Source organism: Kitasatospora sp. NPDC036993, from assembly GCF_055607525.1.
In genome coordinates this window covers 1-55617 of record NZ_JBVJRP010000019.1, presented here as the reverse complement: position 1 = coordinate 55617, position 55617 = coordinate 1, and the positions used below count along the sequence as shown (strand labels likewise).

Below are 55617 nucleotides of genomic sequence, written 5' to 3'. Positions count from 1 at the left end.
GCCACCGGGATGTTGTAGCCGGCCCCGCCACCGTCGACCTGGTTGAGGAACCAGAGCCGTTGCTGGGCGTACGACAGGGGGACCTGCGCGGGCCGTTGCCTCGGCTCGACGGGCGGACGTGTCGTCCGGTACGAGTCGAGCCTGCCCGTCAGACCGATCGGGGTCGGCGAGGCGAAGAAATCCCGCGCGGTGACGTCGACCCCGAAGGCGGCACGCAACCGGCCGAGAAGGCGGGAGGCCAGCAGCGACTGACCGCCCAGTTCGAAGAAGTCGTCGTCCGGAGCCACCGCGGGGAGGCCGAGGAGATCGGCGAACATCGACCGGACGAGATCGGTTCTCGGGTCCATTCCCGATCGCTCCCTCGTGGAGTCGTGATACACGGACATTGACGCCCCCTTGTGCGGTGCAACACGGTGCCGGCCGAATCCGGCGGCTGTTCATGCTTCTGACCGGTCGGACATTTCCTGGAAAGAGTCCGGTCGGGCCGGTCGGATCCCGGTCACTCGGAATGGAACGAGAAAGGCAGGAATTCGAGGCTGTTGGTGACGTAGGACGGTTTGCGCCGCGGCTCACCGACCAGCTCGATCCTCGCCACGCCGCGCATCGTCTCCTCCAGGAAGACCCCGGTCATCAGCCTGGCCAGCGGTGCGCCGATGCAGAAGTGGCGACCGCCGCCGAAGCTCACGTGCGGGTTGGGGTTCCTGTCCAGCCGGAGCTCCGTCGGCCGGTCGAACACGGTCTCGTCCCGGTTGAGCGACGACAGCCACACGCTCACCGCCTGACCGGCCCTGATCTCGACGTCGCCGAGGGGCGTGTCGACCACGGCGGTGCGCATGAGGTGGTTCACCGGCGTGGTCCAGCGCACGAGTTCGTTGATGGCCGACCGGAGCGGGACCGCCCCGGAGCGCAGCGCGGCCAGCTGCGCCGGGTTGTCGAGCAGGGCGAGCAGACCGCCGGACAGCACCTGGCGCGTCGTCTCCCCGGCCGCCACAGCCAGGTTGTCGCAGGTCAGGATGATCTCGTCGTCGGTGATGTCCAGCCCGTCCGCCTGGGCGAGGACGAACGCCGACACCACGTCGTTCGTCGGCCGGGCCCTGCGCTCCTCGATCAACTCGGCGTAGTAGGCGAGCACTTCGAGGTGCGCCTGGTGCGAGACCATCCCGTCCAGGTCCGCGATGTTGTCCACGGCCGCTTCGGTGAAGCCGGCGACCCGCTCCACGTCCTCGCCCTCGACACCGAGCAGGCCGGCGATGACCTGCAACGGGTACCGCGCCGCGACGTCGTTGACGAAGTCGTGGGGGCCGGCATCGACGACACCGCGCAGCAGGGACCGCGACACCTCCGTCGCCCTGGCCCGGAATCCGGCGGCCGCCTTGGGCGTGAAGAGCGCGGCGGCGGCCTTCCGGAGCACGTCGTGCCGGGGCGGGTCGGACAGCGTCATCATCACCCCCGCACCTGGGTACGGGTCGGAGAGGTTGGGCCGCAGGAACGTTCCCCCGGCCGAGCTGAACCGCTTCCAGTCGCTCAGGACGGCAAGGCCTTCGTCATAGGTCGTGACCGCCCAGAACGGCTCGTGATCCGGTTCGTCGTGCCAGGAGACCGGGCGTTCCCTGCGCAGTCGCGTCCAGACGGCATGCGGATCGCCGTGGGAATAGAGATGGGGATCGGTCAACCCGGTGATGGCGGGCGAGGCCACGTGTCAGCTCCTTCGCGTGGTGGGTGCCGGTCGCAGGGCGGTACGAACCGCGTCGGCGATGACGGAATCCACGGCGGTCACTTCGCTAGGACCGGACGGAAGGCGCGATCATCCCGGTCTCGACGGCCAGCCGGTCGAAGAACGCGGTCCAGTGACGCCACATCTCCTCGGCGGAGTCGAGGACCGCCTGCTCCTGCTCCGGGGTGAGTCCCGAGAACAGGGCGTTGGTCGCCTGGTCGACGTGGTCGGGCTCCTGGGTGACGTGGATGTCGACCCACGCGTTGCGCTCCGTGCCGGACTCCCGGGTGACCGCCTCGCCGATCGCCGAGACCATCAGCAGGTCCGTGACCTCGGTGGCGAAGATGCCGCCGAGCGCGGAGCACCGGTCCGCCGAGCACTTCTCGTACCAGGCCAGCAGCGCGGCGGTCTCCGCGAACGGCGCGGAACCGGTCACCGTCCCGTGGTCGTAGCCCGCCTTCTCCATGCTGTCGGCGTAGATCACCTCGTGGGCGGCCCTGGCCGACCGGGCACCGGCCTCCTGCGAGAGGATCCGGGTGATCGCGCTCTTGGACTCGATGTCGGGCAGGACCGAGATGCAGCGCGCGAGGAAGGTCGGGAAGTAGTGCAGCGGGTGCCACCACTGGCCGAGGAAGGTCTCCACGTGCTCGTGCGAAAGGTCGCGGCTGTGCACCTGCCTGAAGAACTCGTGGTCGACGAAGGCGCGGTGCGCCTCGCTTCCGACGAGTCGGTCGGATATCGATCCAGCGATTTCGACGGTCATGGTATTCGTCTCCTTTTCGAGGCCGGCCCGCACCGTCCGGGATTCCCGATAAAGGTGCGGGACCGGGCGGCTCGCCCACGGCGAGTTCCCCCGCACCGGGGACCAGTATTGGCGCGGTGGTCGAACGGAGACAGAAACTTCAGGCTTATCCGGTGTAGTCACCACGACTACCCGCGGCGGAAATCGGGATTCGGGCCCGGCCGGTATCCGCGGTGACGCCGGGTGCCCGCACGGGAGCACCCGGTACTCGAATGTGAGTACCGGGTGCCGGGGGCGTCGAACTTCTGTGGAAACGGCGAATTCCGGTGCGGTCCGCCGCCTCTCCCGAAGGGCGGTGCGGGCCGGCCGGGGTCAGAAGGCCGGCTGGTCGTCCAGGTCGAAGATCCGCAGGTCGGTGTGGCGGACGGTGTACCAGACGTCCTGGCTGCCCCCGTCGCCCCAGAACTCGGTCAGCGCCGTGCCCCGGGCCTGCGGCCGGACTACGCCCCGGGCCGCCGCCCCTTGCCCGGCGCCCCGGCGAAGGCCTGGGCGATCGGGAGCCAGGCGGTGGCGACCGGCCCGGTGGCGGTGAGGGCGAGGTCGTCCCGGTGGCGGCGCTGGGTCACCAGCAGGCAGAAGTCCAGGGCCGGGCCGGTCACCACGTCCTCGGCCCCGGCCGGGCCGATGGACCAGGACCCGCCGTCGGGCGCGGTCAGTTCGAGCCGGACCGGGCGTCCGGGCGCGGGCAGCCCGTGCAGGCCGAAGGCGAAGCCGAGGGTGCGCAGCCCCAGGCGGGCGATGTGCCGCAGCCGGTCGCCGGGCTCGCGGGTGACGCCGAGCGCGTCCGCGACGTCCTGGCCGTGTGCCCAGGTCTCCATCAGCCGGGCGGTCACCATCGAGGCGGGCTTCATCGGCGGGCCGAACCAGGGCAGCCGGGCGTCGGCCGGGGCGGCGGAGAGCGCCGTCAGCACCGCCTCCCGCCCGGCCCGCCAGCGGGTGAGCAGGGCCGTGGGCCCGGTGGCCGCGCCCTCGCGGGCGCCCTCCTCGACCGGGTCGGCGCCGGCCGACAGCAGCTCGGTGAAGTGCCCGCCGAGCGAGGCGGCGAAGCCCTCGGGGTCGCGCGCGGCCAGGGCCGTCCAGTCGTCGGTCCAGGCCAGGTGGGCGATCTGGTGCGCCACCGTCCAGCCCTCGGCGGGCGTCGAGCGGGCCCAATCCCCGGCCGGCAGGCCGGTGACCAGGTCGTCCAGCACCGTGCTCTCGGCCCGCAGGTCCGCCAGCAGCCCGCTCAGGACGTCACCCGGGGCCTTCGGATCGGTCATCGGCTTCCCCTCGGTCGTCGGCTGCCCTCCCGCGCCGGGGTTCCCGTCCGGACGGGGCAGTTGCTACCCGTCGGTAGTGTATCGCCGCACCCTACGCCCGGCGCGTCACCGGCGTCCGCCACTCCACGAAACACGCATGTCAGGACTCTCGCCACCGGCCCCGCCGCGTGTGACAATGCCGCGATGACCAGGGCTGCGGACCCCCACCTTGCGCACCCCGTCGACGACGCTGCGCAACCCGACGACCCCGAACTCGCCGTGCGCGCCGCCGAGCTGGTGCGGGACGCCGTGCTCGGCGACCTCGCCCGCCGGGTGGTGTCCGAGTGCGGCGCCGACGTCGGCCTGGTCGGGGTGCCCGAGCCGCTGCCGGGGAGCCGCCCGGGCAGCGAGGGCATGGTGCTGCGGCACTGGGCCGGCACCAGGGCCGACCTGCTGCACGACGTGCCCGTCCCGGCCGGGCTCGGCCTCGGCGGCCGGGCACTCGCCGAACGCGCGCCCACCTGGGTGCCCGACTACCGTGCGGCGACCACCATTTCGCACCACTACGACGCGGCTGTGGCCGCCGAGGACCTGTACGCGATGCTCACCGTCCCGCTGATCGACGGCGGCACCGTGCACGGAGTGGTGTACGCCTCGCTGCGCGCCGTCGTCCCGTTCGGGGACGTGCGGATATCCGCGGTCGGTACGCTGACGAGGGCGGCGGCCAGGGCGCTCGCCGGAGCCGCCGCCTGGAGCCGGGACCGGCCCGGGAAGGCCGCCCCCGTACCGCCGTTGACGCCGCGCGAGCACGAGGTGCTGCGCTGGGCGGCGACCGGCAGGACCAACCCCGAGATCGCCGCCCGGCTGGGCCTGACCTGCAACACGGTGACGGGCTACCTCAAGTCCGCGATGCACAAGCTCGGCGTCCGCAACCGGACCGAACTCGCCCTCGCGGCCAAGGAGTCGGGACTGCTCAGTTGACCTGGCGGTCCCGCCCGGCCCAGTACGGCTCGCGCAGCCGGAACTTCTGGAGCTTCCCGGTGGCGGTGCGCGGCAGGGCGTCCCGGAACTCCACCGTGGTGGGCGACTTGTAGCCGGCCAGCCGCTGCTTGCAGTGCGCGATCAACTCGGCCTCGGTGACCGCCTCGTGGCCCTCCCTGAGTACCACCAGGGCCTTCACCGTCTCGCCCCACTTCTCGTGCGGCACCCCGATCACCGCCGTCTCGGCGACCGCCGGGTGGTCGTACAGGCAGTCCTCCACCTCGATCGAGGAGACGTTCTCCCCGCCGCTGATGATGACGTCCTTCTTGCGGTCGGAGATGGTCAGCTGGCCGTCCGTGAGGGTGCCGCCGTCGCCGGTGTGGAACCAGCCGTCCCGCAGCGCCTCGGCCGAGGCCCCAGGCTGCTGCCAGTAGCCGTCCAGCACGGTGTTGGAGCGCACCAGCACCTCGCCGGACGGGTCGATCCGCAGCCGGGTGCCGAGCGCCGGGGCGCCGGCCCGCACCAGCTTCTCGGCCCGTTCGGCGGCGGGCAGCACGTCCCACTCGGCCCGCGAGCGGTTGACCGTGACCACGGGGGAGGTCTCGGTCAGGCCGTAGAGCTGCATGAACTCCCAGCCCAGCTGCTCCTCGACCTGCTGGATCACCGAGGTCGGCGGCGGGGCGCCGGCCACGATCATCCGGACCCGGTCCCGGCCCGGCACCGGGCCGTCCCAGTCGGCGGCCGCGTCCAGCACCATCTGGACCACGGCGGGCGCGCCGGACAGGAAGGTCACCCCGTGCCGCTCGACCCGGCGCAGGATCTCCGCGCCGTCCACCTTGCGCAGCACGATGTGCCGGGCGCCGAGGCCGGTGAGCGCGAACGGCATGCCCCAGCCGTTGGCGTGGAACATCGGCAGGGTGTGCAGGTAGACGTCCCGGTCGCTCGCGCCGTAGTGCAGGGCCATCAGCGTCGCGTTCAGCCAGGCGTTGCGGTGGGTGAGCTGAACGCCCTTGGGGCGGGCGGTGGTTCCGCTGGTGTAGTTGACGGTGGCGGTGTCGTTCTCGTCGACCGCGTACCGCCGCGGGGTGCCGTCGAAGTCGTACAGCACGGCGTCGCTGTCCGCGCCGAGCACGAACCTGTGCTCGGCCACCACGCCGTTCAGGGCGTCGGCGACCTCGGGGTCGACCAGCAGGACGGAGGCCCCGCTCTGCTCGACGATGTACGACACCTCCTCGGCCCTCAGCCGGAAGTTCACCGGCACCAGCACCCGGCCGTACCCGCTCACCCCGAAGAAGGAGGTCAGCAGCCGGGCCGAGTTGTGCGAGACGACCGCGACCCGCTCGCCGGGCCCGACGCCCAGCCGGTCCAGCCCGGCGGCCTGGGCCCGGGCCAGTTCGGCGACCCGGCGGTAGCTCAGTTCGCCCCAGGATTCGGCCGGCTGCACCGGCTCGTCGACGATGCCGACCCGGTCGCCGTAGACCAGCTCGGCCCGGTCGAGGAAGTCCATCACGGAGAGTGGAATCTGCATGGGGCCCACTGTCCTCTCCGGTCCTGCCCCTGCACACCCCCGATCGGGGGTGTCACCCGTCCGTGCCCAGCCCGTCCGTGCCCGCCCCGTCCGCGCGTCCGACGTCCGCGCGTCCGACGTCCGCGCGTCCGACGTCCGCGTGCCCGGCGTCCGCGCTCGCCCCGGCCGCCGCCAGCGCCGCCACCAGCCGGTCCCTGGCCTCGTTCTGGGCGGCGATCCGGCGCTCCAGCACCGCCAGCCGCCGCCGGGCGATCCCCAGCACCCGCTCCGACGGCCGGCCCGCCAGCACGTCCCCGTCCAGGCAGCCGAGCAGCGGCTCGATGTCCTCCAGGGTGAGCCCGGCGGCCACCAGCGCGCGGATGTTGCGCACCCGGACGACCGCCGGCTCGCCGTACTCGCGGTAGCCGTTCGGCGCGCGCCCGGAGTCGATCAGCCCGGCCTGCTCGTAGTGCCGCAGGGCCCGCGCGGTACTGCCCGTCCGGGCCGCCAGCTCACCGATCCGCACCGCCACCCGTCCCTCCCGGTCAGCCCACCAGCGCGCCGCCGTCGACCGGGAACACTACGCCGGTCACGAACGAGGCCTGCGGCGAGGCGAGTCGGGTGATCGCCCAGGCCACCTCCGCCGGGCGGCCGATCCGGCCCAGCGGGGTGTGCTCGATCTGCCACTTCCGGATCGCCGCCCGCTGCTCGGGGCCGTACCCGGAGTGGTCGCCGATCGGGGTGTCGATCGCTCCCGGTGCCACCGCCACCACCCGGATCCCGCGCGGCGCCAGCTCCACCGCCCAGCCGCGGGTGACGGTCTCCAGCGCCGCCTTGCTCGCCGCGTACACCGAGTTGCCCGGCCAGCCGCGCTGCCCGACGGCGGTGCTGACGTTGACCACCACGCCCCGGCTCTCGCCCAGCGCGGGCAGCGCGGCCTGGCCGAGCAGCACCGGGGCGACCAGGTTGGTGGCCAGCAGCGTCTCGACACCCGCCCGGTCGAAGTCGCCGAGCCGCTGCCGGTTCTGCACGATCCCGGCGTTGTTGACCAGTACGTCCAGCCGCCCGAACCGCTCCAGCGCCGCCCGGACGATCTCCTCCGGCGCACCGGGTCCGGTCACGTCCGCGGCCAGCGGCTCGATCAGCGCCGGGTACGCCGCCGCCGTCCCGGCCAGCGGCTCGGGCCGCCGCCCCACCGCCAGCACCCGTGCCCCCTCGGCCGCGAAGGCCCGCGCCGTCTCCCGCCCGATCCCCGTTCCGGCCCCGGTGACCACCACGACCCGGTTCCGCGTCCCGCTCTCGTCGCTCATGCGCCCACTCTCCGACCCTGCCGCCAGCGGCAGGGTCAAGCGGGCGCGGGCGGGCGGGGCCCGTGGCCCCGGCGACCGGGCCGACCGGCTGTCAGTAGGGTCGCACCGCACGGTGACCACCCAGGGGGGAACACACCCATGAACGACCGACAGCCCGACAGCACCGAATCGGGAGGGCCGCGCGTGACCGCCGCGCCCCTGTCGGCCGACGGCCTGCTGCTGCGCCCCTTCGAGGACGCCGACGCGCCCGCCCTGATCGAGGCCTACCGGGACGAGACCCTGCGCCGCTTCACCCGCACCCCGGTGGACGACGCCGGGCAGGCGGCGTACTGGCTGAGCCTCCAGTACGACGGCTGGGCGGCCGGCACCCGGTACGCCTTCGCCGTCCTGGACGCCGGCGAACTGGTCGGCAACGTCGTGCTGAAGCGCGGCACCCCGGGCGGGGAGAGGGCGGAGGTGGGGTACTGGACGGCGGGCCCGGCCCGCGGCCGGGGCGTGGCCCCGCGCGCGGTGGAGGCCCTCACCGCCTGGGCCTTCGCCACCTTCGCCGAAGGCGGCCTGCGCCGGATCGACCTGCTGCACGAGGGTGACAACCACGCCTCCTGCCGGGTCGCGGAGAAGAGCGGCTTCGCGTTGGAGGAGATCGTCCCGGCCTTCCCGCCGTACCCGCTGGACGGCCACCGGCACTCCAGAAAATGGCTGGACGGAGGCGAACGACGCGCTTCACAGTAGGCGCATGGCTTCCCTGGTACGACACGTGACGATCGACTGCGCGGACCCGCACACCCTGGCCACCTTCTGGGCCGGGGCGCTGGAGGGCACCGTGGGCGAGGACGACAACCCCGGTGACGACGAGGCGCTGGTGGAATCCGCCGGCGCCTCGCTGCTGTTCATCCGGGTCCCCGAGGGCAAGTCGGCGAAGAACCGGGTGCACCTCGACCTCCAGCCGCAGGACCGCGGCCGGGACGAGGAGGTCAGCCGCGTGGTCGCCCTGGGCGCCACCGTCCTGGCGGACCGCCGCACCCCGGACGGCAAGGGCTGGGTCACCCTGGCGGACCCCGAGGGGAACGAGTTCTGCATCGAGCGCAGCCAGGCCGAGCGCACCGCGACCGGGAACGCCTGAGCGACAGGCCGGGCGGGCGGCCGGGCAGGGCACGCCGCGGCCGGGCCCCGGGCTCAGCCCAGCTGGACCGAGCGCTTGGCCAGGCCCATCCAGAACCCGTCGATGACGCTGCGCTGGCTGTCCAGGTCGGCCTCGCCGGCACCGAGGGTGACGAACAGCGGGGCGAAGTGCTCGGTGCGCGGGTGGGCCAGGCGTCCGGCCGGGGCCTTGTGCTCGAAGTCGAGCAGTGCGTCCAGGTCGTGGGCCTCCAGGGCGCGTCGGCCCCAGTCGTCGAACTCGGCCATCACCGAGGTGATCCGGCCGTCGTTGCTGAGCGCCCGCAGGTTGTGGGTGAAGAAGCCGCTGCCGACGATCAGCACGCCCTCGTCGCGCAGCGGGGCGAGCTTGCGGCCGATCTCCATCAGCCGCCGCGGGTCGAGGGTGGGCAGCGAGATCTGGAGCACCGGGACGTCGGCGTCCGGGTACATCTCCACCAGCGGGACGTACGCGCCGTGGTCGAGGCCGCGGTCGGGGATGTCCTGGACGGGCGTGCCGGGGGCGCGCAGCAGCTTGCGCACGCGCTCGGCGAGTTCCGGCGCGCCGGGGGCGGCGTACCGGACCCCGTAGTAGTGCTCGGGGAAGCCCCAGAAGTCGTACACCAGTGGGAGGGTGGTGACGGCGCCGAGGGCGAGCGGGGCCTCCTCCCAGTGGGCGGAGACCATCAGGACGGCCTTGGGCCGGGGCAGGTCGGCGGACCAGGCGGCCAGCTCGCCCGGCCAGATCGGGTCGTCGGCCAGCGGCGGAGCGCCGTGCGACAGGTACAGGGCGGGCATGCGCTCAGGGGCCGCGGTGCTCATGGCGTCCTCCTCGGGACCGGGTCGGGTGGTCGTTCACCAGAAGGGAGATAGTTCAAATTTGAACGTCTCCACTGCTACTGAAGGTACACCTTTGTTCGAATTTGAACAACAGGAGTAGGATTCACCCCATGTCCTCACTGAACGAACCCCGCTGGCTGGACCCGGACGAGGCGGCCGCCTGGCGGGGCTTCGTCACGGCGAGCAACCTGCTGAACCGGCGGCTGGAACGCCAGCTCAAGGAGGACTCGGGCCTCTCCCATCAGCAGTACGAGATCCTGGTGCACCTGTCCGCCGCCCCCGGCGACTCGCTGCGGATGACCGAACTCGCCGACAAGCTGGTCACCTCCAAGAGCGGCCTGACCTACCAGGTCACCCAGCTGGAGCGGACGGGCCTGGTCGCCCGCCGCTCCTGTCCCAGTGATGTGCGCGGCGTCATCGCCGAACTCACCGACCAGGGACGGGAGATGCTGCGCCTGGCCGCGCCCGGGCACGTCGCCCTGGTGCGCGAGCTGCTGATCGACGTGCTCAGTCGCGAGCAGCTCGCGATGCTCGCCGAGGGCCTCGGCGCGGTCAGCGCCCGGCTCCGGCTGGACGACGCCTAGGACGCGCCCCGACCCTCGCCGAGCGCCGCCGCCCGCTCCAGCAGCAGCTCCCGCTCCCGCTCGTTGCGGGTCATCCCCGCCGCCCGCTCGAACTCCGCCCTGGCCTCCGCCGCCCGCCCCAGCCGGGCCAGCAGCAGCTCCCGCTCCCGCTCGTTGCGGGTCATCCCCGCCGCCCGCTCGAACTCCGCCCTGGCCTCCGTCGCCCGCCCCAGCCGGGCCAGCAGATCGCCCCGCACGCTCGGCAGCAGGTGGTAGCCGCGCAGCGCCGGCTCCGCGGCCAGCTCGTCCACCAGCTCCAGCGCGGCGGCCGGGCCCCGGGCCATCGAGACGGCCACCGCCCGGTTCAGCGCCACCACCGGGGACGGCGACAGCGCGAGCAGCCGCTCGTACAGTGCGGCGATCGTCGCCCAGTCGGTGTCCTGGTAGCGCCGCGCCTTGGCGTGGCAGGCGGCGATCGCGGCCTGCACCGAGTACGGCCCGGTGCCGGCCCGTCGCAGGGCGTCGAAGCCGCGCCGGATCAGCAGCCCGTCCCAGCGGGCCCGGTTCTGCTCGGCCAGCAGCACCGGCCGCCCGTCGGGCCCGGTCCTGGCGGCCGTGCGCGAGGCCTGGAACTCCAGCAGCGCGGCCAGCCCGTGCGCCTCCGGTTCGGCCGGCACCAGCGCGGCCAGCACCCGGGCCAGCCGCAGCGCGTCCTCGCACAGCTGGGGGCGGAGCAGGTCGTCCCCGGCGGTCGCCGAGTACCCCTCGTTGAAGATCAGGTAGATGACCTCCAGCACCGAGGACAGCCGCTGCGCCCGGTCCTCCCCGGACGGCACCTCGAACGGCACCCCGGCCTTCGCCAGCGCCCGCTTCGCCCGGACGATCCGCTGCGCCACCGTCGGCTCCGGCACCAGGAAGGCGCGGGCGATCTCCGGGGTGGTCAGCCCGCCGAGCAGCCGGAGGGTGAGCGCGATCCGCGCCTCCGCCGACAGCACCGGGTGGCAGGCGGTGAAGATCAGCCGCAGCAGGTCGTCGTCGATGCCGTCCGGTTCGGCCGGTTCCGGCGCGGGGGCGTCCTCCAGCGACCGCCCCACCTCGGCGAGCTTGCGGGCGTAGACCTCCCGGCGGCGGACCAGGTCGATCGCCCGGTGCCTGGCGGTGGCCGTCAGCCAGGCGCCCGGACTGTCCGGGACGCCCTCCCGCGGCCACCGCTCCAGCGCGGCCACCAGCGCGTCCTGCGCCAGCTCCTCGGCGATGCCGACGTCCCGGACGATCCGGGCGACCCCGGCGATGATCCGCGCGGACTCGATCCGGAACACCGTCTCGACGGCCGCCGCCGCGGTCCCGTGGGTACCAGCCCTCTCCGTCACGGCCACCCATCAGAGCAGCCGGCGCGGCGGGAGGCAAACACTGCCACGGCTGTTACTTCGGCGGCTCCGGCGTCTCCTCGATCTGCCGGACCTCGGCCTCGACCGGCCAGTGCACGGGGTGGGCCCGGAGGAAGCGCCGGGTCCACTCCAGGGCCTCGGCGTGGTCCTTGCACTGGAGGATGGCGTAGCCGCCGACGACCTCCTTGGTCTCGGTGAACGGCCCGTCGGTGTAGCCGATCTTCCCGTCGGCCCAGGTCAGCCGGGTGCCCTGGGAGGTCGGGGTCAGGCCGGCGGTCTCCAGCATCACCCCGGCCTTGGTGATCTCCTCGAACAGGGCCCCCATCCGCTGCTCGAACCCCGGGTCGGGCTCCCACCCGTCGCGGGACTGCTCGTCGATGCGGATCAGCGTCATGAAGCGCGGCACGGTGACTCCTCGGTCGTGCGGGCGGGGCCTCTCCCCGCCTCTCACCCCTGCGTCGAACGGGCCGGCGCCGGATCGACACCCGGCGCGAAGATTTCTTCCGCCGATTCCCCGCGCGGGTTCCCCGCTCCGTCATTAGCCAGCAGATGCGAGCCGGAATTCACCCGATCCATCGCATCTGCGAATGCGAGCCCGGCGGCTCGGGTACTCCTCCTCCCGGGCCACGACGGCGTGGCCCGGGAGGAGGGAGCACCCATGACCCCGGCCGGACCCACCGTCCGACTCCACGGCCACCTCGACCGCCCCGCCCGGCTGACGGTGGCGGAGCTGCGCGGCCTCCCCGCGCACCGCGTCGAGGTCAGCTTCGACTGCCGGACCGCCGGCGAGCAGCGCCACGGCTACGAGGGCCCGGCACTGCTGGACGTGCTGCGCACGGCCGGGCCCCGGATCGACTTCTCGGGACGCAAGCAGCGGCTGCGCTTCCTGCTCTCGGTGGCCGGCGCCGACGGCCACCGGGCGGTGGTCTCCTGGGCCGAGATCGACCCGGACTTCGGCGGCCAGGAGATCCTGCTGGCCACCAGCATGGACGGTGCCCCGCTGGACGCCGCCGGACCGCAGCTCGTCGTCCCCGACGACCACTGCGGCGCCCGCTACGTCAGCGCCGTCACCGACGTCTGGCTCGGCCCGCTCGGCGACCCGGCGCACCCCACCCGCTGACCGCCGTCCGGCCCGCCGGGGCCCGGCCGGGCCGCCCGGTCCGGCCGCCCTTCCGGGGGCCGGTCGGGCCGTCCCGTCCCACGGTCCCGTCCGGCCGCGGGGACAGCCTGCGGCCACGGCCCCGAGCCGCACCCCGGAAGGGCCGGACGGCGGTCCGAAAACACTCGCCCGAGCCGGGTTTCCGTGCCAACATGCCCCATATGGGGACGATTCTGCACGGCACCTTGGTCACGCTCCGCCCGGCCACCGGCGAGGACATCCCGGCGCTGGCGGCCATCCGCGGCACGCCCGAGGTGTTCGCCCGCTGGCGGGGCGGTGACGACCTGGCCGGCGAGGTCGCCAGCGACCTGGAGTCGCCCGGTACCGAGACCTTCGCGATCGACGTCGGCGGCGAGGTGGTCGGTGCCATCCAGTGGTACGCCAACAACGACGACGAGTACCGGCACGCCGGGATGGACCTCTACCTCGACCCGACGGTGCACGGCCTGGGCCTGGGCACCGACGCGGTGCGCACGATGGCCAGGCACCTGGTGCACGACCACCACTACCACCGGCTGGTGATCGACCCGGCCGCGGACAACCTCGCCGCGATCCACTGCTACACCAAGGTCGGCTTCCGCACCGTCGGCACCATGCGCCAGTACGAGCGGGGCTCGGACGGCACCTGGCACGACAACCTGCTGATGGACCTGCTCGCGGACGAACTGCTCGACGGCTGAGGGGCCGCGGCGTCCCCGGTGTCCTCGACGGCCCGGCGGCCCGGCGTCAGTCCCGCGCCGCGGCCGGCGGGCAGCCGCAGGAGCGCCGGACCACCAGCTGGGCCGGGAAGGTCCTGGCGCCCCGCTCGCGGCGCTCCCGCCCGCCGAGGACGAGATCCAGCGCGGCGCGGGCCATCTCGTCCTGCGCGGTGGTGACGGTGGTCAGCGCGGGCCCGGCGATCACCGCCTCGGCGATGTCGTCGAAGCCGGCCACCGCGAGGTCCTCGGGCACCCTGATGCCGAGGTCGTCGGCGGCCCGCAGCAGGCCGATCGCCTGGTCGTCCGTCGTGCAGAACACGGCGGACGGCCGGTCGGGCCCGGCCAGCAGCGCGAGCGCCTCGCCGTGCGCCCTGACCCGGTCGAACGGCGCCGGAACGAGCCGTCCCTCGGTGGGCAGCCCGGCCTCCTCCAGCGCGGCGACCCAGCCGGCCGTCCGCCCGGTGACCGGGTCGTGCGGGCTGAGCGCCCGGGTGCCGCCGAAGCAGTGCACCTCGGCGTGCCCGTGTCCGAGCAGGTGGCGGACCACCTCGCGGGCCCCGCCCTCGTCGTCGGCGACCACGGCGACGCCGTCCGGGCTCTCGGCCCGGTGGTGCAGCAGTACCACCGGGGTGCCGTCGGCCGCGTCGAAGCCGGTCAGCCCGGGGGTGGCCGGGTCCTGGGTGACCAGGATCAGGCCGTCCACCTGCATCCCGAGGAAGGCGCGGATGTAGTGCGCCTCGCGTTCGTCGGCGTAGTCGGAGTTGCCGATCAGCAGCAGCCGGCCGTGCTCGGCGGCGGCCTGTTCGACGGCGTGGGCGAGCCCGGCGAAGAACGGCTGGCGGGCGTCCGGCACGACCATGCCGAGCAGGTTGGTCCGCCGCCTGGCCATCGCCTGGGCGACCCGGTTCGGCCGGTAGCCCAGCTCCTCGACCGCCGCGAGCACCCGCGCCCGGGTCGCCGCCGCCACCGGCCGCGGCCCGTCGTTGATCACATAACTCACGACCGCCGTGGACGTCCCCGCCACCCGCGCCACATCGTCCCGTGTCACCCTCGCCATGAGCGTTGAGCCTACACAGCCCCTCCGACCAGCCGGTTTGCCGAGCCCGTGGCGGCCCCGACCGGTGCTCTGCGGTGGCCGGCGGCCCCGGAGCGCCCGGAGCCTGGTGGTGCTCAACCCCCTTCCGGCGCCCGCCGCCTGGCCGTACCTGCCGGCCTCGGTCGCGGTCCAGACGGCGTCCACGGTGCTGCTGCTGCGGGCCTACCAGCTGGGGGACTTCGGGCAGATGTACCCGATCGCCCGGGGCAGCGCACCGCTGCTGGTCGCACTGATATCGGCGGTGCTGCTCGGCCGGCACCCGGGCGCGGGCGAGGTGCTGGGCGTCCTGGTGATCTCCTGCGGCCTGATCGGCCTCGCCTTCGCCCGGGGGATACCCGGCCGGGCGCAGCTGCCCGCCCTCGGGGCCGCGGTCGGCACGGGCGTGATGATCGCGGTGTACACGGTGCTGGACGGCAGCGGCGTGCGGGAGTCCGGGACGGTCGGCGGCTACGTGGCCTGGCTGTTCCTGCTCCAGGGGCCGGTGCTGGTGCTGCTCGTCCGGGTCCGGCGGGGGCCGGGGCTGCTCGCCGGGGCGGGCCGGGCGGTGCCGCTGGGGATCGTCGGCGGGGTGCTCTCGCTGACGGCGTACGGGCTGGTGGTGTGGGCGCAGGCCAGGGGTGACCTGGCGACCATCGCGGCGCTGCGCGAGACCGGCATCGTGATCGCCGCGCTGATCGCCGCCGTGGTGTTCCGCGAGCGCCTCGGCCGGCTGCGGCTGACGGCCGCGCTCACCGTGCTGGGCGGGATCGCCGTGCTGGAACTCGCCCGGCCCTGAGACCGGGGCCGGGCGGTGCCAAACGGTGCCAAACGGTGCCGACCGGCGGGGCCTCAGGCGGCGTCGGGCACGACCACCGTCAGCGAGGTGTCCTGGAGCACGAAGCCCAGCGCCTCGTAGACCCGGCGGGCCGGATTGCCCTCGGACACCACCAGGGTCACGTCGGCGAGTCCGCGCGCGGCGGCGTCCCCGATCGCCCGGCGCAGCAGGTCGGCGCCGAGGCCGCGGTAGCCCCGCTCCGGGTGGCGGTAGACGTCGCCGACCCAGGGACGGCCGTCGCGGTCGGTGAGGACCAGCCCGGCGACCACGCGGTCCTCCGCGTCCACCGCGAGCAGGCTGGACGGCAGCACCGGGCCGATGACCTTGCCTTCGAGCAGCGGGACGAGGCGTTCGGCCATCACCTGCGCGTCCTCGCCGGGGTAGTGGTCGACGTGGCCGACAGGGAACGCGGCCCGCCAGGCCTCGTAGATCTCCTCGGGCGCGCGGTCGCAGGGCACCGCCCGCAGGCCCTCGCGCAGCGGCGTCCCCGCCCAGTCGGCGGGCGGGGGATCGGCGCGCAGGTCGCGGCGGAAGGTGTGGGCGTGCCGCAGCACCCGCGCGCCCTGCGCCACGAGTTCCTGCCCGAGCCCGGGCGGTCCTGAGACCACCCAGCCGGGCAGCTCGGCCCGGACGAACCCGGCGGCGTCCACCGACTCGTCCAGCACTTCCAGCAGGTCGGCCCAGGGCCGTCCGTCCCGCTCGTCCAGCAGGTAGCGCAGCACCGGCTCGCCGTCCGTACCGCGCCTGACCACCCGGTCCTCGGTCATGGCCCACCCCACAATCTCGCTGTCGTTCGTCGGCGGCCCATGGTCACCGAGGCCCCGCCCCGGGGCAACCGGTTTTCCGGGTTCCGGGGTGACGGGCGACGAGCGAGCGGCGGCGGGAGGCTCAGGCCACCACCGCGGCCCGGACGCAGAGCACGTCCGGCAAGTGGGAGAGCAGCAGCGACCAGCTCTCGCCCTCGTCCCTGCTGCCGTACACGTCACCGGTCCGGTTGCCGAAGTAGATCCCGGCCGGGTCGGCGTCGTCGGTGCGCAGGGCGTCGCGCAGCACGATCCCGTAGTGGTCCTCGCCGGGCAGGCCCTCGGCGAGCTGCTGCCAGCTGGTGCCGCCGTCGTTGGTGCGGAACACCCGGCAGCGGCGGCCGGGCGGGATGCGGTCGTCCGCGCCGCCGAGCGGGAAGAGGTAGGCGGTGTCGGCCCGGCGCGGGTGGGCGGCCACCGCGAAGCCGAACTCGGCGGGCAGTCCGTCCACGATCGAGCGCCAGCTGCCGCCCCAGTCGTCGCTGCGGTAGACGCCGCCGTGGTTCTGGAGGTAGAGCCGGTCCGGGTGGACCGGGTCCGGGGCGATCTTGTGCACGCACTGGCCGAACTCGGGGTACTGGCCCTCCTCCGGGAAGAACTCGGCGCGCAGACCGGTGTTGGAGGGCTGCCAGCTGTCGCCGCCGTCCTTGCTGCGGTAGACGCCACCGCTGGAGACGGCGACCAGCAGCCGCTGCGGGTCGCGCGGGTCGGTCAGGATCGTGTGCAGGCCCTGGCCGCCGTAGCCGGCGCCCCAGTGCGGCCGCTGGGGGTGGTTCCAGAGTGACTCGACCAGGTCGAAGCTCTCGCCGCCGTCGGTGGAGCGGAACAGCGCGGCGGGCTCGGTGCCCGCGTAGACGACGCCCGGTGCCTCCGCTCCGGCGGGTTGGAGCTGCCAGACCCTGGTGAGCGAGGTGCCGGTGGGCTCGGGGAAGCGGATGGCCGGCCGCACGGGCTCGGACCAGCTGGCACCGAGGTCGTCGGAGCGCCAGACCGAGGGCCCCCAGTGGCTGCTGTCGGCCCCGGCCAGCAGTCTGGTCCGCCCGTCGCGGCGGTCGATGGAGACGGAGTAGATCGCGTTCATCGGGAAGTGCGGCCCGCTGAACTCCCATGTCAGCCGGTCGCGGCTGCGGCCGAGAAAGAGGCCCTTCTCGGTTCCGACGGCCAACAGCACCTCGGTCATGCCACACCACCTGGTCACGAGCAAGCACGGCCCCCCGGGACGGTCCCCGACTGCCAGTGTCCCGCCGCCCAACGATGGTCACATCTCGCCGCGCCGGTCACCCGGGAGGCGGACGGGGGCGCGGTGGCCCTGGGAGCAGTGGGAGCCGCGGTGGCGCTGGGGGCCGTCGGCCCGGACCCACTACCCCCGGCAGTCCTCCAGCAGCCGCAGCCAGACCTCGCTGATCGTCGGGTACGCGGGCACCGCGTGCCAGAGCCGGTCGATCGGCACCTCACCGACCACCGCGACGGTCGCCGAGTGCAGCAGTTCGGCGACCCCGGGGCCGACCAGGCAGGCGCCGACGATCACCTCCCGGTCCAGGTCGAAGACCACCCTGGCCCGGCCGCGGTAGTCGTCGCCGTACAGCGAGGCCCCGGCGACCGAGCCGATCTCGTGGTCGACGGTCTTCACCCGCAGCCCGGCCGCCTCGGCGGCGGCCGAGGTCAGGCCGACGGCGGCGACCTCCGGCTGGGTGAAGACCACCTGGGGCGCGCCCGCGAGGTCTGCGGACGCGGCGTGCGCGCCGTAGCGCGAGGTGTCCAGCGGGCGCCCCTCGGCACGGGCGGCGATCGCCGCGCCGGTGATCCTGGCCTGGTACTTGCCCTGGTGGGTGAGCAGCGCCCGGCGGTTGACGTCGCCGACGGCGTAGAGCCACGCGCCGTCCACCCCGAGCACCGTGCAGCTGTCGTCCGCCTTCAGCCAGTCGCCCGGCTTCAGGCCGACCTGCTCCAGCCCGACGTCGGCGGTGCGCGGGGCCCGGCCGGTCGCGTACAGCACCTCGTCGACGGTCAGTGTCCCGCCACCGCCCCGCCCGTCCCGGGCGGCGAGGGTGAGGGTGACGGGCCCGGAGCCGTCCGCCCGCTCCAGTGCGGTGACCTCGGTACCGAAGCGGACGTCCACCCCGGCGGCCCGCAGGCCGTCCGCGACCAGCTCACCCGCGAACGGCTCCATCCGCGGCAGCAGTCCGTCGCCGCGCACCAGCAGCACCACCTCGGAGCCGAGCGCCCGCCAGGCGGCGGCCATCTCCACCCCGACCACCCCGCCGCCGACCACCGCCAGCCGCCCGGGGACGGTCTGCGAGCCGGTAGCCTCCCGGTTGGTCCACGGGTGGGCCTCGGCGAGCCCCGGCACGTGCGCGGGCAGCACCGGGCGGCTGCCGGTGCACACCGCGACGGCGTGCCGGGCGGTCAGCAGCCGCTCGCTGCCGTCCTCGGCCTCCACCGTCACCGTCCGCACCCCGGCCAGCCGGCCGTGGCCGCGGACCAGCTCGATCCCGGTGTCCCGCAGCCACCGCACCTGACCGTCGTCCTGCCAGTTCGAGGCGAAGGAGTCCCGCCGGGCCAGCACCGCGGCCGGGTCCAGCCGCCGGTCGCCGACCGCCTCCCTGGAGCCGGCCACCGCGCGGGCGTCGGCCAGCGCGGCCACCGGGCGCAGCAGCGCCTTGCTGGGCATGCAGGCCCAGTACGAGCACTCGCCGCCGACCAGCTCGGCCTCCACGATCACGGTGCGCAGCCCGGCGGCGACCGTCCGGTCGGCCACGTTCTCGCCGGTCGGGCCGGCTCCCAGAACGATGACGTCGTACTCCTCGGCGGTGCTGGTCATGCCCGGTCCTCCGTCGTCTCGGTGGCCACCCCGGCCGGTGTGGCGGGGGTGGCGGGCGTGCGCCCGCGGGTGTCGGGCAGCCGCGCGCGCCGGTTCCCGTGCGGGGCGCCGGTCGGGGTGACCCTCCGGGGGAGCGGGCCGCGGCCGCCGTCGGTTCCGTACCCGAGCCTGGCCCGGACCGCCTCCGACGGCCACTTCGCGCGGTCGTCGCGCGCCGGTGGGGCCGTCCCGGTGCGTCCGCCGGGCAGGGCGCGCGCCGGGGCGGCCGGCCCGGGGTCGCCGGCCGGCTCGAACTCCGGTCCGGCGACGGGCGGTTCGGTGCGGACCGGCTGCCCGCTCATGGCTGCTCGCACACGCTGCTCGCTCTCCGCTCGGGTACGCCGTGGGCCCCATCCTGCCGGTCCGGGCACGGCTGCGCGACGGACGGACACGCCACGGGCGCTGCCGGGCACACCGAAGGGCGCGGACGGGACAAGGCCGGGGCTCACGGACGGACGGCCCACGGACGGTCGGCCCACGGACGGTCGGCCTGTCGACGGACGGCCCGCGAACGGTCGGGGCTCAGAGCGCGGCGAGCTCCGTCAGCACCGCCGCCGTGTCCGCCGGGCGGGAGAACATCGGCCAGTGCCCGGTGGGCAGTTCGCGCAGCTCCCAGTTCGGCCCGGACATCCCGGCGAAGTACGGGTGCCCGGAGGCGATCAGCTCGCGCACCTGGGAGAGCGGGAAGGAACAGGAGACCAGCGCCTGCGGCAGCGCGGCCCCGGCGCCGGTCAGCCGCAGCCGGTCCCGGAACGCCCCGGCCGGGTGCGGGGTGGCCCGGGAGCGGACGCGTGCCAGGGTGGCCTCGTCCAGCCCCGCCACGCTCGCGCCGTGCTCGGCCAGGTACTCCCAGGGCGGCATCGGGAGACGGCCGTCGATCACCGAGGCCTCGGCCGTGCTCCGGTAGTCGGGCTGCCAGAGGTCCTGGACCGCGGAGCCGTCGATCAGCGGGCCGCTGTCCAGGTAGACCACCCGGCGGATCCGCTCCGGCATCCGGTCCGCGAGCCCGCCCACGGGGGCGCAGGCGCCGCTGTGCCCGACCACGACGGCGTCCGACAGGTCCTCCCTGACCAGCAGGCCGGCGAGGTCGGCGATGTGCTCCTCCAGCCCGAACTCGCCTGCCTCGCCCGATCGTTCGGCCATCCCGGGCAGGCTGACCGGGTACACCCGGTGCCCGGCCGCGCGCAGCGGCGCGGCCACCTCGTCCCAGGCCCAGGCGCCGAGCCAGAAACCGGGAACCAGTACGAACGTGCTCATGGCGGATCACTCCTTCGTCGGTGGGGATCGTCCGGAGAGGCCACGACGGGCCCGCGGGAGGGCTCTGCCGCGGTGGGGGCCTTCTCCACCACCGACTCTAGAATCGGATCCGGACAGAAGTCGCCCGGATTTCCGCCGCCTCGCCGCAAGGTGTCCGGAACGGGTGACGGAGACGACGCGGAGGCGACTCGGCAGCGGAAGGAGCACACGGTGGAGCACCCGGTCAGCCGCGTCCTCGCCCTGCTGGAACTGCTCCAGGACCGCCCCGGCCTGACCGGCGCCGAACTGGCCGCCCGGCTGGACGTGGACGAGCGCACCGTCCGTCGCTACGTGGCCCGGCTGGCCGACCTCGGCATCCCCGTCCAGGCCGACCGCGGCCGCTACGGCGGCTACCGCCTGCGGCCCGGCTACCGGCTGCCGCCGCTGATGCTCACCCCGGACGAGGCCGCCTCCGTCGTGCTCGGCCTGCTGGCCGGCCGCAGCTCCGGCCTGTCGGTGGGGGAGGGGGCCACCGAGACCGCCCTCGGCAAGATCCAGCGGGTGCTGCCACCGCCGCTGCGCGAACGGGTCGCCGCGGTCGAACAGACCCTCGGCCTCACCGCCACCCCCGCCACCGGCCCCGGCCCGGCCGCCTCCGCGCTGTTCACCCTGGCCGAGGCTGCCCGCCGGCGGCGCCGGGTGCGGCTCGGCTACCGGGACCGCGAGGACCGGCCCAGCGAGCGCGAGTTCGATCCGTACGGGCTGGTCTTCCACTCCGGGCGCTGGTACACCACCGGGCTCGACCACCGCAGCGGCGAGCCGCGGACCTTCCGGCTGGACCGGATCACCCGGGTCGAGCAGGGCGAGACGGGCTTCGAGCCGCCCGAGGACTTCGACCCGGTCCAGCGGGTGGTGGAGTCACTGGCCGGTGCGCCCTGGCGGCACCGGGTGGAGGTGGAGCTGGCGACCACCCTCGCCGAGGCCCGCCGCCGGCTGCCGCCGGCCGCCGGCACCCTCACCGAACTCGCCGGGGACCGGGTGCTGCTGCGGGCCCGGGCGCAGAACCTGGACGGTGTCGCGGTACTGCTGGCCGGCCTGGGGTGGCCGTTCACCGTCCGGGAGCCCGCCGCGCTGCGCGTCGAGGTGCGGGCGCTCGCGGCCCGGCTCGCCGCCTGGGGCGCCGAGCCGGGGTGACCGCCCCGGGCGGACGCCGGGGCCGGGTACGGCGAAGGGCCGGGGAGGCGGCGCGCGCTCCCCGGCCCTCGGACGTCCGGACCGGGATCAGGCCTGGCCGCCGGCCGCCTGCTCCTCGGCGACCTTGCGCTTCACCTCGGCCATGTCCAGACCGCGGGCCTGGCCGATCAGGTCCTCGAACACCGTCTCGGGCAGCGCTCCGGGCTGCGAGAAGACGAGCACGCCCTCGCGGATGATCGCCAGCGTCGGGATCGACTGGATCCCGAACGCGGAGGCCAGCTCCTGCTGCGCCTCGGTGTCGACCTTGGCGAAGACCAGGTCCGGGTGGCGCTCGGCCGCCTTCTCGTACACCGGGGCGAACTGGCGGCACGGCCCGCACCACCCGGCCCAGAAGTCGATGAGGACGAAGTCCTTGCCCTCCGGGCCAGGGACGATGTCGTCGAAGTTCTCCTTGGTCAGCTCGACCGTGCTGCTCATCTCGCGGTTCCTTCCCTTCCGGAGGTGGCGGTTCATGCCATGTGCCCGCCACAACGGTCCTGGTCGACGGCGTATTCCGGAGGCTTCGGGGCCCCGGGGTTGAGCAGTCGGCGGCCGGTGCCCGTACAGGAGGGTGTCCGGTCCGTCCCGACCCTTCCCCGTGGGAGGCACCCCATGCGCAGCACACCCCGCACCCGCAGGACCGTGGCGCTGACCGCCTCCGGCATCGCCGCCGCGGCCCTGATCGCCGGCTGCGGCTCGTCCGGCGGCGGCTCGTCGCACACGGCGAGCCCGAGCACCCCGGCGAGCGTCACCATGCAGACCGCCCACGACCCCACGCTGGGCACCATCGTCACCGACAGCGCCGGATTCACGCTCTACCGCTTCGACCAGGACCGCAACAGCCCGCCGGAGTCCTCCTGCAACGGCAGCTGCGCCGTCGTCTGGCCGCCCGAGCACGCCGACGGCAACGTCGCGGTGAAGGGCATCGACAGCAAGCTGGTCGGCACCGTCACCCGCGCCGACGGCACCAAGCAGGTCACCCTGAACGGCTGGCCGGCCTACCGCTACGCGCCGGACGCCAAGCCCGGCGACACCAAGGGCCAGGGCGTCGGGGGCACCTGGTTCGCGCTGACCCCGAGCGGCGGCAAGGCGGGTGCCACGGGCGGCGGAACCCCGGGCCCCGCGAACCCCAGCCCGATGCCCGGTACCCCGATGCCCAGCACCCCGGGCTACTGAGTACGCCCTGGTGACCGGTGCCCGCCGCCCTCGCCCAGGAGGTCCGGGTGCGCAACGATGAAGTGGTGACCGAGGAGCACCCCGGCGGCCGCTCCGGCGCCCGCGGTCCTGGGGCGCCGGACGAGGACCTGATGCGCGCCCTGTACCGGGAGCACGCCGGTCCGCTGTTCGGGTTCGTGCTCCACCTGGTCGCGGGCGACCGGCAGCGGGCCGAGGACGTCGTGCAGGAGACGCTGGTCCGCGCCTGGCGCAACATCCACCGGCTCGACCCGTCGGCCGGCTCGCTGCGGCCCTGGCTGGTCACGGTCGCGCGGCGGATCGTGATCGACGGCCACCGCAGCGCGCTGGCCCGGCCGCGCGAGGTGGACGCCTCGGTGCTGGAGCAGCTGCCCGCCGAGGACGCGATCGACCGGGCGCTGCGGATGATGACCGTCGCGGACGCGCTCGGCGACCTCTCGCCCGCGCACCGGGAGGTCATCGTCGAGACCTACCTCAAGGGCCGCACGGCCAACGAGGCGGCCGCCGAACTCGGCATCCCGGCCGGCACCGTGCGCTCGCGGGTGTTCTACGCGCTGCGCTCGCTCAGGCTCGCGCTGGAGGAACGGGGAGTGACATCGTGACCAGGCACCCCGACCCTGACCCTGACCCCGGCCCCGACCCCCGCCCCGACCCGGGCCGGGTGACCGGGGGCCCGCCGGGCGACGCCTCCGGCGGCCCGGAGCACGTCGACGCCGGCGCGTACGTCCTCGGTCTGCTGGAGCCCGCCGAGCGCGCCGCCTTCGAGCGGCACCTCGCCGGCTGTCCGCAGTGCGTCCGGCAGGTGGCCGAACTCGGCTCGGTGGAGCCACTGTTGGGTGAGTACGCGGCCTCCGCGCGGGCGGCCGGGGCGGACCCGGCCGCCCCCGCCCCGCAGCCGGGCCCGGAGCTGCTGGACCGGCTGGTCGCCCAGGTCGGTGCCACCCGGCGCCGGGGCCGGGTGCGGCGGCTGGTACTGGCCCTGGCCGCCACCGTGATGGTGGCGGCCGGCCCCGCCGTCACCGCCGCGGTGATCACCGCCGACCAGGGCCCCGCCGTGGTCGCGGCGGCCGAGCAGTTCAGCGCCACCGACCCTGGCACCGGCGCGCACGCCACCGTCGGCGTCGACGGCACCACCCTGGGCAGCCGGGTCAGCCTGCAACTCTCCGGTGTCCAAGGCCCGTTGAGCTGCGCGCTGGTCGCCGTCTCGCGCACCGGCGAGCAGCAGACGGTGACCAGCTGGTCCGTCCCCGCGGTCGGCTACGCGGGCGGCGACGGCACGGTGCGGACCACCGGCGGCGCGGCGTTCCAGCCCGGGGACATCGACCACTTCGAGGTCCGGGTCCAGAACGGCGGCGCGCTGCTGGTCGCGGTCCCGGCGCACCGGTCCTGACCGTACTGGCCCTGACCGCACCGGCGTTGACCGTATGAGCCCTGACCGCGCCGGCCCTGACCGTACGGGCCCGGCTCAGTACGGCCCGTGCGCGACGTGGTAGGCGGCCAGCCGCTCGACCCGGGCCGTGCCCCGGACGCCGGGCCAGTGCGGGTCCGGCTCGCCGGTGCCGCTCATGTGCTCCCGCCGCCAGGTCCGGCTCCAGCCGACCCGCAGGTCCGGTTCGAAGCCGTGCCACCGTCCGCAGGGGCAGGGCGTCAGCACCTGAGCGCAGGAACGGCACAGCTCGGCCAGGCCGTGGCCGGTCGGCACCGGCACCGGCGGGCCCTCCTCGCCGCAGGCCGGGCAGCCGGGCAGCTCGGCGCCGTCCAGCAGCGCGTTCTGCCGCCGGACGTAGTCGGGCAGGCTCAACTTCGGGTGCAGGAACGGGTCGTGGCGCCAGGTCGCGTGCGGAGACTCCCAGCGGGGCCGGTCCCACCACGCCGTCTCCGACGGCTTCCGCCGCCCGGCCCGCTTCTCGGCCCGCCGCCGGGCCGCGTACTCCTCGGCCCGGGCCCGCCACAGCTCCCGCGCCTCGTGCAGCTCCTCCACCGCGCGGAGCAGCGAGTCCGGGTCCGTCTCCAGGTGCCGGGGCATCCGGGCGCTGACGGTGAGGTGGTGGTACGTCGACCGCAGCCCGTACGGGGCGAAGCGGGTCAGGCAGGTGCGCAGCGCGCTGTGCCGCCGGTGCAGCGGGAGCGAGGTGTCGTGCACCCGGGCCCGGTGGGTGGGGAATCCGGTCATGCAGGGGGCTCCAGGTCCAGTGCCCGGGCGAGGGCCGCGGTGACGGCGGCGGCGTGCCCGGGGAGCTGGCGCTCGGCCCAACTCGCCGCCAGCGCGAGGAAGTCGCGCAGGTCCTGCTCGGCCCCGGCGAGCAGGCGGCGCAGTTCGTCCACCGGAAGTTCGATCACCGTGCCGTCGCGATGCCCGCCGTCCTCGTCGTCCTCGCCGTTCCCGGCGTCCTGGGTCAGCCGGACGACCCGGCCGACGCACTCGGCCCGGGCGTCGGGGTCGTGGCCGAACCAGGCGGTGCCGGAGCCGTCCGTGACGTTCAGCCACCCGCGCCACTCCTCCAGGCCGTTGCAGCAGCCCGGTTCGAAGACGGCGCCGGTGGCGGAGTCGGTCACCACCAGGCCGCCGGGGGCGTACGGAAGCGGATCGGTGAGCAGCCCGTGCAGGAAGGAGCCATGCGGGTCCGCCGGCCGGGGGCCGCGCTCCTCGGCCTCCGCCGACCCGGGCTCGACGTCGTTGTGCCCGGCCAGCCGCCAGAGCGCCGTGCCCACCTCGGCCGGCGTCAGCCGCCCGTTCAGGGTGAGGTGCCCGTACGGCTCGTGATCGCCCGTCGGCCAGAGCGTGAAGCCGTCGGGGGCGAAGATCTCCAGGACCGGTCGCATCGACATCATCCGCCGATGATCCCGGACGCGCCTCCGTCCCGACCAGCGGTTTTACTCCGCCCTGCCGCGATCCCGGCCAGTACGCGCCCACAGCGCCGGGCGAAGGCGCGCTGGGCGAGCGGGAACAGCGGACCGGCCGGCCGGGCGTACCAGGCGACCGGCCGGCTGAAGGCGGTGACCGAGAACCGGACCGCGCCGTCCGGGTCCAGCTCGACCAGGAAGGTCTCCTCACCACGGGCCAGGTGCCCGGATCGGGTCCCGTAGGTGAAGCCGTACCGGTCCGGGCCCTCGACCGTGGCCAGCACCCGGTTGGGTGCGCCGGCCCGCAGCGGGCCGAGGCCGATGGCGCAGTGCACGGCGACGCCCGGGGCGGCCCGGCCGGCCGACGCGTCGATCCGTACGCCCGCGAGCCGGTGCATCCGCCAGTCGAGCAGGGCGGCGCCGGCGGCCTCCAGCGCGGGGCGGCCGTGGCCGATGAGCGCGCTGTGCCGCAGGTGGTCGTAGCCCGCGGGCAGCTCGCCGGTGCGGCTGGCGCCCTGCTCGGGGTAGCTGTAGTCGTTCATCGCGCGGCCTCCGTGGCCTCGGTCGGGGTCGTGGTGCCCGGCTGGGCGGCGGCGAGCCGGCGCCAGGCGAGCAGGGCGCAGAGCGCGAAGCCGAGCGCGTTGCCGACGCCGTGGGTGGCGGCCATCCAGGTCAGGGTGGGGTGGGGGAGTCCGGCGGCCCGGCCGAGGGCCCACCACAGGGCGAGCAGCATGGTGAGCGCGAGGACGGCCGAGGAGACGGCGAGCAGCCGGGCGGTGACCGGATCGCCGGTGCCGGGACCGCTGCCGCGGGGGCGCAGCTCGCGCCAGGTGACCAGGCCGACCAGCCACATCCCGGTGGTGAGTACGGCGGCTCCGGCGAACTGCCACCAGTTGCCGAGGAAGTACCCGGCCAGCACCAGCAGGGTGCCCGCGGGGACGCTGAGCGCTGCGCAGCGGGCCGCGCCGGAGCCGGGACGGGCGGCGCGGCAGACCAGTCCGGCGACCAGGGCCGCGGTGAACCCGGCGTAGTGGAAGTGCGGGACGGTGAGCGCCAGGATGTGCGGCTCGAAGCCGAACAGCGGGTAGCCGGAGCGCTCGGCGACCAGGGCGACCCCGGCCACCGAGGGCGCGGCGAGCGCGGTGAGCACCGCGACCTCGGCGGGCGCGAGCGAACGGGTGTGGGCCAGCCGCAGCGGCGCGTGCAGGGCGATGGCCAGGGTGCCGAGCGCGTAGAGCAGGGCGCATCCGGCGGCCGGGCCGCCACGGGGCAGCCAGAGCGAGAGCGCGCCGGGTACGGCGGCGAGCGGCCAGAGCCGGCGGACCCGGGCGAGTCCGGGCTCGCCGACCAGGGCGAGGCCGAGCGGGACGACGGCGCCCATGCCGAGCAGGATCAGCAGGTCGACCAGTTCCGTGGTGCCCTTCCCCATTGTGGACACACTCCCTTGAACGCGTTCAAATAGCTTGCGCCACCGACTCTACGCGGCCTGGCTGAACGTGTTCAACTCGACCCGGGGATCGCCCCCGCCCCGTCCGGCCTGGTGTTCACGGTGGGTGCGGCGCACTCTGGAGGAGTAACCGATGGAGGTGATCCGCCATGCAGACTCTGGTCGGTTGGCACATCGAGATGGAGTTCCGCGAAGAGGGAGCGCGGACCAGCGCCGCCGCGCTGGTGAGACTCGGCGACGGGACGGAACTGCGCGCCCACGGCTACAGCAGCCGTCACCCCTCCGACCCGGAACAGCTGAGGGTCGGCGAGGAGATCGCGGGCGCCCGTGCGCTCAACGAGCTCGCCTCGCAGCTGCTCACCAAGGCCCACGGCGAGATCCAGGACGTCAGCCCGGTCCCGACCCACCCGCTGTCGTGACCTTCCGAGCGGGCGGAACGGCCCTGGATCCGGGTCTCGGACACGACGGCCGGAAGAGCCGGGTGCCGGAAACGCCGGGCGCCGGGTGCCGGGGCCGCCCTTCCCGGGGCCCGGCACCCGGCGAGGGTCGCCGATCCGTCAGTTGACGCAGTAGCCGGCCGGCGGCTGCCAGTCGGGACCGACCAGCCGCTGCTCCAGTTCGTTCGGCGTGATGCGGATCCCGACCGTTCCCGCCAGTCCCAGTCGGTACCGGCTGCGGGCCAGCGCGATCAGCGCCGTCAGGCCGTACTTGTTGATCAGCGACGTGCGGTAGCGCGCGGTGTCGTCGGCGTCGCAGAGCCGGGCCCGGGCCGGCACCCGGCGGCCGGTGGGGCGCCCGTGGGCGTCGCAGGGGCCGATCAGTACCCGGGGGTGGCGGCGGATCCGGTCGGCCGCTCCGGAGTGGGCCGGGGTCCAGACCCCGAGGGCCGTGCCGTCCGGTACGACCCAGAGCTGCGAGTCCATCCGACTGCCGTCCTCGCCGAAGGTGGTGAGCAGGAGGTACCTGCTGTCGGCGAGCCGGTCGGTTGGGTGGTGCACCTGTCCTCCCTGTGGCATCGGGGGATGCGGGTCAGCGCCGGTGGTCCCCGGTGTTCTCGCCGAACTCCTCGGCGGTGGGCTTGGGGATCCGGCCGCCCTCGCCGTGGAAGCCACGGGAGAGCCGGGTGCGGGTGCGGGTGAGCACGTCCGTCGGGCGGGCGACTCCATTCTCGTCCACCGGGGCCGCCGCTTCGAGGGGGCGGGGCTGTTCGTGCGCCGTGAGCCGGTGCGGTTCCCGCGGCGAGAGCCGGGGACGACGAAGAAGCCGGCCCGGGCGGCGTACGTGATGGCGTTGAGCGACAGGTGCAGGTGGGTGGCGATCAGGTCGTTGCCGCCGGCCGCGAGCGCCACCAGGTACACGCTGATCCAGGCGGCGCCGAGTGCGGTGCGGACGGGCGCGTTGCGCGGCCGGTCGAGCAGGTGGGGAAACGGCGAGCGGCCCGCCCGGCGTCGTGGAAGACACCGGACGGGCCGCGTACGCACCCGAGCAACCCCTGGAGGGGCGTGTCAGTGCACCAGCACCGGCACCTCGTTCTCCTTCGCCGCGCCCGTGGCTGAGCCCGAACCGGCGTCCGGCCGGCCGGCGTTGATGAAGGTGAAGGCGACCGCGGCGGCCGCCACCAGGATCCCGAAGGACACCCAGATCGCGGTCGAGAAGCCGTGCACCATGCTCTGGAACTGGAGCGCCTTCGCGGCCTCCGGCGAGGCGGCCGCCGCCGCGGTGGCGTGCGAGGCCAGCCAGGTGGTGGTCGCGCTGGCCGCGATGGTGTTCAGCAGCGCGGTGCCGATGGCGCCGCCGACCTGCTGCGAGGTGTTGACCATGGCCGAGGCCACGCCCGCGTCGCGCGGCTGGACGCCGTGCGTGGCCAGGCTCATGGCCGGCATGAACGCGGTGCCCATGCCGAGGCCCATCAGGACCAGACCGGGCAGGATCAGCGCCGGGTAGGAGGTGTCCAGGCCGATGTGGGTCAGCAGGAACATGCCGACCGAGGCGACCAGGAAGCCGGGCGCCATCAGGTACCGGGCCGGGACCCGGGTCATCAGCCGGGCGCCGATCTGGGTCGAGCCGGTGATCATGCCCGCCACCATCGGCAGGAAGGCCACACCGGTCAGCACCGGGCTGTAGCCGAGCACGATCTGGAGGTAGTAGGTCAGAAAGAGGAACAGACCGAACATGCCGATCACGGCCATGCCCAGCGACAGGTACACCCCGCCGCGGTTGCGGTCGAGCACCACGCGCAGCGGCAGCAGCGGGGCCTTGACCCTGCGCTCCACCAGCACGAAGGCGGTCAGCAGCACGGCGGCCGCGACGAACAGCCCGATGGTGGTGCCGGACGACCAGCCGTCGGACTCGGCGCGGGTGAAGGCGTAGACCAGCGAGACCAGGCCGGTGGTCACCAGCAGCACGCCGGGGACGTCCAGCTTGTTGCGGTTGCGGCCCTCGGAGGGCTCGCGGATCACCAGCACGGCGCCCGCGGCGGCCACGATGGCGAACGGGATGTTGACGAAGAAGGTCCAGCGCCAGTTCATGTACTCGGTGAGCAGGCCGCCGAGGATCAGACCGATGGCGCCGCCGCCACCGGCGATCGCACCGTAGATGCCGAAGGCCTTGGCGCGCTCCTTGGCCTCGGTGAACATCACCGCGAGCAGCGACAGCGCGGCCGGCGCCAGCAGCGCGCCGAACACGCCCTGGAGCGCGCGGGCGCCGAGCAGCATCGCGGTGTTGGCCGCGGCGCCACCGAGCGCGGAGGCGAGGGCGAAGCCGGTCAGGCCGACGATGAAGGTCCGCTTGCGGCCCCAGAGGTCGGCGATCCGGCCGCCGAACAGCAGCAGTCCGCCGAAGGCCAGCGCGTAGGCGGTGATCACCCACTGGCGGTTGCCGTCGGTGATGCCCAGGTCCTGCTGCGCGGAGGGCAGGGCGATGTTCACGATGGTCGCGTCGAGGACGACCATCAGCTGGGCGAGGCCGATGAATATCAGCGCCTTCCAGCGCCGGGGATCGGGCAGCGTCGCCGGTCGGGCGTCGGTTTGAGGCATGGGGTTACTCACTTCACGGTGCGTGTGGTGTGCGTGAACGGTCGACTGCCGTACGGGAACGGCAGGTTGCCGTACGGAAGGTGTGTCGGGAGAGTGGGCCGGGGCGCGGCGGGGCGCCACCGGACGGTCGGTGCTGGTGGTCGGGGTCAGTTCTCGGTCTGGAAGTCCTCGAAGGTCGCGGCCCGGCCGGGCAGGACCGAAGGCGCCGGCGCGCGCAGACCGTCCAGGAAGATCTGCAGGTGCCGGTGGACGAAGTCGTCGAGCAGCCGGCAGGAGGTGTTCGGCAGCGGACGGGTCAGCTGGCTCGTCGCGATGAACAGGTCACCGTGGTCGACGTCCGCCCGCAGCTCGCCCGCGACCTTGGCGCGCTCCATCAGCCCGCCCACGGCGGTCTGCAAGCGCGTCCTGATCTCGGCCAACTCCGGGTCGAACGGGTCGACATGGCTGCTGAACAAGGTGCAGAGGCCGCCGACCTTCTCCTCGACGGACGCGTGCGCGAACCGCTGGAGGGCGTCGAACGGGCCGGCTCCGTCAGGAGCCTCCGCCTCCACCGTCGCCGTCTCGGCGAGGGTCAGGATGCGGTTCTTCACGAGCACCGCCACCTCGTGGATCAGCGCCACCCGGTCCGGGAAGTTCCGGTACAGCGTGGCATTGCCGACCCCCGCCCGCTTCGCGATCTCGTCCAGCGGCGCGTCCGCGCCGTGCTCGACGAACACGTCCCGGGCCGCCAGCACGATCCGCTCCCGGTTCCGGCTCGCATCGGCACGCAACTTCGGCGTACGCGCGCTCTCCGTGGGGTGGACCGACTCGGCGGCGGCGGTGGTCACGACGACTGCTCCTCATCAGGATACCGGGGAAATTCTCCCCGCTTCTTCCAACGTACTCGGAAACGGGGAATCCGTCCCCGGAATTTCCCGGACGAGTGTGACCTGAGTCACATCAACTCCGCTTCGGCTGTCTCGGCTATCGTCGAAGTCGGACGACCCGTGACCACTCGCCGGGGGATCTCGTTGATCCGGAGGGTGTCCAGGCGAAGGAGGAAAGCCCGTGACCGCGATCTCCGAACGCCCGCAGATGCTGCCCGAGCAGTTCGAGGAGTTCGCCCGTCACTTGGGTCGAACCGTCGAAGGCATCCGGCTGGAGTTCATCAACGGGAAGTTGGGGATCAAGCCCGTGCCAGACGGCGACCACGGCCGCATCGTCCAGTGGCTCCTACGGATCTGCATCCAGTCTCGGCCGGAGCTCTATCTGCACGATCAAGGCCTGAGGCTTGCGGGCTATCGAGACGGGCGCGCCCGCCCGGACGGCACGCTCGCAGACGCCGACGCATTCGTCGGGTACGGGGACTGGGCGCCGACCGGCGACGTCCTGATGGTCGCGGAGGTCACCTCCTACGACTCCGACACGGATCGTCGTGACCGCGTCGAGAAGCCCCGCGCCTACGCCGAGGCCGGCATCCCCGTCTACCTCCTGATCGACCGGGACTCCGCCGAGGTCGTCGTCCACAGCGAGCCCGACGGCATCCGCTACGAGACCGTCCAGACCCTTCCCTTCGGCAAGACCGTCCGGTTGCCGGAGCCCGTCGGCATCTCCCTGGACACCGAGCCCCTCAAGAACTGGGTGCGCTGATCCCGGGCATGGCTTCCCCGGCGCGGCGCGGGTGGCGGCCTAGGCTGTGGGCGTCCCCAGGGCGGCCGGTGGGCCGTGGGAGTCGGGAGGGGCCCGGCGGCCGGGTGGGCGAGGAGGTTCGCGATGGGCAGCGGTGAGACGACCGCCACGGTGCGCTGTGTGGCTGCCGTGCCGTGCTGGGTGAGCCTGATGGCCGGGGACCTGGAGGCCGCCACGGGCTTCTACGGGCCGCTGCTCGGCTGGGAGTTCGAGCCGGGGCCGGACCGCTTCGGGCCGTACGCGCACGCGGTGACCGGCGGAGAGGCGGTGGCCGGGCTGGGCGTCGCCGGCTTCGGGGCGGTCCCGCTCGCCTGGACCAGCTACTTCGGGACGGAGAGCGCCGACGCCGCCGCCGACGCGGTGCGCGAACGCGGCGCGACCCTGGCCGTCGGCCCGCTGGCCTTCGACGCCGGCCGGGTGGCCTTCGCGGCGGACCCGGCGGGCGCGGTCTTCGGCATCTGGGAGGGCCCGCCGGGCCGGGCCAGGAAGCTGGACCTGCCCGGGGCGCCGGTCTGGATCGAGCTGCGCACCCCGGACCCGTTCGCGGCGGCGCTGTTCTACGGCGAGGTGTTCCGCTGGGACGGCCGCGACCCGGAGCGTTTCGAGGTCCGCTGGGAGCACGACCGGGTCGTGCTGCGCGCCGAGGGGCACAGCGTCGCGGCGCTGGCCAAGGAGCAGACGGGCGGCCCGGCGGGGACGCCGCCGCACTGGGAGGTCTCCTTCGCCGTGCCGGACGCCGACCGGGCGCTGGCCCGGGCCGTGGAGCTGGGCGGCAGGGCGATCGGGCCGGCCTTCGACTCCCCGTACGGGCGGGTGGCCCGGCTGCGGGATCGTGAGGGCGCCCGGTTCGCGGTGATCAGCCCGAAGGACTGACCGGCCCGCCACCGTCCGGCTTCGTCACCTCACCGGCCTCGTCGCCTCACCGGTCCGCCACTGTCCGGCTGCCTCAGCCGACCGGCCCGTCACCGTCCGGTGCCTCCAGCGCGGCCCGTTCGGCCCGCAGCCGGTCGCCCAGCGCGGCGCGGGCGGCCGCGGGCAGGGCCTTGCGGGCAGCCGGGAAGAGTTGCTCCTCCTCGCCGAGCAGGTGCCGTCGCAGGGTGTCGGCGAGGCCGCGCAGCAGGGTGCCGAAGGCCGGGTCGGCCGGCCCGAGCCCCTGGAGGTCGGCGAGGTACTGCCCGATCGCCAGGTGGTCGTGGATGCTGCGGAACACCAGCGCCCCGCCGTCGGGCACGTCGTGCTGGACCACGGGGAAGAGGTGCTCCTCCTCGGCGGCGCAGTGGGTGAACAGCAGGTCGGTCAGCCGGGCGACCAGCTCGGCGCGCCCGGGGTCGTCGGCCGGTGCGGCCTCGATCAGGTCGAGCAGCTCGGTGGCCGCCCGGTGGTCGGCGGTGAACTCGCCCAGGATGTCCGGCCTGCGGCTCATGGTCCGCCCGCCTCTCGCACGGAATACTGCCCCCGCTGCTTCCAGTATCCGGCGCCGGGCCGCTCACCCGGAGGCACCCCCGGTCACCCTCCGTCCCGCCGCCCGGTGAGGGCGAGCAGCCGGGTCTGCGGTCCGGCGTCCCCCGGCACCGGCAGCGGCGGGTCGAAGAGCCCGCTGCCGGACAGGTCCCCGTATCCGGTGAACCGGCCGAGCGCGAACTCGACGAGTCCGTCCGGGAGCCGGGTGTGCCGGCCGATGCCCTCGGCGAGGTCCCAGGAGTGGATCACCAGGTCGGTGGTGAGCTGGTCCAGGTAGTACCGGCCGGAGGCGTCCCCGTAGGAGAGGTGGACGGTCAGCTCGGTGGCGCCCGGGACGGCCCACGCCTCCCTGGCCGCTTCGGCGGCGTCCGTCCAGGCACCGAGGGGGTCGTCGCCGAGCACGTCCCCGTCGTAGCGTCCGCCGACCTCGCCGATGGTGGCGCCCATCAGCAGGTCGGGCACCCAGAGCTGCTCGCCGGTGAGGTGGTTGACCAGGTCGCGGACGGACCAGTCGCTGCACGGGGTGGGGGAGTCCCACTGCCCTGGGGTGACCAGTCGGACGCGCTCGCCGAAGGCGGCCAGCGCCTCGGGGTACGGGGTGCCGGTCCCTGCCGCCTGCCGGTGGTGCCTGTGCTGAGCCATGCCTCCACCCTCCCCGGCCCCGGGTGGGCCCGCGAGTCGCCGACGAACCGTCAGTTGTTCAAATTCGAACTTCGAGGTACGGTCGATGGAGCGGCGGTTCAAATTTGAACAATGGCGCGGGGTGACGACCCCGGCCCGCCGCCTCACCACAACTCCCTGACCGCGTCCGGCCGCCCGGACGACGACCGAACCCCGATCGATGGAGACGCGCATGCCGAGCAGCAGCCCGAGCACGACCGCCGCCACCACCACCGTCAGCCCGGCCCTGGGCACCTCCGGGTCCGCGACGACCTCCCCGCACGCCTACGACGCCGGACTCCTGCTCCTGCGCCTGGTCCTCGGCCTGACCATGGCCGCGCACGGCAGCCAGAAGCTGTTCGGCTGGTTCGGGGGCGGCGGGATCGACGGCACCGGTCAGTTCTTCACCATGAGCGGCTACCCGGCCGGTGACGCCATGGCCGTGGTGGCCGGCCTCACCGAAACACTGGGCGGACTCGCCCTCGCCGTCGGCCTGTTGACCCCGCTGGCGGCCGCCGCGATCGTCGGCACGATGGTCAACGCGATAGCCGTCACCTGGGGCGGCGGCTTCTTCGCCCCGAAGGGCAGCGAGTACGAGCTGCTGCTGACCGCCGGCGCCGCCTCGCTCGCCCTGACCGGCCCCGGCCGTTACGCCGTGGACCGCTTCCTGCCGGTGCTGCGGGCGCACCGCCTGGCGTACGGCGCGGCCGCGGTCGCGGTCGGCCTGGTGACGGCGGGCGTGATCCTGCTGCTCCGCAAGTAGCCGCTTCGCGGGCGTGAAGGGCACGGTGACGACTCGTCGCCGCGCCCTTCACGTCATTTCTGTTGGGTGGACCTCGGGTAAAGACCTTCACAATGTTGTGTGATGTGTGCAATGGTACATGTCACATCCCCACCGCATCCACGAAGGGACCCGCCCCACGCGGTCCCTTCGCGGACGGTCCTCGCTCCCCCGTAGGCCGCGCCCCAAATCGCGGCCGATGACGGCCCGGAGGCCCCCACGTGAATGGCCAACGCCTGCTGCGAATCCCGCAGTTGGCACGACTGTCGACGCTCGCCCTGTCCGTCGTCCTGGCGGGAGGCATGTTCGCCCCGCTCAGCCAGGCCGCCCATGCCGCCCCCGCCGCCGGCGGGACCACGCCCGGCGGCGCGCCCGTCAGCACGGCGCCCGCCTACCTGGCGCCGCCGCCCGCGATCGGCGAGAACCCCGCCCATGCCGCCCCGGCGCAGCCGGGCGGCCGCACGCGCCTCAGCCCGGAGGACCTGGCGCCCCGGTCTTCGGCGACCCTGCCCGCCGACCCGCCGACGGCCGGACAGCCGCAGGCCAAGGCCTTCGGTCCGGACGCGGCGGCCGAGAAGCCCTGCAACACGGGTGACTTCACCAGCCGTACGGGCGCCGCCCTGGTCGAGCAGATCAAGTCCGTCGACCTCGGCTGCGTCAACCGGCTGTTCAAGATCGGCCGCGGCGACGCCGCCAACGCGTTCCGCGAGTCGCAGATGATCACCGTGGCGAACGCGGTGCGCGACGCGGCGAACGGCTATCAGGGCGACAACAGCGCGTCGATCGCGCAGCTGATGCTGTACCTCCAGGCCGGCTACTTCGTGCAGTTCTACAACCCCGACGTGGTGGACGCCTACAGCGGCAACCTGAAGGCCGCCTCCCGCTCCGCGCTGGACGCGTTCTTCGCCAACCCCCGCTCGCGGGACGTCTCGGCGGGCAACGCGAGCCCGCTGGTCGGCGCGACCACGCTGATCGACAGCATCAAGGACAGCGCCCGTTATCTGCCGGTCGCCAAGCGCGTGCTGGCCGACTACGACAGCACCACCTGGAACCCGACCGGCATGGTGAACGCGCTGACCCCGGCGCTCACCGTGCTGTACGCCGGCCACTGGCAGGCCGACTTCGTCTCCAAGGTCAAGGCCGACCCGACCGTGCTGGACACCCTGTTCACCTTCATCTCCCGCAACCAGGGCCTGCACGGCGGCACCTACGGGAAGACGGTGTACGAGGCGACCAACGAGCTGACCCGCTTCATGCAGTACCCGGAGCTGTTGCCGAAGCTGCGCCCCCTGGCGCGGACGCTGGCCCAGCAGTCCTCCCCGAGCGGTCCCACGATGTACCAGCGCGGCTCGGTGACGCTCGCGGTGGGCTGGTGGGACGAGGGCAACTGTTCGTACTACGGCACCTGTGACGACCCGGCGAAGTTCAAGGCCGCCAACCTGACGGTGAAGCACACCTGTAGCCCGAGCATCAAGATCCTCGCCCAGTCGCTGGACGCCGCCCAGCTGGCCACCGCCTGCGCCAGCCTGAACGGCCAGGACGCGTACTTCCACCGGGTGGCCAAGGACAGCGGTCCGGTCAAGGACGACAACAACAGCACGATCGAGGTCGTGAACTTCCACTCCTCGCTCGACTACCAGGTGCTCGCCGCGATCATCTACGACATCAACACCAACAACGGCGGCATGTACCTGGAGGGCGAGCCGGCGACGGCCGGCAACCAGCCGCGCTTCCTCTGCTACGAGGCCGAGTGGGCCCGCCCGTCCTTCGAGATCTGGAACCTCAACCACGAGTACACCCACTACCTCGACGGCCGGTTCAACGTGTACGGCGACTACGACGCCGGCCAGGTCCAGCCGATCGACTGGTGGGTGGAGGGCTTCGCCGAGTTCGTCTCCTACTCGTACCGCGGGGTCGTCGACGACCGCGCCATCGCGGTGGCTTCCCAGCGCACCTACAAGCTGAGCGAGCTCTTCGACACCGTCTACGCGAAGAGCAGCCAGGAACGGGTATACCAGTGGGGCTACCTGGCGGTGCGCTACATGCTGGAGCAGCACCGCTCCGACGTGGACGCGGTCCTCGCCAAGTACCGCGCGGGTGACTGGAACGGCGCCCGCGCCATCCTGAAGAACACCATCGGCACCCGCTACGACGCCGGCTTCGACAGCTGGCTGACCAAGTGCGCCGCCGGGGCCTGCGCCACCGAGACGCCGGGCCAGCCGCAGCTGCCGGAGTGCGCGGGCGGTGACATCCGCAAGCTGGACGCCAACTGCGTGCGCGGCAACCTCGCCGCCACCACCGGCAACTACGCCCACTTCTACATCCTGGTGCCCCAGGGCACCAAGCAGATCAAGGTCACCAGCAAGGGCGGCACCGGCAACGGCGACCTCTACTACAACCCGGGCAGCTGGGCGTACACCAACTCCTACGCCACCCGCTCGGCCGGCCCGGACAACTCCGAGACGCTGACCGTCGACAACCCGCCGGCGGGCTACGTCTTCTTCAGCCTCCACGCCAAGGACGGCTTCAGCGGGGTGAGCGTCACGAGCGAATTCTGAGCCGACCCCGGCAGACCTGACAGGTGACCGCCCCGGGCGGAGCGCTACGGCGCCCCGCCCGGGGCGGGTCAGTTGACGGATTGTCATCACGGGTTCCGACCGAGTTCCCCGCAAACCGCGCACATCGCCCCGGGTTCCCAAGGCCATGTGAGATGTGCCATGGTACATGTCACATCCCCCACCGTGTCCGACGGAGCCGCCCCCACGCGGTCCCGTCACCAACGGTCCTCGACACCCTCAGTCGACCGCGCCCCGAGCCGCGGTCGACGACGACGGCCCGGAGGCCCCCACGTGAGTCCTTCCCGTCCGCTGCGACTCCCGCAGCCGGCACGACTGTTGACGCTGGTGCTGTCCCTGTTCCTGGCGGTCGGCCTGTTCGCCCCCCAGTCGCAGGCCGCCCCCGCCACCCCCGCCCCCGGAGGTGCCCCCACCCCCATTCCCGCCGGACCGGCCCCGCAGCCGGCCATCGGCGCCACCGAACGAGCCGACGGCGGGCAGCAGTTGGCCTCGGTCGACCAGCGCGCCCCGCTCCCCGTCGACACCCGGCCGGCCGAGGCCAGGCCGACCGCCAAGGCCCTCAGCCTCGGCGCGGCGGCCGAAAAGCCCTGCACCATCAGCGACTTCTCCGGCCGGACCGGCGGTGACCTGGTCCAGCACATCAAGGACGCCGACCTCCAGTGCATCAACAGCCTGTTCCAGCTCACCGGCGGCGACGCGCGCGGCGCGTTCCGCGAGGAGCAGATGAGCACGGTGGCCTACGCGCTGCGCGACGCGGCGGCCAACTACCCCGGTGACAACTCCACTTCGGTCGAGCAGCTGGTGCTCTACCTGCGCGCCGGCTACTTCGCGCAGTGGTACCACAAGGAGGACGTCGGCGAGTACGGCGCCAACCTCAAGACCGCGATCCAGTCCGGGCTGGACGCCTTCTTCAACAGCGCGCACTCGCGCGACGTCGCCTCGGGCAACGGGCCCATCCTGGGCGAGGCCATCACGCTGATCGACAGCGCGCAGGAGAACGTCCGCTACCTGCCGGTGGTCAAGCGGATGCTGGGCGACTACAAGGCCGACACCTGGAACCCGGCCGGCATGGCCTGGGCGGTCAACCCGGTGTTCACCGTGCTGTTCCGCGGCCACCAGGTGCCCGGCTTCGACGCGGCCGTCGAGGCCGACCCGAGCGTGCTGGACTCGCTGTCCGACTTCGCGACCCGCAACAACGCCCTGCTCGGCGACACCTACGGCGTGCTGGTCTACAACGCCACCAAGGAGCTGACCCGCTTCCTGAAGGACACGGCCCTCCAGGCCAAGGTCCGTCCGCTGGCCAAGGCGCTGGTCGAGAAGGCCGAGCCGAAGGGCCGCACCGTCTACCAGTGGGCCGCGGTCGCCGAGGCCGTCGACTACTACGACGTCGGCAACTGCTCGTACTACGGCACCTGCAACAAGTCCGACCAGCTCAAGGCCGGCGTGCTGCCCGTGAAGCACACCTGTAGCCCGAGCATCACGATCCTCGCCCAGTCGCTGGACGCCGCCCAGCTGGAGACCGCCTGCACCAGTCTGAACGGCCAGGACGCGTACTTCCACTCGGTGGCCAAGGACAGCGGCCCGGTCAAGGACGACCGGAACAACACGATCGAGGTCGTGACCTTCCACTCCTCGCTCGACTACCAGGTGCTGGCCGCCGCGATCTACGGCATCGACACCAACAACGGCGGCATGTACCTGGAGGGCGAGCCGGCGACGGCCGGCAACCAGCCGCGCTTCCTCTGCTACGAGGCCGAGTGGGCCCGCCCGTCCTTCGAGATCTGGAACCTCAACCACGAGTACACCCACTACCTCGACGGCCGGTTCGACATGTACGGCAACTTCGAGGCCGGCATGAAGACCCCGACCATCTGGTGGGTCGAGGGCTTCGCCGAGTACGTCTCCTGGTCGTACCGCAAGGTGAACAACGACGCCGCCATCGCGACGGCCGGCCGCCACACCTACAAGCTGAGCGACCTGTTCGACACCGCCTACGGCGACCAGGACCGGGTCTACCGCTGGGGCTACCTGGCCGTCCGCTACATGCTGGAGCAGCACCGCTCCGACGTCGACGCGGTCCTCGCCAAGTACCGGGCCGGTGACTGGGACGGTGCCCGCGCCATCCTGAAGACCACCATCGGCACCCGCTACGACGCCGACTTCGACAGCTGGCTGACCAAGTGCGCGAGCGGTGGCTGCGCCACCGACGGCGGCACCCCCACCACGCCGGGCCAGCCGCTGCCGGAGTGCACCGACGCCGACACCCGCCTGCTGGGTGCCAACTGCGCGCGCAGCAACGTCGCGGCCACCACGGGCAACTACGCGCACTTCGCCCTGCTGGTGCCGGCCGGCACCAAGCAGGTGAAGGTCACCACCAGTGGCGGCACCGGCAACGGCGACCTCTACTACAACCCGGCCGGGTGGGCGTACACCGACGCGAACACCGCGCACTCGACCAATCCGGACAACTCCGAGACGCTGACCGTCACGGACCCGCCGGCCGGCGGCTACGTCTTCTTCAGCGTCTACGCCAAGGACGGCTTCAGCGGGGTGAGCGTCACGAGCGAAATCTGAGCCGAGAACGGCGAACGGACAGGTGACCGCCCCGGGCGGAGCGCTACGGCGCCCCGCCCGGGGCGGGTCCGTGCGGTCAGGGGTCCGTGCGGTCAGGGGTCCGTTTCGGTAGGGGCCCGTGTCGCCAGGGGTCCGTGCCGCCGGGAGCGACTACCCGCCGACCCGGACCAGCGCCAGGGTGATGTTGTCCGGCCCGCCGGCCTCGATCGCCGCCTTCCACAGCTCGAAGGCGGCCTTGCCGTCCGAGCGGTCCGCCTCCCCGGACGACCGCTCCAGCAGCCCGGCCAGCTCCTCCTCGGGCACCGGGTCGGTCAGGCCGTCGCTGCACACCAGGTAGCGGTCCCCGGCGGCCAGCGGCGCGGCCCGGACGTGCGGTTCGACGAAGGTGAGCCCGAGCGAGCCGCCCAGCGTCTGGGTGACCACCGAGGTGGTGCGCCGTCCGGGCGGCAGCGGCGGGCTGTCGTCCACGCTCACCCGGCTCAGCCCGTCCCCGGTGATCCGGTAGACCCGGCTGTCGCCGACGTTGAAGGCCAGGGCCCGTTCGGGCAGCAGCACCAGCCCGGCCACGGTGGTGCCCATCGCGGCGAGCTCCGGCTCCTCGGCGGCGGCCGCGTAGACGGCCCGGTTGCAGGCCTGGAGCTCCTCGCGGACGGCCTCCTCGCCGGAACGGCCGGTGGGAATAACGGCCCGCACCCGGGTGCTAGTGTGGTTGAAAGTTGGACTACCTGGGATGTGGTGAGCAGCATGCAGTTCGGAATCTTCTCCGTCGGCGACGTGACGACCGACCCCACCACCGGCCGCACCCCGAGCGAGCACGAGCGGATCAAGGCGATGGTGGCCATCGCCCGCAAGGCCGAGGAGGTCGGCCTGGACGTCTTCGCGACCGGCGAGCACCACAACCCGCCGTTCGTCCCGTCCTCGCCGACGACCATGCTCGGCTACATCGCCGCGCAGACCGACCGCATCATCCTCTCCACCTCGACCACGCTGATCACCACCAACGACCCGGTGAAGATCGCCGAGGACTTCGCGATGCTCCAGCACCTGGCCGAGGGCAGGGTGGACGTCATGATGGGCCGCGGCAACACCGGCCCGGTCTACCCGTGGTTCGGCAAGGACATCCGCCAGGGCATCCCGCTCGCGATCGAGAACTACGCGCTGCTGCACCAGCTGTGGCGCGAGGAGGTCGTGGACTGGCAGGGCCGCTTCCGCACCCCGCTCCAGGGCTTCACCGCCACTCCGCGCCCGCTGGACGACGTCCCGCCGTTCGTCTGGCACGGCTCGATCCGCAGCCCCGAGATCGCCGAACAGGCCGCCTACTACGGTGACGGCTTCTTCGCGAACAACATCTTCTGGCCCAAGGAGCACTTCCAGAAGCTGATCGACCTCTACCGCGAGCGCTACGCCCACTACGGTCACGGCACGCCCGAGCAGGCGGTCGTCGGCCTCGGCGGGCAGGTGTTCATGCGGAGGAACTCCCAGGACGCGGTGCGCGAGTTCCGCCCGTACTTCGACAACGCGCCGGTGTACGGCCACGGGCCCTCGCTGGAGGAGTTCACCGAGCAGACCCCGCTGACCGTCGGCAGCCCGCAGGAGGTCGTCGAGAAGACCCTGACCTTCCGCGAGACCTTCGGCGACTACCAGCGCCAGCTGTTCCTGATGGACCACGCCGGCCTGCCGCTGAAGACGGTGCTGGAGCAGCTGGACCTGCTCGGCGAGGAGGTCGTTCCGGTGCTGCGCCGGGAGTTCGCCAAGGGCCGCCCGGCCGGCGTGCCGGAGGGGCCGACCCACGCCGCGCTGGTCGCGGCCAGGGACGCACGGGAGAACGAGACGACGGAGGTGGCCAGGTGACCGCGTTCAAGCTGGTGGTGGTGAGTGCCGGACTGGGCAAGCCGTCCTCGACGCGGCTGCTGGCGGACCGGCTCACCGACTCCACCGTGCGCCGGCTCGCCGCGGAGGGGCGCGAGGCGGACGTCACCGTGGTCGAACTGCGCGACCTGGCGGTGGAGATCGCCAACAACCTCGTCACCGGATTCCCCGGTGCCGGGCTGCGCGCGGCGATCGGGGCGGTGACGGAGGCGGACGCCCTGATCGCGGTGACACCGATCTTCACGGCCTCGTACAGCGGCCTGTTCAAGTCTTTCTTCGACGTGATCGACAACGACGCGCTCACCGGCAAGCCGGTGCTGATCGCCGCCACCGGCGGCACGCCCAGGCACTCGCTGGCCCTGGAGCACGCCGTCCGCCCGCTGTTCAGCTACCTGCGCGCGGTGGTGCTGCCGACCGCCGTCTACGCGGCCACCGACGACTGGGGCACGGCGGGGGACGGGCTCACCGACGGGTTGCCGCGCCGGATCGACCGGGCGGCCGGCGAGCTGGCGGCGCTGCCGGCCGGGCGGGCCCCGGCGGCGGCCCTGCCCGAGCAGGTGGTGCCGTTCGCCGAGCAGCTGGCGGCGTTGCGGGTCTGAGCCGGGCCTGAGGGCGGCGGCGCGCCTGACGCTCACTCGGAAGGCCTGGTCGGATCACCCGGGCGGCCCCGTCGGAGCGACCTCCGGCGGGGCCGCCCGGCTGCGCGTCCCCCGCGCCGGATTGTCCGCTTTGCGATGTAATCGTTCCCATGATCGGATCAGTGCTGGTCCTTCCTCCCTCCGGCACCCCCTCGCCGCGGTGGGGGCGGCTGCCGTGAGCCTGCTGCGGGAGAATCCCGTCCTCGCGCTGTTCGTCTGCCTGGCGCTCGGCTACCTGCTCGGCAAGCTGCACGTCGGACCGATCCAACTCGGCGGCATCTGCGGCACGTTGATCGTCGCCATGCTGATCGGAAGCCGGCACGTCAGCGTCGACGCCGACGTCAAGAACGTCGCCTTCGCCCTGTTCATCTTCTCGCTCGGCTACATCGCCGGCCCCCAGTTCTTCGCCAACCTCAACGCCAAGGGCCTGCGCTTCGCCGTGCTCTGCGTCATGGAGGCGGTACTGGTCGTCGCGATGGCCTACGGCATCGGCAAGGCCTTCGACCTGGACGTCGGCACCGCGGCCGGCATCCTGGCCGGCGCGGCCACCGAGTCCGCCGTGGTCGGCACCGCCCAGGAGGCGATCTCCAACCTCTCCGGCGTCAGCGCCGACGAGTCCGCCCAGCTGCAGAACCACGTGGCCGCCGCCTACTCGGTCTGCTACCTCTTCGGCCTGGTCTCCATCGTCCTGCTGACCAGCCAGGTGTTCCCGCTGATGATGCGGATCAAGCTGCCCGACGCCTCCCGCGAACTGTGGCAGAAGCTGCGCGGCGGCAAGGGCGCGCCGGACGGCGACGAGCAGCCCGCGCTGCCGCCGCTGGTCGGCCGCAGCTACCTGGTCTCCCAGGGCGAGGGCTCGACCGTCGCCGGGGTCGAGGAGGTCCAGCCGGGCCTGGTCACCGTCGAGGGCGTCCGGCGGGACGGCCGCACGCTCCACCCCGAGCCGGACTTCCGGCTGCGCCGCGGCGACCTGGTGCTGCTGGTCGGCCGCCGCGAGGCGGTCATCGACACCGGCCACGAGCTGGGCCCGGAGACCTCCGGCGTGCCCGGCCTGGACAGCCCGCTGGTGGTCCGCGACATCGTCCTCACCAACAAGGACTTCGTCGGCCGGACGGCGGGGGAGCTGGCCGCCGAGCAGCCGGCCACGACCTCGGGGATCTACCTGACCGACGTCCGGCGGGTCGACCAGCACCTGCCCGCCGTCCCCGACACCGAACTGCACCGCGGCGACACCGTGACCGTCACCGGCGCCCGCTCGGCCGTCGAGCGGTTCGCCGCCAAGGCCGGTGTCGGCATCCGCAAGGACGCCATCGACTACATCTACATCAGCCTCGGCATCTGCGTCGGCGTGCTGATCGGCCTGATCACCGTGCACGCCGGGGACGCCGCGCTCTCGCTCGGCACCGGCGGCGGCTGCCTGGTCTCCGGACTGGTCTTCGGCTGGGTCCGGGCCCAGCGGCCCACCTTCGGGGCCTACCCGCCGGTCGCCGCGCAGACCGCCAAGGACCTCGGCCTCTCGGTCTTCATCGCGGTCACCGGCCTGGCCGCCGGCCCGGACGCGGCCACGCTGCTCAGGGACCACCCGGTGCTGCTGCCGCTCTCCGGCATCCTCATGGTCAGCGTCCCGGCGCTGCTCTCGCTGTTCGTCGGCCGCAGACTGCTGAAGATCGAGCCGCCGATCCTGGTCGGCGCCATCGCCGGCCAGCAGTGCAGCACCCCGGCGATCACCACCATCACCAACGTCGCGCAGAGCAGCATCCCGATGCTCGGCTACACGATCACCTACACCATCTCCAACTTCCTGCTCCCGCTCACCGGTCCGATCCTGGTCGGCATGCTGGGCGCCTGAACCGACCGTCCGTCAGCACGCGCAGCGAATGGCCCCCCCTTCCCGAGGAGCGTCGAGAACGCATGACGAAGCCCACCATCGGCCGCGAGGAGATCCGCCGGCTGGCCAGGCTCAGCCCCTTCGAGCTGAAGGCCGAGTTCGTCCGGCTCGCCGAGGCCTGCCAGAGCGACGAGCCCGGGCAGAAGGAGAAGTCCACCGCCCACATGCTCAACGCCGGCCGCGGCAACCCGAACTGGGTCTGCACCGGTCCCCGGGAGGCCTGCCTGGCGCTCGGCCACTTCGCGCTGGCCGAGAGCCGCCGGGTCTGGACCGCCGACGACCTCGGCGGCATGCCCGAGCGGTCCGGCATCGCGGGCCGCTTCGACGCCTTCGTCCGCAGCCACCCCGAGCTGCCCGGCATCGAGCTGCTCCGGCGCAGCGTCGAACTCGCCGTGGACCGCTTCGGGTTCGAGCGCGGGGCCTTCGTCCACGAGCTCGCCGACGCGAGCATCGGCGACAACTACCCCGTCCCCGACCGGATGCTGGTGCACGCCGAGCAGATCGTCCGGGGCTACCTGCACGAGGAGCTGATGGACCGCCGGCCGCCGTCGCCGCAGCAGCCCGAGCTGTTCGCCACCGAGGGCGGCACCGCCGCGATGTGCTACGTCTTCGACTCGCTGATGAAGAACGGCCTGCTGCGCAAGGGCGACCGGATCGCCCTGATGGTGCCGGTGTTCACCCCGTACATCGAGATCCCCGCACTGGACGACTACGACTTCGAGGTGGTCGAGATCCAGGCCGACAAGCTGGTCGAGACCGGGGTGCGCGAGTGGCGCTACCCGGCCGAGGAGGTCGCCAAGCTGGCCGACCCGGAGATCAGGCTGGTCTGCCTGGTCAACCCGAGCAACCCGCCCTCGCTCGCGCTGTCCAGGCAGGTCACCGACCAGATCAAGGAGATCGTGGCCACCGCCAACCCCGATCTGCTGATCGTCACCGACGACGTCTACGGCACCTTCGTGGACGGCTTCCGCACCCTGGCCGCCGAACTGCCCCGCAACACCCTGCTCGTCTACTCGTACTCCAAGCACTACGGCGCCACCGGCCACCGGCTGGGCGTGATCGGCCTGGACCGGGACAACGTGATCGACGAGCTGATCGCCGCCCTCCCGGAGGAGCAGAAGGAACGCCTCGCCAAGCGGTACGGGACGCTCAGCCTGGAGCCCGGGAAGATCCGCTTCATCGACCGGCTGGTCGCCGACTCCCGGCAGGTCGCGCTCAACCACACGGCCGGGCTCAGCCTGCCGCAGCAGGTCCAGATGGTGCTCTTCTCGCTGTTCGCGCTGCTGCCCGAGGGCAAGGCCTACAAGGCGCGGGTGCAGGGCATCGTCCGGCAGCGGCTCGACCTGCTGATGGAGGGCTCCGGGATGAAGATCGCGGACGACCCCGGGCGGGCCGGCTACTACGTCGAACTCGACCTGCTGGCCGAGGCCGAGCGGGTCGCGGGCAGGGACTTCGCGGCCTTCCTGGAGAAGAACTACGAGCCCACCGAACCGCTGTTCCGGCTCGCCGAGCAAACCGGCGTGGTGCTGCTCAACGGGGGTGGCTTCGACGGGCCCGAGTGGTCGGTCCGGGTCTCGCTCGCGAACCTCGACGACCTCGACTACCTGAAGATCGGACACCACCTGAAGCAGGTCTTCGCCGACTACCGCGCCGAGTGGGACGCCTCCCGGGCGTCCTGAGGAAGGCCGTGACCATGCAGGCCGAACCGCAAGCCGTGCTCTCCCCGCTGACCGACGCGGCGATCTTCCTGGTCCTCACCGTCGAACCCGGCGGCGAGGCCGCCGTCCGCGACCTGCTGCCCGACCTCGCCGGACTGCGCCGCGCGGTCGGCTTCCGGATCCCCGACGGCGGTCTCACCTGCGTCACCGGGGTCGGCTCCGAGCTGTGGGACCGCCTCTTCGACGGCCCCCGCCCGGCCTCGCTGCACCCCTTCCAGGAGGTGACCGGCACCCGCCACCGGGCCCCGGCCACCCCCGGCGACCTGCTGCTGCACCTGCGGGCCGCCCGGATGGACCTCTGCTTCGAGCTGGCCGGCCGGCTCGTCGACCGGCTCGCCGGGGCGGCCACCGTGGTCGACGCCGTCCAGGGCTTCCGCTACTTCGACGACCGCGACCTGCTCGGATTCGTCGACGGCACCGAGAACCCCGAGGGCAGGGCCGCGGTGAGCGCCGCCCTGGTCGGGGCGGAGGACCCGGGGTTCGCCGGGGGCAGCTACGTCATCGTCCAGAAGTACCTGCACGACCTGGACGCGTGGAACGCGCTGGACGTCGAGGAGCAGGAGGGGGCGGTGGGCCGCACCAAGCTCACCGACATCGAACTGGCCGACGAGGTCAAGCCCGCCGACTCGCACGTGGCGCTCACCGTGATCACCGGGCCGGACGGCGCGGAACGGAAGATCCTCCGCTTCAACATGGCGTTCGGGTCCTTCGACCGCGGCGGCGAGTTCGGCACCTACTTCATCGGCTACGCGGCCGACCCGGGGGTGACCGAGGAGATGCTGCGCAACATGTTCGTCGGCAATCCGCCGGGTACCACCGACCGGCTGCTCGACTTCTCCACCGCCGTCACCGGCGGGCTGTTCTTCGTCCCGACCGCCGACTTCCTCGACTCCCCGCCGTCGGCGTCCGGCTCCGGCTCGGACGCTGCCCCTGCCCCCGCCGCTGCCCTCGCTCCGGGCTCCGTCCCGGCCGCCTCCTCCGGAGACGGCTCGCTCGGCATCGGCAGCCTCAAGCGGACCCCGTGACAGCGCCTGACAGCCCTTGACAGCCCGTTGCCGTCCCTGGCAGCCCCCCGAACAGGACCCCGCACATGAACAACCTCCACCGGGACCTCGCCCCGATCTCCGCCGCCGCATGGGAGGAGATCGAGGAGGAAGCCCGTCAGACCTTCAGGCTCCACATCGCCGGCCGCCGGGTGGTCGACCTCGACGGCCCCGAGGGCGCCACCCTCTCCGCCGTCGGCACCGGCCACCTGACCGGGATCGAGCCCCCGACGGACGGGGTCCGGGCCCGCGCCCGCGCCGCCCAGCCGGTGGTCGAGCTGCGCGTCCCCTTCACCGTCCGCCGGGACGCCGTGGACGACGTCGAACGTGGCTCCAGGGACTCCGACTGGCAGCCGGTCAAGGACGCCGCCCGCACCCTCGCCCTCGCCGAGGACCGCGCCGTCTTCGAGGGCTACCGCGCCGGCGGCATCGACGGCATCCGCGCGGCCTCCACCAACCCCCCGGTCCAACTCCCCGACGACGTCCGCGAATACCCGGAGGCGGTCAGCCACGCCCTCACGGCCCTCCGCCTCGCCGGCGTCGGCGGCCCCTACTCACTCCTGCTCGGCGCCGCCGCCTTCACCGCAGTCAACGAGACCAGCGACCACGGCTACCCCGTCCACAACCACCTCGCCCGCCTCCTCGACGGCGAGATCATCTGGGCCCCGGCCATCGAGGGCGCCTTCCTGCTCTCCACCCGCGGCGGCGACTTCGAGCTCTTCCTCGGCCAGGACGCCTCGGTGGGCTACCTCTCCCACGATGCAGAAACGATTCAGCTCTACCTTCAGGAGTCGCTGACCTTCCGGGCGTACACGGGAGAGGCGGCCGTCGTGCTACGGGGTTAGCACCAGAGCGCGATCGATTCGAGGATCTGGTGGGCTATGTACACAGACATGCTCATGGCGCTCGTACTTTCTGGGCTCAATTGGTCGTCAAGGTCCCCGAGGTGGAGGAATTCAATCAGATGCGAGGCCCGTCGACCAAATCGATGCCCGAGAGTCGAACTTCATTTCGATAAATGATGATCGTGTGAAAATTTCGACCGAAGTTCGGCGAGCGCGGAGCGAACTCGTGCGGCCTCGTCCGCGATGTCGACCTGCTCGGCCAAAGTCATGGCCGCCGTCAGATGTGCGAGGGCGGCGGGCGGGTTTCCGGCTGCCGCCTCGCAGCGGCCCAGGCCGCGCAGTGCGGCCGCCTGCTCGCGGGCGGCGCCGATGGAGCCGGCCAGCTCAAGGGCGAGTGCGTGCTGATCCCGCGCCTCCGCGTGCCGGCCTGCGGCGAGTAGGGCCTGGCCCAGGCCGTTGCGACCGTCCGCCTCATGGCGGACCGTTCCGGTCTCGCGAAAGATTGCCAGAGCCGACCGGTAGAGCGCGAGGGCGGTTTCGAGCTCCTCGGGGATTTCCAGAGTCCCGGCGAGATTCGTTCGGGCCGCGGAAAGGTCCAGCGGAGGAATGGTGCTGTCCCGGCCGTCCAGAAGGTGCTCGAATATGCCCCGTGCCATCGAAATCCGCCCGGCGCTGAGATGGACTTCACCGATGTTGTTCAGTGTCCGGAATTCAAGGATTCGGTCATCGAAGTTCCGGGCCAGCTGTAACGCGTCGTGGTAGACGGTGAGTGCCGAATCCTCGTCCCCCACGGAGCGGTGCAGAATGCCGATGTTGACGAGGCAGCGGGCGACGTTCCACCGGTCGCCCTGTTCCTCCCGAATGGCCAGCACTTCCTGCTGGATCGTGAGGGCCTCATGGAGCCGGGCCTGGTCCCATCGCACCCGGCCGAGCAGGTTGAGGGCGTTTGCCGCCGCGTCCAGGTCGTCCTCCGCCCGGGCCAGGGACAGCCCGCGTTCGAGGGCCTCGGCCGCGGGCTCGTAGCGGGAGGCGGTGGCGAGCGTCGCGCCCAGATCGATCAGGGCCCGAGCCTCCTGCCGGTCGTTCGCCTGCGACCGCCAGTGCGTCGCGGCGGCCCGGTGCATGTCCTGGGCCTCGCTCCAGTAGGCCTCGGCGCCCAGGTGGCCGGCCAGGACGTGGGCGAGCCAAGCACTGCTCTCCGTGAGCCCGATGCGCGGTGCGTGGGCCGCCAGGGCGATCAAGCCGGCGTGTTCATCCTCCAGCCAAGTCCTGGCGGATTCAGGAGAGTTGATCTCGAAATCTCCCAACAATCCTGCCAGGTCTTCGAGTTGTTGATCTCTCGGAAGCGGAGTTCTCGATCTGTGCGGGTAGAGCAGGTGGTCGGCGCGGTCGGCGGCGTGCAGGGCGAAGCGGAGCAGTCGCCGGACCGCCGATTCCCGCTGATTCTCATCGACTCCCAACGCTACCGCGAACTCCCTGAGAAGATCGTGGAGTTGATAGCGTTCGGGCGATATCTCCTGGATGAGATGGCAGTTCAGCAAAGCCTCCAGAACCTCATCCGTCTCATCGATCGTCCACCCGAACAGGGCCGCCGCCGCGTGCACGCCGAAATCCGGTCCGGGATAGAGGCCGAGCAGCCGGAACGCAGATCGCTGGCTCGCGGAGAGGTACCGGTAGGAGACCTCGAAGACCCGGGCGATGCTGGAGGTGCCGCTGCGGATCTCGGCCAGCCGGCCGGTCTTGCGGGAGAGTCGCCGGGCGAGGTGGCGGAGGGTCCAGGACGGGCGGGCCTTGAAGCGGCTGGCGGCGATCTCGATGGCGAGGGGCAGGTAGCCGCAACGCTCGACGATCTCGATGACGCTCCCGGTGTCCGTGGAGCGTTCGGGGCCCACCACGTCGGTGAACAGGGCGACGGCGTCGTCCACCGTCAGTACGTCCAGGAACACCGGTCGGGCGCCCGGGAGTTCGGTGAGGCGCTGGCGGCTGGTGACGATCACCAGGGCGGTAGGCGCGGGCGGCAGCAGCGGCCGCACCTGAGCGGCGTTCGAGGCGTCGTCGAGCACGACGACCGCGCGGCGCGTGGAGAGCGCCTCGGCGCACAGGGTGAACACCTCGTCGGCGTCCAGCGGGATGGTGGTGGCGGGCACGCCGAGGCGTCTGAGCAGCAGGGTGCCCGCGGCCTCCGGGGTCAGTGGCGGCTGGTTGCCGATGTGGGCGCGCAGGTTGAGGTAGGCGTAGCCGTCCGGGAAGTGCTCGCGCATCAGGTCGGCGGCGTGCAGGGCCAGGGTGGTCTTGCCGACCCCGGGCATGCCGAGGATCGCCGAGACGGTGACCACGCCGCCGCGGGCGAGCCGGGCGTCGGGGCCGGGCAGCACCCGGCGGAGGTCGTCCTCCCGGCCGATCAGCCGGTGCTGTCCGGGGACGTCCGCGGGTGGGACGGTCCGGGAGTGGGGGGCCGGGACGGCCTCGACCCGTTCCGGTGTGCCGGGGAGTGGGTCGCCGCGCAGCATGAGCCGGTGGAGCCGGGTGAGCCGTTCGCCGGGCTCGGTGGCGAAGTGGGCGTGCAGCAGACGGACGACGGCGGGGTAGACGGCCAGCGCGTCGGCCGGCCGGCCGGCGGCGTAGAGCGCGGTCATCAGGTGGCCGGCGAGCCGCTCGTCGGCGGGGCGGTCCTCGCGCAGGGCGGTGAGTTCGGGGATCAGTTCGGTGAAGCGGCCGATCCGCAGGTCGATCTCGATCCGGCGCAGTGTGGTGGTGAAGTGCTGGTCGGCCATGGCGGCACGGGTGGTCTGGGCCCAGGTGCCCGGCAGTCCGGCCAGGGGTTCGCCGCACCACAGGCTCGCGGCGCGGCTCAGTACGGTTCTGGCCTGGTGGTCCTGTCCGTTCTCGGCGAGTAGTCCGGCTTGGTCGGAGAGGTCCAGATACCGATGCCAGTCAATCAGCAGCGGGTCCGCCCGCAAGGTGTACGTGTGCGACCAGGTGTCGATCGCGGGTGCTTCCCGGAGGTCATTCGTCCCGGCGGCCTGGGCCGCCCGTCTCAGCAGCGCACGCAGATGGGAAACATGGCTGTACAGGCTGGTCAGTGCGCTGGGCGGGGGGTCCTCGCCCCACAGTCGGTACACGAGCGAGTCGTGGGAGAGCGACCTTCCGGGCTCCAGGGCCAGGGCCGCCAGCAGCTGTCGGCGCTTGTCGGACGGAATCGCCAATTGCTCGCCGTTTACCGATAGTTCAACTGAGCCCAGGAGATGGAACTTCACGCGACGCCCCCCGCCGGTTGGCCACCAGCTTGCCGTGTCGCGGGTGAGCATCGCATGAGCCCGGGGTAATCGGCCATACCACCGCCGGGTTCCATGACCACGCTTTTGGGAATATTCTCGACTTGACGACACGTCATCTGCTAGCGCCATAGCGATAATTCGTCCGAGGCCGGGGGGCCCAGTGACAGGATCGACCGCGTCCGGCAGGTGCCGGTGAACGACGTCAACCTGCCGTACGGAGTGGTGCGGAACTCGCTGGCCGGTGCCGCGACGGTCTCCGGCCCGGTGGTGCAGGCCGGTTCGATCCACGGCGGGCTTCATCTGCACGGGCCGCCCGTCCTGCCCACGCCACGGCAACTGCCGCCCTGTCCACGCCGGCTGGTCGGGCGTGAGGCCGATCTGGCGGCACTGGACCGCTCGTTGGCGCCCGACACCGGGTTCGCGGACGCCACTGTCGTGGTGACCGGCCCCGCCGGGGTCGGGAAGACGGCACTGGCCGCGCAGTGGCTGCGCGGCCAGGCCGGCCGCTTCCCGGACGGCCAGCTGTACACGGACCTGCGCGGCTACGCGCCCGGTGGTCCCGCCGACCCGGCCGAGGCCCTCGGCGGCTTCCTGCGCGCCTTCGGGATCTCTCCGGTGCCGGTGAGCCTGGAGGAGGGCGTCGCGCTCTGGCGCTCGCTGGCGGCGGAGCGGCGGATCGCCGTGCTGCTGGACAACGCCTCGACGGCCGCTCAGGTGCGGCCGTTGCTGCCGGGCACGGACCACACGGTGGTCGTGGTGACCAGCCGTCGCCGGCTCACCGGGCTGGGCATCGACGGCGCGGTGTTCCGGCTGCTGGGCCCGCTCGCCACGGCGGCCTCCACCGAGATCCTCGCCGAGCGGGTCGGCAGGAGCAGGGTGGTCGACGAGAGCGCCGCCGCCGCCGAGGTGGTGGACGCCTGCGCAGGGCTGCCGCTCGCGATCTGCCTGGCAGCGGCACGCATCGCGGCGCGCCCGGCCCAGTCGCTCGCGGCGACCGCCGAGATGCTCGGGCGCGGCACCGACCGGCTGGTGGCGCTGAACGTGGAGGGTGAGACCGTGCAGGATCTCCTGGACGCCTCGTACGGAGTGCTGGAACCGGACGCCGCCCGGCTCTACGGGCTGCTGGGGCAGCTGCCCTTCCCCGTGTTCACGCTGGAGAACGCCGCGGTGCTCGCGGACGTGGACCTGGCGGCGGCCGACCGGCTGCTGGACGGCCTGATGGACGTGCACCTCCTGGAGGAGACCGGGCCCGGTCGGTTCCGCTTCCACGACCTGGTGCGGCTGCACGCCCGGGCGCACGGGGCGCAGGTCCGGGACACCCCGCCCGCCAGAGCCGCAATCGACCGGATCGTCGACTGGTACCTCGCCACGGCCACGGCCGCCGAGGCGGTCGTCTCGCCGAGCCACCGCACCCTCGCCCGTGACTACCGCACCCGCCCCGTCCACCCGGCCAGGGAGTTCGAGGGGGACGTGCGGGCCCTGGAGTGGCTCGAAGCGGAACGCGACCGGCTCGCCGACGTCCTGCGCTGGTGCGAGGAAATGGACCGTCCCGCGGCCGCGTGGCAACTCGCCGACGCCATGTGGCCGTTGTTCCTGCGGCTGCGTCCGGTGCGGCTGTGGGTCGAGGCCCACCGGATCGGGCGGCGGGCGGCCCGGGCGGCCGGTTCCCGCAGCGGAGAGCTGCGGATGCTCACCAGCGGCGGGAACGGCCTGCGGAACGCGGGCGAGGGGGAGGAGGCGGCGCGCTGGTTCACCGAAGCCCTCCACCTCGCCCGGGACACGTGTCGTCCGCTGGCCGAGGCGGACGCGCTGTACGGGCTCAGCCAGACCCATCGGATGGCCGGTGAGCTGGACGAGGCCGCCGACTGCCTGCACGAGGTGGTCCGGCTCCGCGAGGCCGAGGCCTACCTACGCGGTGCGGCGCTGGCCCGGCTGGCGTGCGGCGAGGTGCTGCTGCTGGCGGACCGGGTGGCCGAGGCGGTGGAGCCGATCGAGCGGGCGGGCCGCGAACTGGCCTCGATCGAGGACGACTACGAGGCGGCCCGCGCGACGGCCTTCCTCGGCCTGGCGCACGGCCGGCTGGGCGCGTACGAGCTCGCCGAGGCCCGGTTCGAGGAGGCCCTCGTGGCCTTCCGGGCCCGGCTCTCCGGCCACTGGGAGGCACGGACGCTGGAGTTCGCCGGTCAGGTCGAGGAACTGCGCGGACGTCCCGAGGCGGCGCGCGCCCGTTTCGAGCAGTCCTTGGCACGGTACCAGGAGATCCGTGCCGTGGCCGAGGCGGCCAGACTGGCCGACCGCCTCGGCGTCTACGGCGCGGACTTTGTTGTCACCCCCCGTCCCGGCGACCCCGGGACGTGAGCCGGCTCCACCCGGAGCCCGGACAGTGGCACCCGGCGGCGCTGACCCGGTCGAGTTCGGTCAGTGCCCGTCCGGCCGCGAGCCAGGCGTGCGCCAGCGAGCCGAGGGCCGGCGGGGGGACCGGCTCACCGGCCGGGGCGCAGGACCGCAGGACGAGCCGTGCCCCGGTCCGGGCGAGCACCAGCACCGTCCTCGTGCGGTGTTCGGCGGTGGCGACCGCGCATCCGGGATGCGCCGACAGCACCGCCGCGAGCCGCGCGTGGACGTCCGGTGCCGGAACCTGTCCGAGGTGCAGCACATCGGCGTGCCGGCGCCAGCGGAACCCTTCCGGCTCGGAGAGGTCGAGCACGAGGTGCTCGTCCACGAACCCGGCCCCCGGCGATCCGTCCGGCAACGTGGACGCCGGGTCCGCCGGGTCCGCGGCCAGCAGGCCGTGGCGGACACCGGTCGTGGACACCACCCGGGCCTCGAACAGGGTGGCCGGCCCGGTGTCCTTCCCCGGGCCCCGGACCGGCACGAGGCGCACGGTGTGCAGCGCGGCCGTCACCCGGCCCGCCGCGACTCGGCCGCCGCGATCGTGTCCAGCGGCTCGGGCAGGGGGAGCGGCTGCGGATCCGGGGTGTGCGCCGGCTGGCCCAGACCGAGGACCCGGTACAGCAGCCGGCGGGCGTTCCGGTCGAAGCGGCCCGGCTCGGAGCTGATCCGGGCGGCGATGGCCGCGTAGTCCTCCGGGCGGTACTGCTCGGCGGCATAGGCGAGTTGGCCGGTGAGTGGATGTCCGGGCGCGAGTGCGGGCGCGGTGCCGGCGAGCTGCGCGGCCGGCGAGCGCGGGTTGACGTGCCGGTGCGGGTACTCGGCGAGCAGGACGGGCGCGCCGGTCATCGCACCGTACAGGGTGACCGAGCCGTGGTCCCCGATGACGAAGTCGGCGGCGACCAGCAGCGGCCGCCAGTCCGTCTCGGGCGGGATCACCGTGACGGCGCCCCGGGCGGTGGCCTTCGCCCAGGAGCGCACCGCGTAGGCCGAGTGTCTGGCGGCGATGTTGGGGTGGGCCAGCAGGACGGCCCGGTAGCCGTGCCGGGGCAGTTCCGTGGTCAGCCTGGGCAGTACGGCGTCGAGCCGGGTGAAGAGCGAGCCGTCCCCCCAGGTGGAGGAGACCAGGACCAGCTTCTCCTCCGGCCGCAGCCCCAGCGCGGCCCGGTAGCGCTCCCGGTGCGGCAGTGCGGCGGCGATCCGGTCGTAGCAGGGGTCGCCGACCACCTCGGCGATCGGCAGGGCCTCCGGGCAGCTGCGCCGGAGTTCGAACAGTTCCTCCTCGTGGGCCAGTGCGAACGCGGCGGGGACGAGCCGTCCCTCCCAGTAGAGGTAGTCGGGACCGAGCCCGATGGCAGCCCGCTCGCCGTCCGGACCGTTGCGCCGGGACAGCTTGATGTTCCCCGCCCCGTGCGGCAGCCGGACGACCGGGCCGTGCAGCTGCTCGATCCCCTGGGAACCGGCGGCGAGTACCAGGTCGAACTCGTGCCGGACCGCCTGCTCCCACGGCAGTACGGTGCCGCCCAGCGCCCGGAGGACCTCCGCGGTGCCCCCGTTGAACGTGTGCGGTGCCACCGTGAACTGCACGTGGATCCTCAGGTCCGAGGCGAGCAGCGCGTAGAAGTCGTGCAGCCGCTTCGCGTACACCATCGTCTGCGCGACCACGAGCACTTCCTTGCGGTCCCGCAGGGTCTCCCACGGCCCGTTGTTGCTCCAGGCGGCCGTCGTGGCCGCGTGCTCCCCGTTCGTCGGTGTGGTGTCCTGTTCCCCGTGCACCAAGGTCATCCTTCTCCCCCTCCTTGATCCCAGGCCGAGGCCGTCGACCGGCCCCGGGGACGATGGTCCCCGCGCCGTCTGGCGGATTCCATGAGGCGATCTGGTCGGTGCTTGCGGAAACCTTGTGTCCACTTCTCCGACCGGTGGAGGCCCCCGGAAGACGGGAAGGGTACTGAGTTCCTTTACGAGGGGTACTGAGTGCCGTATTCTCTCGGTGGAGCCTCTGACGCCAGTCGAAGGAGAGCCGACACGGTATGCCGGTCCAGGTGGCGCTTGTGGCGCGCGGGTCGTTCCGGGCCGGGCTTGGCACTCAGTACCCTCGGCATGACTGAGGCCCTGGATTCAGTGCACCCGCGCACCCGTGACAGGAGAACCGCTCATGAGCTTGAGGATCGTCGTCTGTGTGAAGCACGTGCCGGACGCGACGGGTGACCGTCGTTTCGCGGACGACCTCACGACTGACCGGGAGGGTGTGGACGGCCTCCTGTCGGAGCTGGACGAGTACGGCGTGGAGCAGGCGCTGCGGATCGCGGAGGCGAACGAGGGCGCCGA

Annotated in this window: 55 protein-coding genes and 1 pseudogene (1 of these 56 only partly in view); 25 read left to right on the top strand and 31 right to left on the bottom strand. The window is 73.1% G+C overall.

The features are described from left to right. The 4 genes from ACZ7C5_RS31610 to ACZ7C5_RS31595 form a co-directional block, all read right to left on the bottom strand. A protein-coding gene (locus tag ACZ7C5_RS31610; RefSeq protein WP_470323990.1) for an amino acid adenylation domain-containing protein crosses the window boundary here: on the bottom strand, positions 1-347 show its beginning. It extends 4477 nt beyond the left edge of the window; 347 of the gene's 4824 nt are visible here — the first part of the coding sequence; it begins with the start codon at positions 345-347; its stop codon lies beyond the left edge, outside the window. Between the two features lie 152 nt (positions 348-499). Further along, on the bottom strand, positions 500-1696 hold the full coding sequence (locus ACZ7C5_RS31605) for a cytochrome P450 (protein ID WP_470323989.1): 1197 nt from the start codon (positions 1694-1696) through the stop codon (positions 500-502). 85 nt (positions 1697-1781) lie between these two features. Beyond that, entirely contained in the window at positions 1782-2477 is a 696-nt protein-coding gene (locus ACZ7C5_RS31600) for a TenA family transcriptional regulator (protein WP_401079643.1), read from the bottom strand. 479 nt (positions 2478-2956) lie between these two features. Next, positions 2957-3775, bottom strand: coding sequence for a TIGR03084 family metal-binding protein (locus tag ACZ7C5_RS31595; RefSeq protein ID WP_401079645.1), 819 nt, complete (start codon positions 3773-3775; stop codon positions 2957-2959). Between the two features lie 183 nt (positions 3776-3958). Between ACZ7C5_RS31595 and ACZ7C5_RS31590 the strand changes: the two genes are divergently transcribed. Then, on the top strand, positions 3959-4735 hold the full coding sequence (locus ACZ7C5_RS31590; RefSeq protein ID WP_470323988.1) for a helix-turn-helix transcriptional regulator: 777 nt from the start codon (positions 3959-3961) through the stop codon (positions 4733-4735). On the opposite strand, the gene ACZ7C5_RS31585 is transcribed toward ACZ7C5_RS31590, so the two are convergent. The 3 genes from ACZ7C5_RS31585 to ACZ7C5_RS31575 are packed head-to-tail and all read right to left on the bottom strand — an operon-like array spanning position 4728 to position 7552. Then, positions 4728-6263 (bottom strand): AMP-binding protein, encoded by a 1536-nt coding sequence (locus ACZ7C5_RS31585; protein WP_401079649.1) that lies wholly within the window; start codon positions 6261-6263, stop codon positions 4728-4730. The two genes, ACZ7C5_RS31590 and ACZ7C5_RS31585, sit on opposite strands and share 8 nt — an antisense overlap. A 52-nt stretch (positions 6264-6315) precedes the next feature. Further along, positions 6316-6768 (bottom strand): MerR family transcriptional regulator, encoded by a 453-nt coding sequence (locus ACZ7C5_RS31580; RefSeq protein ID WP_470324034.1) that lies wholly within the window; start codon positions 6766-6768, stop codon positions 6316-6318. A 19-nt stretch (positions 6769-6787) separates the two neighbouring features. Further along, complete coding sequence (locus ACZ7C5_RS31575) at positions 6788-7552, bottom strand: SDR family NAD(P)-dependent oxidoreductase (protein ID WP_470323987.1); 765 nt, start codon at positions 7550-7552, stop codon at positions 6788-6790. A 183-nt stretch (positions 7553-7735) separates the two neighbouring features. On the opposite strand from ACZ7C5_RS31575, the gene ACZ7C5_RS31570 reads away from it, so the two are divergent. Beyond that, positions 7736-8284 carry a GNAT family N-acetyltransferase gene (locus ACZ7C5_RS31570; RefSeq protein WP_470323986.1) on the top strand — a complete coding sequence of 183 codons (549 nt, stop codon included), beginning with the start codon at positions 7736-7738 and terminating at the stop codon, positions 8282-8284. 4 nt (positions 8285-8288) lie between these two features. Beyond that, complete coding sequence (locus tag ACZ7C5_RS31565; RefSeq protein ID WP_401079655.1) at positions 8289-8675, top strand: VOC family protein; 387 nt, start codon at positions 8289-8291, stop codon at positions 8673-8675. Positions 8676-8728: 53 nt separating this feature from the next. Here the strand turns inward: ACZ7C5_RS31565 and ACZ7C5_RS31560 are convergent, their stop codons facing one another. Continuing rightward, positions 8729-9511, bottom strand: coding sequence for a dioxygenase family protein (locus ACZ7C5_RS31560; RefSeq protein ID WP_401079657.1), 783 nt, complete (start codon positions 9509-9511; stop codon positions 8729-8731). Positions 9512-9648: 137 nt separating this feature from the next. Here ACZ7C5_RS31560 and ACZ7C5_RS31555 point away from each other — a divergent pair, with 137 nt between their 5' ends. After that, on the top strand, positions 9649-10113 hold the full coding sequence (locus tag ACZ7C5_RS31555; protein ID WP_401079817.1) for a MarR family winged helix-turn-helix transcriptional regulator: 465 nt from the start codon (positions 9649-9651) through the stop codon (positions 10111-10113). Here ACZ7C5_RS31555 and ACZ7C5_RS31550 read toward each other — a convergent pair. Then, positions 10110-11462, bottom strand: coding sequence for an RNA polymerase sigma factor (locus tag ACZ7C5_RS31550; RefSeq protein WP_470323985.1), 1353 nt, complete (start codon positions 11460-11462; stop codon positions 10110-10112). The genes ACZ7C5_RS31555 and ACZ7C5_RS31550 overlap by 4 nt on opposite strands. Positions 11463-11514: 52 nt before the next feature. After that, positions 11515-11886 (bottom strand): YciI family protein, encoded by a 372-nt coding sequence (locus ACZ7C5_RS31545; RefSeq protein WP_401079661.1) that lies wholly within the window; start codon positions 11884-11886, stop codon positions 11515-11517. Between the two features lie 252 nt (positions 11887-12138). Between ACZ7C5_RS31545 and ACZ7C5_RS31540 the strand changes: the two genes are divergently transcribed. Beyond that, the gene (locus ACZ7C5_RS31540) at positions 12139-12600 is read left to right on the top strand and encodes a molybdopterin-dependent oxidoreductase (protein ID WP_401079663.1); all 462 of its coding nucleotides are present in this window, start codon (positions 12139-12141) and stop codon (positions 12598-12600) included. A gap of 200 nt (positions 12601-12800) precedes the next feature. Continuing rightward, positions 12801-13319: a GNAT family N-acetyltransferase gene (locus tag ACZ7C5_RS31535; protein WP_401079665.1), complete on the top strand. Its 519-nt coding sequence runs from the start codon at positions 12801-12803 to the stop codon at positions 13317-13319. Between the two features lie 46 nt (positions 13320-13365). On the opposite strand, the gene ACZ7C5_RS31530 is transcribed toward ACZ7C5_RS31535, so the two are convergent. After that, positions 13366-14394 carry a LacI family DNA-binding transcriptional regulator gene (locus tag ACZ7C5_RS31530; protein WP_188297866.1) on the bottom strand — a complete coding sequence of 343 codons (1029 nt, stop codon included), beginning with the start codon at positions 14392-14394 and terminating at the stop codon, positions 13366-13368. A gap of 109 nt (positions 14395-14503) precedes the next feature. Here ACZ7C5_RS31530 and ACZ7C5_RS31525 point away from each other — a divergent pair, with 109 nt between their 5' ends. Further along, positions 14504-15208 (top strand): EamA family transporter, encoded by a 705-nt coding sequence (locus ACZ7C5_RS31525; RefSeq protein ID WP_401079667.1) that lies wholly within the window; start codon positions 14504-14506, stop codon positions 15206-15208. A 53-nt stretch (positions 15209-15261) separates the two neighbouring features. Here ACZ7C5_RS31525 and ACZ7C5_RS31520 read toward each other — a convergent pair whose 3' ends face one another. The 5 genes from ACZ7C5_RS31520 to ACZ7C5_RS31500 all read right to left on the bottom strand — a co-directional run bounded on the left by ACZ7C5_RS31520 (position 15262) and on the right by ACZ7C5_RS31500 (position 20167). Continuing rightward, a complete protein-coding gene (locus ACZ7C5_RS31520) occupies positions 15262-16014 on the bottom strand; it encodes a GNAT family N-acetyltransferase (protein WP_401079669.1) in 753 nt (250 codons plus the stop codon). A 121-nt stretch (positions 16015-16135) separates the two neighbouring features. Further along, positions 16136-17230, bottom strand: coding sequence for a WD40/YVTN/BNR-like repeat-containing protein (locus ACZ7C5_RS31515; protein WP_401079671.1), 1095 nt, complete (start codon positions 17228-17230; stop codon positions 16136-16138). Positions 17231-17410: 180 nt separating this feature from the next. Beyond that, complete coding sequence (locus tag ACZ7C5_RS31510; RefSeq protein ID WP_401079673.1) at positions 17411-18871, bottom strand: dihydrolipoyl dehydrogenase family protein; 1461 nt, start codon at positions 18869-18871, stop codon at positions 17411-17413. Beyond that, entirely contained in the window at positions 18868-19212 is a 345-nt protein-coding gene (locus tag ACZ7C5_RS31505; protein WP_470323984.1) for a hypothetical protein, read from the bottom strand. The genes ACZ7C5_RS31510 and ACZ7C5_RS31505 overlap by 4 nt, the downstream gene beginning before the upstream one ends. Positions 19213-19432: 220 nt before the next feature. After that, entirely contained in the window at positions 19433-20167 is a 735-nt protein-coding gene (locus tag ACZ7C5_RS31500) for an alpha/beta fold hydrolase (RefSeq protein ID WP_401079677.1), read from the bottom strand. 210 nt (positions 20168-20377) lie between these two features. Here ACZ7C5_RS31500 and ACZ7C5_RS31495 point away from each other — a divergent pair, with 210 nt between their 5' ends. Further along, the gene (locus tag ACZ7C5_RS31495; RefSeq protein ID WP_401079679.1) at positions 20378-21340 is read left to right on the top strand and encodes a helix-turn-helix transcriptional regulator; all 963 of its coding nucleotides are present in this window, start codon (positions 20378-20380) and stop codon (positions 21338-21340) included. An 87-nt stretch (positions 21341-21427) separates the two neighbouring features. Here ACZ7C5_RS31495 and ACZ7C5_RS31490 read toward each other — a convergent pair whose 3' ends face one another. Beyond that, positions 21428-21817, bottom strand: coding sequence for a thioredoxin family protein (locus tag ACZ7C5_RS31490; RefSeq protein ID WP_401079681.1), 390 nt, complete (start codon positions 21815-21817; stop codon positions 21428-21430). 174 nt (positions 21818-21991) lie between these two features. On the opposite strand from ACZ7C5_RS31490, the gene ACZ7C5_RS31485 reads away from it, so the two are divergent. Genes ACZ7C5_RS31485 through ACZ7C5_RS31475 form a run of 3 tightly spaced genes read left to right on the top strand, consistent with a single transcriptional unit; the run spans position 21992 to position 23963 of the window. Continuing rightward, complete coding sequence (locus tag ACZ7C5_RS31485; RefSeq protein WP_401079683.1) at positions 21992-22555, top strand: hypothetical protein; 564 nt, start codon at positions 21992-21994, stop codon at positions 22553-22555. Between the two features lie 47 nt (positions 22556-22602). Further along, entirely contained in the window at positions 22603-23175 is a 573-nt protein-coding gene (locus ACZ7C5_RS31480; RefSeq protein WP_401079685.1) for a sigma-70 family RNA polymerase sigma factor, read from the top strand. Then, complete coding sequence (locus ACZ7C5_RS31475; RefSeq protein WP_470323983.1) at positions 23172-23963, top strand: zf-HC2 domain-containing protein; 792 nt, start codon at positions 23172-23174, stop codon at positions 23961-23963. The genes ACZ7C5_RS31480 and ACZ7C5_RS31475 overlap by 4 nt, the downstream gene beginning before the upstream one ends. 75 nt (positions 23964-24038) lie before the next feature. On the opposite strand, the gene ACZ7C5_RS31470 is transcribed toward ACZ7C5_RS31475, so the two are convergent. The 4 genes from ACZ7C5_RS31470 to ACZ7C5_RS31455 are packed head-to-tail and all read right to left on the bottom strand — an operon-like array spanning position 24039 to position 26846. Next, positions 24039-24746, bottom strand: coding sequence for a hypothetical protein (locus ACZ7C5_RS31470; RefSeq protein WP_470323982.1), 708 nt, complete (start codon positions 24744-24746; stop codon positions 24039-24041). After that, positions 24743-25405 (bottom strand): hypothetical protein, encoded by a 663-nt coding sequence (locus ACZ7C5_RS31465; protein ID WP_401079691.1) that lies wholly within the window; start codon positions 25403-25405, stop codon positions 24743-24745. The genes ACZ7C5_RS31470 and ACZ7C5_RS31465 overlap by 4 nt, the downstream gene beginning before the upstream one ends. Then, positions 25402-25959, bottom strand: a complete 558-nt coding sequence (locus tag ACZ7C5_RS31460) for a DUF1990 family protein (protein WP_401079693.1) — start codon at positions 25957-25959, stop codon at positions 25402-25404. The genes ACZ7C5_RS31465 and ACZ7C5_RS31460 overlap by 4 nt, the downstream gene beginning before the upstream one ends. Further along, positions 25956-26846 (bottom strand): YndJ family protein, encoded by an 891-nt coding sequence (locus tag ACZ7C5_RS31455; RefSeq protein WP_470323981.1) that lies wholly within the window; start codon positions 26844-26846, stop codon positions 25956-25958. The genes ACZ7C5_RS31460 and ACZ7C5_RS31455 overlap by 4 nt, the downstream gene beginning before the upstream one ends. 167 nt (positions 26847-27013) lie before the next feature. Here ACZ7C5_RS31455 and ACZ7C5_RS31450 point away from each other — a divergent pair, with 167 nt between their 5' ends. Continuing rightward, a complete protein-coding gene (locus ACZ7C5_RS31450) occupies positions 27014-27283 on the top strand; it encodes a DUF1876 domain-containing protein (protein ID WP_188301791.1) in 270 nt (89 codons plus the stop codon). A gap of 138 nt (positions 27284-27421) precedes the next feature. On the opposite strand, the gene ACZ7C5_RS31445 is transcribed toward ACZ7C5_RS31450, so the two are convergent. The 4 genes from ACZ7C5_RS31445 to ACZ7C5_RS31430 all read right to left on the bottom strand — a co-directional run bounded on the left by ACZ7C5_RS31445 (position 27422) and on the right by ACZ7C5_RS31430 (position 30726). After that, entirely contained in the window at positions 27422-27862 is a 441-nt protein-coding gene (locus ACZ7C5_RS31445; RefSeq protein ID WP_401079695.1) for a PPOX class F420-dependent oxidoreductase, read from the bottom strand. Between the two features lie 31 nt (positions 27863-27893). Continuing rightward, the gene (locus ACZ7C5_RS31440; RefSeq protein ID WP_470323980.1) at positions 27894-28040 is read right to left on the bottom strand and encodes a hypothetical protein; all 147 of its coding nucleotides are present in this window, start codon (positions 28038-28040) and stop codon (positions 27894-27896) included. A 329-nt stretch (positions 28041-28369) separates the two neighbouring features. Further along, positions 28370-29899 (bottom strand): MFS transporter, encoded by a 1530-nt coding sequence (locus ACZ7C5_RS31435; protein ID WP_401079699.1) that lies wholly within the window; start codon positions 29897-29899, stop codon positions 28370-28372. 146 nt (positions 29900-30045) lie between these two features. Next, positions 30046-30726, bottom strand: a complete 681-nt coding sequence (locus tag ACZ7C5_RS31430) for a TetR/AcrR family transcriptional regulator (RefSeq protein ID WP_401079701.1) — start codon at positions 30724-30726, stop codon at positions 30046-30048. Between the two features lie 247 nt (positions 30727-30973). Here ACZ7C5_RS31430 and ACZ7C5_RS31425 point away from each other — a divergent pair, with 247 nt between their 5' ends. Further along, a complete protein-coding gene (locus ACZ7C5_RS31425; RefSeq protein ID WP_401079821.1) occupies positions 30974-31528 on the top strand; it encodes a Uma2 family endonuclease in 555 nt (184 codons plus the stop codon). Between the two features lie 123 nt (positions 31529-31651). Further along, positions 31652-32440 carry a VOC family protein gene (locus ACZ7C5_RS31420; protein ID WP_470323979.1) on the top strand — a complete coding sequence of 263 codons (789 nt, stop codon included), beginning with the start codon at positions 31652-31654 and terminating at the stop codon, positions 32438-32440. Between the two features lie 73 nt (positions 32441-32513). On the opposite strand, the gene ACZ7C5_RS31415 is transcribed toward ACZ7C5_RS31420, so the two are convergent. Further along, positions 32514-32990: a hemerythrin domain-containing protein gene (locus ACZ7C5_RS31415; RefSeq protein ID WP_401079705.1), complete on the bottom strand. Its 477-nt coding sequence runs from the start codon at positions 32988-32990 to the stop codon at positions 32514-32516. Between the two features lie 83 nt (positions 32991-33073). Next, positions 33074-33670, bottom strand: a complete 597-nt coding sequence (locus ACZ7C5_RS31410) for a TIGR03086 family metal-binding protein (protein WP_401079707.1) — start codon at positions 33668-33670, stop codon at positions 33074-33076. Between the two features lie 211 nt (positions 33671-33881). Here ACZ7C5_RS31410 and ACZ7C5_RS31405 point away from each other — a divergent pair, with 211 nt between their 5' ends. From ACZ7C5_RS31405 to ACZ7C5_RS31395, 3 genes are all read left to right on the top strand, one after another. Next, positions 33882-34451 carry a DoxX family protein gene (locus ACZ7C5_RS31405; protein WP_470323978.1) on the top strand — a complete coding sequence of 190 codons (570 nt, stop codon included), beginning with the start codon at positions 33882-33884 and terminating at the stop codon, positions 34449-34451. A 272-nt stretch (positions 34452-34723) separates the two neighbouring features. Further along, entirely contained in the window at positions 34724-37027 is a 2304-nt protein-coding gene (locus ACZ7C5_RS31400) for a M9 family metallopeptidase (protein WP_470323977.1), read from the top strand. A 291-nt stretch (positions 37028-37318) separates the two neighbouring features. Next, positions 37319-39619 carry a M9 family metallopeptidase gene (locus ACZ7C5_RS31395; protein WP_470323976.1) on the top strand — a complete coding sequence of 767 codons (2301 nt, stop codon included), beginning with the start codon at positions 37319-37321 and terminating at the stop codon, positions 39617-39619. A gap of 150 nt (positions 39620-39769) precedes the next feature. Here the strand turns inward: ACZ7C5_RS31395 and ACZ7C5_RS31390 are convergent, their stop codons facing one another. Continuing rightward, entirely contained in the window at positions 39770-40312 is a 543-nt protein-coding gene (locus ACZ7C5_RS31390) for a PP2C family protein-serine/threonine phosphatase (RefSeq protein WP_470323975.1), read from the bottom strand. Between the two features lie 51 nt (positions 40313-40363). Here ACZ7C5_RS31390 and ACZ7C5_RS31385 point away from each other — a divergent pair, with 51 nt between their 5' ends. From ACZ7C5_RS31385 to ACZ7C5_RS31360, 6 genes are all read left to right on the top strand, one after another. Beyond that, complete coding sequence (locus ACZ7C5_RS31385) at positions 40364-41470, top strand: LLM class flavin-dependent oxidoreductase (protein WP_401079717.1); 1107 nt, start codon at positions 40364-40366, stop codon at positions 41468-41470. Then, positions 41467-42087, top strand: coding sequence for an FMN reductase (locus ACZ7C5_RS31380; RefSeq protein ID WP_401079719.1), 621 nt, complete (start codon positions 41467-41469; stop codon positions 42085-42087). Before ACZ7C5_RS31385 ends, ACZ7C5_RS31380 begins: the two co-directional genes overlap by 4 nt. A 214-nt stretch (positions 42088-42301) precedes the next feature. Then, on the top strand, positions 42302-43975 hold the full coding sequence (gene aspT, locus ACZ7C5_RS31375) for an aspartate-alanine antiporter (protein ID WP_470323974.1): 1674 nt from the start codon (positions 42302-42304) through the stop codon (positions 43973-43975). Positions 43976-44037: 62 nt separating this feature from the next. Beyond that, on the top strand, positions 44038-45693 hold the full coding sequence (locus tag ACZ7C5_RS31370; RefSeq protein WP_470323973.1) for a bifunctional aspartate transaminase/aspartate 4-decarboxylase: 1656 nt from the start codon (positions 44038-44040) through the stop codon (positions 45691-45693). A gap of 14 nt (positions 45694-45707) precedes the next feature. Then, a complete protein-coding gene (locus ACZ7C5_RS31365) occupies positions 45708-46757 on the top strand; it encodes a Dyp-type peroxidase (RefSeq protein WP_470324033.1) in 1050 nt (349 codons plus the stop codon). 65 nt (positions 46758-46822) lie between these two features. Then, positions 46823-47620, top strand: a complete 798-nt coding sequence (locus ACZ7C5_RS31360) for a family 1 encapsulin nanocompartment shell protein (protein ID WP_401079725.1) — start codon at positions 46823-46825, stop codon at positions 47618-47620. A 161-nt stretch (positions 47621-47781) separates the two neighbouring features. Here ACZ7C5_RS31360 and ACZ7C5_RS31355 read toward each other — a convergent pair whose 3' ends face one another. Beyond that, positions 47782-50877: an AfsR/SARP family transcriptional regulator gene (locus ACZ7C5_RS31355; RefSeq protein ID WP_470323972.1), complete on the bottom strand. Its 3096-nt coding sequence runs from the start codon at positions 50875-50877 to the stop codon at positions 47782-47784. A 213-nt stretch (positions 50878-51090) separates the two neighbouring features. On the opposite strand from ACZ7C5_RS31355, the gene ACZ7C5_RS31350 reads away from it, so the two are divergent. Continuing rightward, on the top strand, positions 51091-53256 hold the full coding sequence (locus tag ACZ7C5_RS31350) for a tetratricopeptide repeat protein (protein ID WP_470323971.1): 2166 nt from the start codon (positions 51091-51093) through the stop codon (positions 53254-53256). Here the strand turns inward: ACZ7C5_RS31350 and ACZ7C5_RS31345 are convergent. Together ACZ7C5_RS31345 and ACZ7C5_RS31340 are read right to left on the bottom strand one after the other, a co-directional pair. Beyond that, positions 53225-53773 (bottom strand): hypothetical protein, encoded by a 549-nt coding sequence (locus ACZ7C5_RS31345; protein WP_401079731.1) that lies wholly within the window; start codon positions 53771-53773, stop codon positions 53225-53227. The genes ACZ7C5_RS31350 and ACZ7C5_RS31345 overlap by 32 nt on opposite strands. A gap of 26 nt (positions 53774-53799) precedes the next feature. Beyond that, positions 53800-55074 (bottom strand): hypothetical protein, encoded by a 1275-nt coding sequence (locus ACZ7C5_RS31340; protein ID WP_401079733.1) that lies wholly within the window; start codon positions 55072-55074, stop codon positions 53800-53802. 370 nt (positions 55075-55444) lie between these two features. Between ACZ7C5_RS31340 and ACZ7C5_RS31335 the strand changes: the two are divergent. Next, positions 55445-55617 (top strand): annotated as a pseudogene (locus ACZ7C5_RS31335) (electron transfer flavoprotein subunit beta); the annotation flags it as partial.

What these genes read in the sequence shown, in the direction of transcription:
- ACZ7C5_RS31410 (WP_401079707.1), bottom strand. Translation starts at nt 33,670, where the DNA reads ATGGCTCAGCACAGGCACCACCGGCAGGCGGCAGGGACCGGCACCCCG.
- ACZ7C5_RS31360 (WP_401079725.1), top strand. Translation starts at nt 46,823, where the DNA reads ATGAACAACCTCCACCGGGACCTCGCCCCGATCTCCGCCGCCGCATGG.
- ACZ7C5_RS31385 (WP_401079717.1), top strand. Translation starts at nt 40,364, where the DNA reads ATGCAGTTCGGAATCTTCTCCGTCGGCGACGTGACGACCGACCCCACC.
- ACZ7C5_RS31505 (WP_470323984.1), bottom strand. Translation starts at nt 19,212, where the DNA reads ATGAGCGGGCAGCCGGTCCGCACCGAACCGCCCGTCGCCGGACCGGAG.
- ACZ7C5_RS31340 (WP_401079733.1), bottom strand. Translation starts at nt 55,074, where the DNA reads ATGACCTTGGTGCACGGGGAACAGGACACCACACCGACGAACGGGGAG.
- ACZ7C5_RS31575 (WP_470323987.1), bottom strand. Translation starts at nt 7,552, where the DNA reads ATGAGCGACGAGAGCGGGACGCGGAACCGGGTCGTGGTGGTCACCGGG.
- ACZ7C5_RS31470 (WP_470323982.1), bottom strand. Translation starts at nt 24,746, where the DNA reads ATGACCGGATTCCCCACCCACCGGGCCCGGGTGCACGACACCTCGCTC.
- ACZ7C5_RS31585 (WP_401079649.1), bottom strand. Translation starts at nt 6,263, where the DNA reads ATGCAGATTCCACTCTCCGTGATGGACTTCCTCGACCGGGCCGAGCTG.
- ACZ7C5_RS31535 (WP_401079665.1), top strand. Translation starts at nt 12,801, where the DNA reads ATGGGGACGATTCTGCACGGCACCTTGGTCACGCTCCGCCCGGCCACC.
- ACZ7C5_RS31560 (WP_401079657.1), bottom strand. Translation starts at nt 9,511, where the DNA reads ATGAGCACCGCGGCCCCTGAGCGCATGCCCGCCCTGTACCTGTCGCAC.
- ACZ7C5_RS31370 (WP_470323973.1), top strand. Translation starts at nt 44,038, where the DNA reads ATGACGAAGCCCACCATCGGCCGCGAGGAGATCCGCCGGCTGGCCAGG.
- ACZ7C5_RS31600 (WP_401079643.1), bottom strand. Translation starts at nt 2,477, where the DNA reads ATGACCGTCGAAATCGCTGGATCGATATCCGACCGACTCGTCGGAAGC.
- ACZ7C5_RS31520 (WP_401079669.1), bottom strand. Translation starts at nt 16,014, where the DNA reads ATGACCGAGGACCGGGTGGTCAGGCGCGGTACGGACGGCGAGCCGGTG.
- ACZ7C5_RS31405 (WP_470323978.1), top strand. Translation starts at nt 33,882, where the DNA reads ATGCCGAGCAGCAGCCCGAGCACGACCGCCGCCACCACCACCGTCAGC.
- ACZ7C5_RS31425 (WP_401079821.1), top strand. Translation starts at nt 30,974, where the DNA reads ATGCTGCCCGAGCAGTTCGAGGAGTTCGCCCGTCACTTGGGTCGAACC.
- ACZ7C5_RS31435 (WP_401079699.1), bottom strand. Translation starts at nt 29,899, where the DNA reads ATGCCTCAAACCGACGCCCGACCGGCGACGCTGCCCGATCCCCGGCGC.
- ACZ7C5_RS31460 (WP_401079693.1), bottom strand. Translation starts at nt 25,959, where the DNA reads ATGAACGACTACAGCTACCCCGAGCAGGGCGCCAGCCGCACCGGCGAG.
- ACZ7C5_RS31415 (WP_401079705.1), bottom strand. Translation starts at nt 32,990, where the DNA reads ATGAGCCGCAGGCCGGACATCCTGGGCGAGTTCACCGCCGACCACCGG.
- ACZ7C5_RS31530 (WP_188297866.1), bottom strand. Translation starts at nt 14,394, where the DNA reads ATGGCGAGGGTGACACGGGACGATGTGGCGCGGGTGGCGGGGACGTCC.
- ACZ7C5_RS31500 (WP_401079677.1), bottom strand. Translation starts at nt 20,167, where the DNA reads ATGAGCACGTTCGTACTGGTTCCCGGTTTCTGGCTCGGCGCCTGGGCC.
- ACZ7C5_RS31540 (WP_401079663.1), top strand. Translation starts at nt 12,139, where the DNA reads ATGACCCCGGCCGGACCCACCGTCCGACTCCACGGCCACCTCGACCGC.
- ACZ7C5_RS31595 (WP_401079645.1), bottom strand. Translation starts at nt 3,775, where the DNA reads ATGACCGATCCGAAGGCCCCGGGTGACGTCCTGAGCGGGCTGCTGGCG.
- ACZ7C5_RS31455 (WP_470323981.1), bottom strand. Translation starts at nt 26,846, where the DNA reads ATGGGGAAGGGCACCACGGAACTGGTCGACCTGCTGATCCTGCTCGGC.
- ACZ7C5_RS31485 (WP_401079683.1), top strand. Translation starts at nt 21,992, where the DNA reads ATGCGCAGCACACCCCGCACCCGCAGGACCGTGGCGCTGACCGCCTCC.
- ACZ7C5_RS31515 (WP_401079671.1), bottom strand. Translation starts at nt 17,230, where the DNA reads ATGACCGAGGTGCTGTTGGCCGTCGGAACCGAGAAGGGCCTCTTTCTC.
- ACZ7C5_RS31365 (WP_470324033.1), top strand. Translation starts at nt 45,708, where the DNA reads ATGCAGGCCGAACCGCAAGCCGTGCTCTCCCCGCTGACCGACGCGGCG.
- ACZ7C5_RS31420 (WP_470323979.1), top strand. Translation starts at nt 31,652, where the DNA reads ATGGGCAGCGGTGAGACGACCGCCACGGTGCGCTGTGTGGCTGCCGTG.
- ACZ7C5_RS31510 (WP_401079673.1), bottom strand. Translation starts at nt 18,871, where the DNA reads ATGACCAGCACCGCCGAGGAGTACGACGTCATCGTTCTGGGAGCCGGC.
- ACZ7C5_RS31450 (WP_188301791.1), top strand. Translation starts at nt 27,014, where the DNA reads ATGCAGACTCTGGTCGGTTGGCACATCGAGATGGAGTTCCGCGAAGAG.
- ACZ7C5_RS31490 (WP_401079681.1), bottom strand. Translation starts at nt 21,817, where the DNA reads ATGAGCAGCACGGTCGAGCTGACCAAGGAGAACTTCGACGACATCGTC.
- ACZ7C5_RS31590 (WP_470323988.1), top strand. Translation starts at nt 3,959, where the DNA reads ATGACCAGGGCTGCGGACCCCCACCTTGCGCACCCCGTCGACGACGCT.
- ACZ7C5_RS31565 (WP_401079655.1), top strand. Translation starts at nt 8,289, where the DNA reads ATGGCTTCCCTGGTACGACACGTGACGATCGACTGCGCGGACCCGCAC.
- ACZ7C5_RS31465 (WP_401079691.1), bottom strand. Translation starts at nt 25,405, where the DNA reads ATGATGTCGATGCGACCGGTCCTGGAGATCTTCGCCCCCGACGGCTTC.